Source organism: Citrobacter sp. RHBSTW-01013 (assembly GCF_013781985.1).
GTDB lineage: Bacteria > Pseudomonadota > Gammaproteobacteria > Enterobacterales > Enterobacteriaceae > Citrobacter > Citrobacter braakii.
In genome coordinates this window covers 5,061,507-5,119,177 of sequence record NZ_CP056185.1, presented here as the reverse complement: position 1 = coordinate 5,119,177, position 57,671 = coordinate 5,061,507, and the positions used below count along the sequence as shown (strand labels likewise).

Annotated in this window: 52 protein-coding genes, 2 tRNA genes, 3 rRNA genes and 1 pseudogene (2 of these 58 cut by a window edge); 44 read left to right on the top strand and 14 right to left on the bottom strand. The window is 52.9% G+C overall.

Annotated elements, in window-relative coordinates; translation table 11 throughout:
- From dapF to corA, 7 genes are all read left to right on the top strand, one after another.
- On the top strand, positions 1-303 hold the final stretch of the coding sequence (gene dapF, locus HV350_RS24525; RefSeq protein ID WP_016155126.1) for a diaminopimelate epimerase. Its footprint begins 522 nt before the window's first position; the window shows 303 of its 825 coding nt (coding positions 523-825); the start codon falls outside the window, past its left edge; its stop codon occupies positions 301-303.
- On the top strand, positions 300-1,007 hold the full coding sequence (locus HV350_RS24520; RefSeq protein ID WP_047358746.1) for a DUF484 domain-containing protein: 708 nt from the start codon (positions 300-302) through the stop codon (positions 1,005-1,007). The genes dapF and HV350_RS24520 overlap by 4 nt, the downstream gene beginning before the upstream one ends.
- On the top strand, positions 1,004-1,906 hold the full coding sequence (xerC, locus tag HV350_RS24515) for a tyrosine recombinase XerC (RefSeq protein WP_049040600.1): 903 nt from the start codon (positions 1,004-1,006) through the stop codon (positions 1,904-1,906). The genes HV350_RS24520 and xerC overlap by 4 nt, the downstream gene beginning before the upstream one ends.
- Positions 1,906-2,622, top strand: a complete 717-nt coding sequence (yigB, locus tag HV350_RS24510; protein ID WP_181629514.1) for a 5-amino-6-(5-phospho-D-ribitylamino)uracil phosphatase YigB — start codon at positions 1,906-1,908, stop codon at positions 2,620-2,622. Before xerC ends, yigB begins: the two co-directional genes overlap by 1 nt.
- Positions 2,623-2,710: 88 nt before the next feature.
- On the top strand, positions 2,711-4,873 hold the full coding sequence (gene uvrD / locus HV350_RS24505) for a DNA helicase II (protein WP_003828957.1): 2,163 nt from the start codon (positions 2,711-2,713) through the stop codon (positions 4,871-4,873).
- Between the two features lie 265 nt (positions 4,874-5,138).
- The gene (gene ysgD / locus HV350_RS26565; protein WP_212723238.1) at positions 5,139-5,195 is read left to right on the top strand and encodes a YsgD/CorL family protein; all 57 of its coding nucleotides are present in this window, start codon (positions 5,139-5,141) and stop codon (positions 5,193-5,195) included.
- 154 nt (positions 5,196-5,349) lie between these two features.
- Complete coding sequence (gene corA / locus HV350_RS24500; RefSeq protein ID WP_003017920.1) at positions 5,350-6,300, top strand: magnesium/cobalt transporter CorA; 951 nt, start codon at positions 5,350-5,352, stop codon at positions 6,298-6,300.
- A gap of 41 nt (positions 6,301-6,341) precedes the next feature.
- Here the strand turns inward: corA and rarD are convergent, their stop codons facing one another.
- Complete coding sequence (gene rarD / locus HV350_RS24495; RefSeq protein ID WP_016155131.1) at positions 6,342-7,235, bottom strand: EamA family transporter RarD; 894 nt, start codon at positions 7,233-7,235, stop codon at positions 6,342-6,344.
- Positions 7,236-7,286: 51 nt separating this feature from the next.
- Positions 7,287-7,754, bottom strand: a complete 468-nt coding sequence (yigI, locus tag HV350_RS24490) for an acyl-CoA thioesterase YigI (protein ID WP_003017917.1) — start codon at positions 7,752-7,754, stop codon at positions 7,287-7,289.
- 165 nt (positions 7,755-7,919) lie between these two features.
- On the opposite strand from yigI, the gene pldA reads away from it, so the two are divergent.
- From pldA to rhtC, 3 genes are all read left to right on the top strand, one after another.
- Positions 7,920-8,789, top strand: a complete 870-nt coding sequence (gene pldA / locus HV350_RS24485) for a phospholipase A (RefSeq protein ID WP_016157849.1) — start codon at positions 7,920-7,922, stop codon at positions 8,787-8,789.
- A gap of 88 nt (positions 8,790-8,877) precedes the next feature.
- Positions 8,878-10,707 carry an ATP-dependent DNA helicase RecQ gene (gene recQ / locus HV350_RS24480; RefSeq protein WP_181629512.1) on the top strand — a complete coding sequence of 610 codons (1,830 nt, stop codon included), beginning with the start codon at positions 8,878-8,880 and terminating at the stop codon, positions 10,705-10,707.
- 64 nt (positions 10,708-10,771) lie between these two features.
- Positions 10,772-11,392, top strand: a complete 621-nt coding sequence (gene rhtC / locus HV350_RS24475; RefSeq protein ID WP_016155134.1) for a threonine export protein RhtC — start codon at positions 10,772-10,774, stop codon at positions 11,390-11,392.
- 44 nt (positions 11,393-11,436) lie between these two features.
- Here the strand turns inward: rhtC and rhtB are convergent, their stop codons facing one another.
- Positions 11,437-12,057, bottom strand: coding sequence for a homoserine/homoserine lactone efflux protein (gene rhtB / locus HV350_RS24470; protein WP_003828938.1), 621 nt, complete (start codon positions 12,055-12,057; stop codon positions 11,437-11,439).
- 110 nt (positions 12,058-12,167) lie between these two features.
- On the opposite strand from rhtB, the gene pldB reads away from it, so the two are divergent.
- The 3 genes from pldB (at position 12,168) to HV350_RS24455 (ending at position 14,980) form a co-directional block, all read left to right on the top strand.
- A complete protein-coding gene (gene pldB, locus HV350_RS24465; RefSeq protein WP_003017911.1) occupies positions 12,168-13,184 on the top strand; it encodes a lysophospholipase L2 in 1,017 nt (338 codons plus the stop codon).
- 15 nt (positions 13,185-13,199) lie between these two features.
- A complete protein-coding gene (gene yigL / locus HV350_RS24460) occupies positions 13,200-14,000 on the top strand; it encodes a sugar/pyridoxal phosphate phosphatase YigL (protein ID WP_008787091.1) in 801 nt (266 codons plus the stop codon).
- Between the two features lie 80 nt (positions 14,001-14,080).
- Positions 14,081-14,980: a carboxylate/amino acid/amine transporter gene (locus tag HV350_RS24455; RefSeq protein WP_047358745.1), complete on the top strand. Its 900-nt coding sequence runs from the start codon at positions 14,081-14,083 to the stop codon at positions 14,978-14,980.
- On the opposite strand, the gene metR is transcribed toward HV350_RS24455, so the two are convergent.
- Positions 14,868-15,821 carry an HTH-type transcriptional regulator MetR gene (metR, locus tag HV350_RS24450; RefSeq protein WP_003017908.1) on the bottom strand — a complete coding sequence of 318 codons (954 nt, stop codon included), beginning with the start codon at positions 15,819-15,821 and terminating at the stop codon, positions 14,868-14,870. The genes HV350_RS24455 and metR overlap by 113 nt on opposite strands.
- Positions 15,822-16,055: 234 nt before the next feature.
- Here metR and metE point away from each other — a divergent pair, with 234 nt between their 5' ends.
- A complete protein-coding gene (metE, locus tag HV350_RS24445) occupies positions 16,056-18,317 on the top strand; it encodes a 5-methyltetrahydropteroyltriglutamate--homocysteine S-methyltransferase (RefSeq protein ID WP_181629510.1) in 2,262 nt (753 codons plus the stop codon).
- A 102-nt stretch (positions 18,318-18,419) separates the two neighbouring features.
- Here metE and HV350_RS24440 read toward each other — a convergent pair whose 3' ends face one another.
- Complete coding sequence (locus tag HV350_RS24440; protein ID WP_016155137.1) at positions 18,420-19,226, bottom strand: dienelactone hydrolase family protein; 807 nt, start codon at positions 19,224-19,226, stop codon at positions 18,420-18,422.
- A 265-nt stretch (positions 19,227-19,491) separates the two neighbouring features.
- Between HV350_RS24440 and udp the strand changes: the two genes are divergently transcribed.
- The 9 genes from udp (at position 19,492) to tatD (ending at position 27,433) form a co-directional block, all read left to right on the top strand.
- Positions 19,492-20,253, top strand: a complete 762-nt coding sequence (gene udp / locus HV350_RS24435; RefSeq protein ID WP_006686084.1) for a uridine phosphorylase — start codon at positions 19,492-19,494, stop codon at positions 20,251-20,253.
- Between the two features lie 140 nt (positions 20,254-20,393).
- The gene (rmuC, locus tag HV350_RS24430) at positions 20,394-21,824 is read left to right on the top strand and encodes a DNA recombination protein RmuC (protein WP_019078423.1); all 1,431 of its coding nucleotides are present in this window, start codon (positions 20,394-20,396) and stop codon (positions 21,822-21,824) included.
- A 94-nt stretch (positions 21,825-21,918) separates the two neighbouring features.
- Positions 21,919-22,674, top strand: coding sequence for a bifunctional demethylmenaquinone methyltransferase/2-methoxy-6-polyprenyl-1,4-benzoquinol methylase UbiE (gene ubiE / locus HV350_RS24425; protein WP_003017897.1), 756 nt, complete (start codon positions 21,919-21,921; stop codon positions 22,672-22,674).
- A 13-nt stretch (positions 22,675-22,687) separates the two neighbouring features.
- Positions 22,688-23,293 (top strand): ubiquinone biosynthesis protein UbiJ, encoded by a 606-nt coding sequence (gene ubiJ / locus HV350_RS24420; RefSeq protein ID WP_016155139.1) that lies wholly within the window; start codon positions 22,688-22,690, stop codon positions 23,291-23,293.
- Positions 23,290-24,930, top strand: coding sequence for a ubiquinone biosynthesis regulatory protein kinase UbiB (ubiB, locus tag HV350_RS24415; protein WP_016155140.1), 1,641 nt, complete (start codon positions 23,290-23,292; stop codon positions 24,928-24,930). Before ubiJ ends, ubiB begins: the two co-directional genes overlap by 4 nt.
- Positions 24,931-25,008: 78 nt before the next feature.
- On the top strand, positions 25,009-25,263 hold the full coding sequence (tatA, locus tag HV350_RS24410) for a Sec-independent protein translocase subunit TatA (RefSeq protein WP_101701057.1): 255 nt from the start codon (positions 25,009-25,011) through the stop codon (positions 25,261-25,263).
- 3 nt (positions 25,264-25,266) lie between these two features.
- The gene (tatB, locus tag HV350_RS24405; protein ID WP_016155141.1) at positions 25,267-25,815 is read left to right on the top strand and encodes a Sec-independent protein translocase protein TatB; all 549 of its coding nucleotides are present in this window, start codon (positions 25,267-25,269) and stop codon (positions 25,813-25,815) included.
- A 2-nt stretch (positions 25,816-25,817) separates the two neighbouring features.
- Positions 25,818-26,609 carry a Sec-independent protein translocase subunit TatC gene (gene tatC, locus HV350_RS24400; protein ID WP_016155142.1) on the top strand — a complete coding sequence of 264 codons (792 nt, stop codon included), beginning with the start codon at positions 25,818-25,820 and terminating at the stop codon, positions 26,607-26,609.
- Positions 26,610-26,650: 41 nt separating this feature from the next.
- Positions 26,651-27,433 carry a 3'-5' ssDNA/RNA exonuclease TatD gene (gene tatD, locus HV350_RS24395; protein WP_181629508.1) on the top strand — a complete coding sequence of 261 codons (783 nt, stop codon included), beginning with the start codon at positions 26,651-26,653 and terminating at the stop codon, positions 27,431-27,433.
- Positions 27,434-27,438: 5 nt separating this feature from the next.
- On the opposite strand, the gene rfaH is transcribed toward tatD, so the two are convergent.
- Positions 27,439-27,927 (bottom strand): transcription/translation regulatory transformer protein RfaH, encoded by a 489-nt coding sequence (gene rfaH, locus HV350_RS24390; RefSeq protein WP_047358740.1) that lies wholly within the window; start codon positions 27,925-27,927, stop codon positions 27,439-27,441.
- A 204-nt stretch (positions 27,928-28,131) separates the two neighbouring features.
- On the opposite strand from rfaH, the gene ubiD reads away from it, so the two are divergent.
- The 4 genes from ubiD (at position 28,132) to HV350_RS24370 (ending at position 32,503) form a co-directional block, all read left to right on the top strand.
- Positions 28,132-29,625, top strand: a complete 1,494-nt coding sequence (ubiD, locus tag HV350_RS24385; RefSeq protein ID WP_137352358.1) for a 4-hydroxy-3-polyprenylbenzoate decarboxylase — start codon at positions 28,132-28,134, stop codon at positions 29,623-29,625.
- Between the two features lie 40 nt (positions 29,626-29,665).
- Positions 29,666-30,367, top strand: a complete 702-nt coding sequence (fre, locus tag HV350_RS24380; protein ID WP_003828903.1) for an NAD(P)H-flavin reductase — start codon at positions 29,666-29,668, stop codon at positions 30,365-30,367.
- A gap of 233 nt (positions 30,368-30,600) precedes the next feature.
- Complete coding sequence (locus tag HV350_RS24375; RefSeq protein WP_169330471.1) at positions 30,601-31,515, top strand: ROK family protein; 915 nt, start codon at positions 30,601-30,603, stop codon at positions 31,513-31,515.
- 7 nt (positions 31,516-31,522) lie between these two features.
- Positions 31,523-32,503: a LacI family DNA-binding transcriptional regulator gene (locus HV350_RS24370; protein ID WP_181629506.1), complete on the top strand. Its 981-nt coding sequence runs from the start codon at positions 31,523-31,525 to the stop codon at positions 32,501-32,503.
- A 213-nt stretch (positions 32,504-32,716) separates the two neighbouring features.
- Here HV350_RS24370 and fadA read toward each other — a convergent pair whose 3' ends face one another.
- On the bottom strand, positions 32,717-33,880 hold the full coding sequence (gene fadA / locus HV350_RS24365) for an acetyl-CoA C-acyltransferase FadA (protein ID WP_016155148.1): 1,164 nt from the start codon (positions 33,878-33,880) through the stop codon (positions 32,717-32,719).
- Between the two features lie 9 nt (positions 33,881-33,889).
- Positions 33,890-36,079: a fatty acid oxidation complex subunit alpha FadB gene (gene fadB, locus HV350_RS24360; RefSeq protein WP_047416480.1), complete on the bottom strand. Its 2,190-nt coding sequence runs from the start codon at positions 36,077-36,079 to the stop codon at positions 33,890-33,892.
- A gap of 189 nt (positions 36,080-36,268) precedes the next feature.
- Here fadB and pepQ point away from each other — a divergent pair, with 189 nt between their 5' ends.
- From pepQ to rrf, 9 genes are all read left to right on the top strand, one after another.
- On the top strand, positions 36,269-37,600 hold the full coding sequence (gene pepQ, locus HV350_RS24355) for a Xaa-Pro dipeptidase (protein WP_016155150.1): 1,332 nt from the start codon (positions 36,269-36,271) through the stop codon (positions 37,598-37,600).
- Entirely contained in the window at positions 37,600-38,214 is a 615-nt protein-coding gene (locus tag HV350_RS24350; protein WP_047499555.1) for an IMPACT family protein, read from the top strand. The genes pepQ and HV350_RS24350 overlap by 1 nt, the downstream gene beginning before the upstream one ends.
- A gap of 38 nt (positions 38,215-38,252) precedes the next feature.
- Positions 38,253-39,704, top strand: a complete 1,452-nt coding sequence (gene trkH, locus HV350_RS24345) for a Trk system potassium transporter TrkH (protein WP_003017848.1) — start codon at positions 38,253-38,255, stop codon at positions 39,702-39,704.
- 11 nt (positions 39,705-39,715) lie between these two features.
- Entirely contained in the window at positions 39,716-40,261 is a 546-nt protein-coding gene (gene hemG, locus HV350_RS24340; RefSeq protein WP_181629504.1) for a menaquinone-dependent protoporphyrinogen IX dehydrogenase, read from the top strand.
- Between the two features lie 351 nt (positions 40,262-40,612).
- Positions 40,613-42,154: ribosomal RNA gene (locus HV350_RS24335) — 16S ribosomal RNA — on the top strand.
- A 71-nt stretch (positions 42,155-42,225) separates the two neighbouring features.
- A tRNA-Ile gene (locus HV350_RS24330) sits at positions 42,226-42,302 on the top strand.
- A 108-nt stretch (positions 42,303-42,410) separates the two neighbouring features.
- Positions 42,411-42,486 (top strand) — tRNA-Ala (locus HV350_RS24325).
- A 208-nt stretch (positions 42,487-42,694) separates the two neighbouring features.
- Positions 42,695-45,601: ribosomal RNA gene (locus HV350_RS24320) — 23S ribosomal RNA — on the top strand.
- A gap of 98 nt (positions 45,602-45,699) precedes the next feature.
- Positions 45,700-45,815: ribosomal RNA gene (rrf, locus tag HV350_RS24315) — 5S ribosomal RNA — on the top strand.
- The 16S, 23S and 5S rRNA genes sit together here with 2 tRNA genes alongside, the layout of an rRNA operon.
- Before the next feature lie 290 nt (positions 45,816-46,105).
- Here the strand turns inward: rrf and mobB are convergent.
- Together mobB and mobA are read right to left on the bottom strand one after the other, a co-directional pair.
- Positions 46,106-46,624, bottom strand: a complete 519-nt coding sequence (gene mobB / locus HV350_RS24310) for a molybdopterin-guanine dinucleotide biosynthesis protein MobB (RefSeq protein WP_181629502.1) — start codon at positions 46,622-46,624, stop codon at positions 46,106-46,108.
- A complete protein-coding gene (gene mobA / locus HV350_RS24305) occupies positions 46,606-47,190 on the bottom strand; it encodes a molybdenum cofactor guanylyltransferase MobA (RefSeq protein WP_181629501.1) in 585 nt (194 codons plus the stop codon). The genes mobB and mobA overlap by 19 nt, the downstream gene beginning before the upstream one ends.
- Before the next feature lie 69 nt (positions 47,191-47,259).
- On the opposite strand from mobA, the gene HV350_RS24300 reads away from it, so the two are divergent.
- The 3 genes from HV350_RS24300 to dsbA all read left to right on the top strand — a co-directional run bounded on the left by HV350_RS24300 (position 47,260) and on the right by dsbA (position 49,232).
- Positions 47,260-47,529, top strand: a complete 270-nt coding sequence (locus HV350_RS24300) for a YihD family protein (protein ID WP_003028616.1) — start codon at positions 47,260-47,262, stop codon at positions 47,527-47,529.
- Between the two features lie 76 nt (positions 47,530-47,605).
- The gene (locus HV350_RS24295; protein ID WP_016155155.1) at positions 47,606-48,592 is read left to right on the top strand and encodes a serine/threonine protein kinase; all 987 of its coding nucleotides are present in this window, start codon (positions 47,606-47,608) and stop codon (positions 48,590-48,592) included.
- A gap of 16 nt (positions 48,593-48,608) precedes the next feature.
- The gene (dsbA, locus tag HV350_RS24290) at positions 48,609-49,232 is read left to right on the top strand and encodes a thiol:disulfide interchange protein DsbA (RefSeq protein ID WP_016155156.1); all 624 of its coding nucleotides are present in this window, start codon (positions 48,609-48,611) and stop codon (positions 49,230-49,232) included.
- A gap of 13 nt (positions 49,233-49,245) precedes the next feature.
- On the opposite strand, the gene HV350_RS24285 is transcribed toward dsbA, so the two are convergent.
- Complete coding sequence (locus HV350_RS24285; protein ID WP_225623001.1) at positions 49,246-50,106, bottom strand: acyltransferase; 861 nt, start codon at positions 50,104-50,106, stop codon at positions 49,246-49,248.
- Between HV350_RS24285 and HV350_RS26765 the strand changes: the two genes are divergently transcribed.
- Both HV350_RS26765 and polA read left to right on the top strand, forming a co-directional pair.
- Positions 50,000-50,335, top strand: a complete 336-nt coding sequence (locus tag HV350_RS26765; protein ID WP_019077950.1) for a hypothetical protein — start codon at positions 50,000-50,002, stop codon at positions 50,333-50,335. The two genes, HV350_RS24285 and HV350_RS26765, sit on opposite strands and share 107 nt — an antisense overlap.
- 215 nt (positions 50,336-50,550) lie before the next feature.
- Positions 50,551-53,337 carry a DNA polymerase I gene (gene polA, locus HV350_RS24280; protein ID WP_181629498.1) on the top strand — a complete coding sequence of 929 codons (2,787 nt, stop codon included), beginning with the start codon at positions 50,551-50,553 and terminating at the stop codon, positions 53,335-53,337.
- 333 nt (positions 53,338-53,670) lie between these two features.
- Here polA and yihA read toward each other — a convergent pair whose 3' ends face one another.
- Positions 53,671-54,303 carry a ribosome biogenesis GTP-binding protein YihA/YsxC gene (yihA, locus tag HV350_RS24275; protein WP_075848750.1) on the bottom strand — a complete coding sequence of 211 codons (633 nt, stop codon included), beginning with the start codon at positions 54,301-54,303 and terminating at the stop codon, positions 53,671-53,673.
- A gap of 209 nt (positions 54,304-54,512) precedes the next feature.
- On the opposite strand from yihA, the pseudogene HV350_RS24270 reads away from it, so the two are divergent.
- From HV350_RS24270 to hemN, 3 genes and pseudogenes are all read left to right on the top strand, one after another.
- A pseudogene (locus tag HV350_RS24270) lies at positions 54,513-54,761 on the top strand (hypothetical protein).
- Positions 54,762-54,866: 105 nt separating this feature from the next.
- Complete coding sequence (gene yihI, locus HV350_RS24265) at positions 54,867-55,376, top strand: Der GTPase-activating protein YihI (protein WP_019077947.1); 510 nt, start codon at positions 54,867-54,869, stop codon at positions 55,374-55,376.
- A 188-nt stretch (positions 55,377-55,564) separates the two neighbouring features.
- Positions 55,565-56,938 carry an oxygen-independent coproporphyrinogen III oxidase gene (gene hemN / locus HV350_RS24260; protein WP_016157864.1) on the top strand — a complete coding sequence of 458 codons (1,374 nt, stop codon included), beginning with the start codon at positions 55,565-55,567 and terminating at the stop codon, positions 56,936-56,938.
- 87 nt (positions 56,939-57,025) lie between these two features.
- Here hemN and HV350_RS24255 read toward each other — a convergent pair whose 3' ends face one another.
- Both HV350_RS24255 and glnG read right to left on the bottom strand, forming a co-directional pair.
- Positions 57,026-57,136 carry a YshB family small membrane protein gene (locus HV350_RS24255; protein ID WP_003028631.1) on the bottom strand — a complete coding sequence of 37 codons (111 nt, stop codon included), beginning with the start codon at positions 57,134-57,136 and terminating at the stop codon, positions 57,026-57,028.
- A 112-nt stretch (positions 57,137-57,248) separates the two neighbouring features.
- A protein-coding gene (gene glnG / locus HV350_RS24250) for a nitrogen regulation protein NR(I) (protein ID WP_016155162.1) crosses the window boundary here: on the bottom strand, positions 57,249-57,671 show its final stretch. It continues 987 nt past the right edge of the window; the window shows 423 of its 1,410 coding nt (coding positions 988-1,410); its start codon lies beyond the right edge, outside the window; the stop codon is at positions 57,249-57,251.

Here is a 57,671-nt window from a genome sequence, read left to right as displayed (position 1 = left end):
TTGGGGCCGGTTCTGGAAAGTCACGAACGCTTTCCTGAACGTGCCAATATCGGATTTATGCAAGTGGTAAAGCGCGAGCATATCCGGCTGCGCGTCTATGAGCGCGGCGCGGGTGAAACGCAGGCCTGCGGCAGCGGTGCGTGCGCCGCTGTTGCGGTTGGTATCCAGCAGGGCCTGCTGGCAGAAGAAGTGAGGGTGGAATTACCGGGCGGTCGACTTGATATCGCCTGGAAAGGTCCGGGTCATCCGCTGTATATGACTGGCCCGGCGGCACATGTCTACGACGGATTTATTCACTTATGAAGCAACCAGGGGAAGAACTACAGGAAACGCTCATGGAGCTGGACGACCGGGCGGTCGTCGATTACCTGCAACGTAATCCTGAGTTTTTTATCCGTAATGCCCAGGCAGTTGAAGCGATGCGTGTTCCGCACCCGGTGCGGGGCACGGTCTCTTTAGTGGAATGGCATATGGCGCGGGCACGTAATCATATTAACGTGCTGGAAGAGAATATGGCGTTGTTGATGGAACAAGCCAACGCCAATGAAAGCCTGTTCTATCGTCTGTTAAATCTGCAAGCCCGTCTGGTATCGGCCAGCAGTCTTGACGACATGCTGATGCGATTTCATCGCTGGGCGCGTGAGTTAGGGCTGGCTGGGGCGACGGTTCGTCTGTTCCCGGATCGCTGGCGACTTGGTGCACCATCAAAATTCACTCATCTGGCATTAAGCCGTCAGGCTTTTGAACCGCTGCGTATTCAGCGTCTGGGCCAGTCACTGCACTATCTTGGACCGCTCAATGGCCCGGAACTTCTGGTCATGATGCCCGAAGCGAAAGCAATAGGCTCGGTGGCGATGTCGATGTTGGGGCAAGATGGATCCCTGGGCGTGATGCTGTTCAGCAGTCGCGACGTTAATCATTACCAGCAGGGGCAAGGTACGCAATTACTGCAGGAAATCTCGCTGATGTTGCCGGAGCTGCTGGAGCGCTGGATTGAACGCGTATGACCGACTCACCCCTTTCTCAGGATGTGGCGCGCTTTTTACGCTATCTGGGCGTTGAGCGCCAGCTTAGCCCGATCACATTGCTGAATTATCAGCGTCAGCTTGATGCCATCATTGCGTTAGCCGGAGAGACCGGTCTGCAAAGCTGGCAACAATGTGACGCTTCGATGGTACGCAGTTTTGCCGTGCGCAGCCGTCGTAAAGGGCTGGGGCCGGCGAGCCTGGCGCTGCGTCTCTCCGCATTGCGCAGTTTCTTTGACTGGCTGGTTAATCAGGGCGAGCTGAAAGCCAATCCCGCAAAAAGTGTTTCCGCGCCGAAAGCACCGCGTCATCTACCTAAAAATATCGATGTCGACGACGTTAATCGTCTGCTGGATATCGACCTCAACGATCCCCTCGCCGTGCGCGATCGGGCAATGTTAGAAGTGATGTACGGCGCAGGGCTGCGTTTGTCTGAACTGGTTGGGCTGGATATTAAACATCTCGATCTCGACACCGGCGAAGTATGGGTGATGGGGAAGGGCAGTAAAGAACGTCGCCTGCCAATTGGCCGCAATGCAGTGGCGTGGATTGAGCACTGGCTGGACCTGCGGGGGCTATTTGGCTGCGATGACGATGCGTTATTCCTGTCAAAACTGGGCAAACGCATTTCTGCGCGTAATGTACAAAAACGCTTTGCGGAATGGGGGATCAAACAGGGGCTGAACAGCCACGTACATCCCCACAAATTGCGCCACTCTTTTGCGACGCATATGCTGGAGTCGAGCGGCGATCTGCGCGGGGTACAGGAGTTATTGGGGCATGCTAATCTCTCCACTACCCAAATCTATACCCATCTTGATTTTCAACACCTGGCTTCAGTGTACGATGCGGCGCATCCACGCGCCAAACGGGGGAAATAATGCGTTTTTACCGGCCTTTGGGGCGCATTTCTGCGCTCACCTTTGACCTTGATGACACCCTTTACGATAACCGTCCCGTTATCACACGCACCGAGCAGGAAGCGCTCGCGTTTGTACAGAATTACCATCCGGCGTTGAATTCGCTGCAAAATAGCGACCTACAGCGCTTACGTCAGGCCGTTCGCGACGCCGAGCCGGAAATCTACCACGACGTTACCCAATGGCGTCACCGCGCCGTAGAGCGCGCTATGCTGGAGGCGGGATTGTCAGAAGCAGAAGCCAGAATGGGGGCGAATGCGGCGATGATGAATTTCGCCAAATGGCGTAGCCGCATTGACGTCCCGCAGGCGACGCATGACACGCTGAAGGTGCTGGCCCGCAAATGGCCGCTGGTGGCGATCACCAACGGTAACGCACAGCCAGAACTGTTCGGCCTGGGCGATTACTTTGAGTTTGTGCTGCGCGCCGGTCCCGACGGGCGATCAAAACCGTTCAGCGACATGTATGCGCTGGCGGCGGATAAACTGAAAATGCCCGTGGGTGAGATTCTGCATGTGGGCGATGACCTGACGACAGACGTGGCGGGGGCCATCCGTTGCGGTATGCAGGCCTGCTGGATCAAACCGGAAAATGCCGACCTGATGCAAACCGCAGACAGCCGTTTGCTGCCGCATATCGAAATTTCACAGTTGGCATCTCTGACCTCGCTGATATAATCACCAGCAGAACTCTGTATATATACCCAGCTTTTTGGCGGATGGCGCTACGCTTATCCGCCTTACCTACTTTTACGCGGCGGTGCCAATGGACGTTTCTTACCTGCTCGACAGCCTTAATGATAAACAGCGTGAAGCGGTGGCCGCGCCACGCAGCAACATGCTGGTTTTGGCCGGCGCGGGGAGTGGTAAAACTCGCGTGCTGGTGCACCGTATCGCCTGGTTACTGACGGTAGAGAACAACTCGCCATACTCCATTATGGCGGTGACCTTTACCAACAAAGCAGCGGCGGAAATGCGCCACCGTATTGGCCAGATCATGGGAACCAGCCAGGGCGGTATGTGGGTGGGTACATTCCACGGTCTGGCGCACCGCCTGCTGCGCGCGCACCATATGGATGCGAACCTGCCGCAGGATTTCCAGATCCTCGACAGCGAAGACCAATTGCGTTTGCTCAAGCGTTTGATCAAGGCGATGAATCTTGATGAGAAACAGTGGCCACCGCGTCAGGCGATGTGGTTTATCAATAGCCAGAAAGACGAAGGGCTGCGCCCGCACCATCTGCAGAGCTATGGCAACCCGGTTGAGCAAACCTGGCAAAAGGTGTATCAGGCCTATCAGGAAGCGTGTGACCGCGCGGGGCTGGTGGATTTCGCCGAGCTGTTGCTGCGCGCCCATGAACTGTGGCTCAACAAGCCGCATATCCTGCAGCACTACCGCGAACGCTTTACCAATATCCTGGTGGACGAATTCCAGGATACCAACAACATTCAGTACGCCTGGATCCGCCTGCTGGCGGGCGATACCGGCAAAGTGATGATCGTTGGCGATGATGACCAGTCGATCTACGGCTGGCGCGGGGCGCAAGTGGAAAACATCCAGCGCTTCCTCACGGATTTCCCGGGCGCAGAAACCATTCGCCTGGAGCAGAACTACCGCTCGACCAACAACATCCTCAGCGCGGCCAACGCCCTGATTGAAAACAACAACGGGCGTTTGGGGAAAAAGCTGTGGACCGATGGCGTCGACGGCGAACCAATTTCACTGTACTGCGCGTTCAACGAACTCGATGAAGCGCGTTTTGTGGTCAATCGTATCAAAACCTGGCAGGACAACGGCGGTGCGCTGGAACAGTGCGCCATTCTGTATCGCAGCAACGCCCAGTCGCGCGTGCTGGAAGAGGCGTTGTTACAAGCCAGCATGCCGTACCGTATCTATGGTGGGATGCGCTTCTTCGAACGCCAGGAAATCAAAGATGCGCTCTCCTACCTGCGCCTGATCGCTAACCGCAATGACGACGCCGCATTTGAACGTGTGGTGAATACGCCAACCCGCGGGATTGGCGATCGTACATTAGATGTCGTGCGTCAGACCTCCCGTGACCGCCAGCTTACGTTGTGGCAGGCCTGTCGTGAGCTGTTGCAGGAAAAAGCCCTCGCGGGTCGCGCCGCCAGCGCCTTACAGCGTTTTATGGAGCTGATCGATGCGCTGGCGCAGGAGACCGCCGATATGCCGCTGCACGTGCAGACTGACCGGGTGATTAAAGACTCCGGCCTGCGCATGATGTACGAGCAGGAAAAAGGCGAGAAGGGTCAGACGCGTATCGAAAACTTAGACGAACTGGTGACGGCAACGCGCCAGTTCAGCTACAACGAAGAAGACGAAGACTTAATGCCGCTACAGGCGTTCCTGTCACACGCCGCGCTGGAAGCAGGCGAAGGGCAGGCGGATACCTGGCAGGATGCGGTACAATTGATGACGCTGCACTCGGCGAAAGGTCTGGAGTTCCCGCAGGTATTTATCGTGGGTATGGAAGAAGGCATGTTCCCCAGCCAGATGTCGCTGGACGAAGGTGGGCGCCTCGAAGAAGAGCGCCGCCTGGCTTACGTAGGCGTGACCCGCGCGATGCAAAAGCTGACGCTGACCTACGCCGAAACGCGTCGTCTGTACGGCAAAGAGGTTTACCACCGTCCGTCGCGCTTTATCGGCGAACTGCCGGAAGCGTGCGTTGAAGAGGTTCGCCTGCGCGCCACGGTTAGCCGTCCGGTGAGCCATCAGCGGATGGGCACGCCAATGGCGGAAAATGATACCGGCTACAAGCTCGGCCAGCGCGTGCGCCACGCTAAGTTTGGTGAGGGCACCATCGTCAATCTGGAAGGAAGCGGTGAGCATAGTCGTTTGCAGGTCGCGTTCCAGGGGCAAGGGATCAAATGGCTGGTGGCAGCCTACGCCAGACTGGAAACGGTTTGATCGGTTTGGCTTTGCCGGATGGCGACGCTGGCGCGTCTTATCCGGCCTACAGACCGGGTAACATTTTGATTTCCAGGCCGGACAAGGCGAAGCCGCCATCCCGCTATCTGTCGGTTAATATTCTGAAATCATAGATAAATAATTCCCCTCTGCTAACCTTTTTGTATAAGGGGAAATTATTACTTTTTCGCCATCTGTTGCGTGTTGACGTCAAAATTTTGCTGGCGTAACATGCGCGCACGATTACGCTAAGAGGACATTCGCCTTGGACACACCCAGTAGATACTGGCTCATTATCCTGTCATCCAGGATCAACTCCTAAGGCTATCCCTTTTTGCTGATAGCCTTCGCGGTTGTCAGCGACCTTCTGTTTTTTCCCGTCGCGCTGAGTCAGGCTGTTTAATGGTCTGAAACCCAATTTGTTTCTGTGTGCCCTCCGAACTGTCCGATAATTTTTTGCATTGGGAGTCCCGGTCATGCTGAGCGCATTTCAACTGGAAAACAATCGTTTAACTCGCCTTGAGGCAGACGAGATCGAGCACCTGGCCAGTTCGGTTTGGGTCGATTTAGTCGAGCCGGATGACGAAGAACGAAACCGTGTGCAAAAGGACTTGGGCCAGAATCTGGCTACGCGCCCTGAACTGGAAGACATCGAAGCATCTGCGCGTTTTTTTGAAGACGAAGACGGTCTGCACATTCACTCCTTCTTCTTCTATGAAGATGCCGACGATCACGCGGGTAACTCAACCGTCGCATTTACCATTCGCGAAGGTCGCCTGTTTACTCTGCGCGAGCGCGAGCTGCCGGCATTCCGTCTGTACCGCATGCGTGCGCGTAATCAGGCGATGGTGGATGGCAACGCTTACGAGCTGCTGCTCGACCTGTTCGAAACTAAAATTGAACAGTTGGCGGATGAGATCGAAAATATCTACAGCGACCTGGAAAAACTCAGCCGTGTGATCATGGAAGGGCGTCAGGGCGATGAATATGACGAAGCGCTTTCGACGCTGGCGGAACTGGAAGATATTGGCTGGAAGGTCCGCCTGTGTCTGATGGATACCCAGCGCGCACTGAACTTCCTGGTGCGTAAAGCGCGTTTGCCGGGGAGTCAGCTGGAACAGGCGCGCGAGATTCTGCGCGATATCGAATCCCTGCTGCCGCACAACGAATCACTGTTCCAGAAAGTTAACTTCCTGATGCAGGCGGCGATGGGCTTTATCAATATCGAGCAGAACCGCATCATCAAGATCTTCTCGGTGGTCTCTGTGGTGTTCCTGCCGCCGACGCTGGTGGCTTCCAGCTACGGGATGAACTTTGAGTTCATGCCGGAACTGCACTGGAGCTTCGGTTACCCAGGGGCGATTGTCTTTATGATGCTCGCGGGTCTGGCACCGTATCTGTACTTTAAGCGCAAGAACTGGCTGTAATGGCTGTGCCGGATGGCGGTTACGCCTTATCCGGCACTTCTTCAGCTCCGACGTACCCGTCGTTGCGTATAAATCGCATCCATCACGAAAACTGCCAGCGCCACCCAGATAAACGCAAACGTGACCATTTTATCCGCTCCCGGAACTTCACCGTAGAAAGTGACGGCCAGCAGGAACATTAGCGTGGGTCCGATATACTGGAAGAAACCCAGCGTGGACAGACGCAGGCGGGTCGCCGCGCCGGTAAAGCACAGCAGCGGAATGGTGGTCACGACACCTGCAGCAATCAGCAGCAGATTGAGTGACATGGGGTTTTGACCCATATGGCTGGTTGGGCTGTCCGCGATGCCAAACAGATAGATAGCCGCAACAGGTAAAAGCCACAGGGTTTCGATCAGCATGCCGGTTTGTGCTTCGACGGCAATCTTCTTGCGTACCAGACCATAGAAAGCAAAGCTGAACGCCAGGCCCAACGCGATGATTGGCAGCGATCCGAAGGTCCACAGCTGTACCAGTACGCCGCAGGCGGCTAACAGTACCGCCAGCCACTGCATGCGACGAAAGCGCTCGCCGAGGAAAAGCATTCCCAGCACAATATTCACCAGCGGGTTAATAAAATAGCCCAGGCTGGCTTCCAGCATATGATGATTATTGACCGCCCAAATGAACAGTAGCCAGTTTCCACCGATGAGCACTGCAGAGAGCGCCAGCAGGAAGATCTTCTTTGGCGTTTGTAGCAGCGTTTTGATGCCCGACCACTGGCGGCTGATGCTCATCAGTACCACCATAAAGAAAAATGACCAGATGACGCGGTGCGTCAGGATCTCATCCGCCGGGACATAGTAAATCAGCTTGAAGTAGGCAGGAGCGATACCCCAAATAAAATAAGCAGCAAGAGCGAGTAACACGCCCTGCCGCGTTTGTTTAGCATCCATCGGGAAAACTCATTTCAGAAATGTAACAGCAGTTTACCTTTTTTTGGGCACTTACCCCACCATATAAGTGGCGGTTGCGCTGGCAATATAAAGCTGTTCTTCGTTATGCAGTTCCACGCGCGCAACGGCGACTTTATTCCCCGCCCGCAGCAGGCTGCTGGTAGCGGTAAAGCGATTTCCTCTCCCCGGGCGCAGGTAATCAACGCGCAAATCGATTGTTCCCATACGTGACATTCGCTGACGCAGTTCGTCCTCGCTGATCGTCTCATGGCGGGTCAGCGTACTGCCAACGCACACCAGCCCGGCGGCAACGTCCAGCGCCGACGCGATCACGCCGCCATGCAGAATGCTTTGCGCCCAGTTGCCGACCATCATCGGTTGATTATTAAAGGCTAATTGCGCAAATTCTTTCTCATAGCGTTCAAGCTCCAGACCCAGCGCCCGGTTAAACGGCATGTGATAGACAAACATTTCACCCACTAACTTCAGCGCTTCCTCAGCAGTAAGTACGGCAGACATACGATCCCTACATCTCAATGGTTAATGAAATGTTGATATTATGCTTATTATTTGTTGTTTTCTACTTTAGGACGGGATAACTAACGAGGAACTCGCTAAGTATGTAGAATACTTGCCAGATAATTATACAATTCATCAATATTTTGGTTCAGGAGAACATTACCGATGCGGGCGATTCTGGGATGGTTACTACCAGCAGTCATGCTGCCGTTGACCGCGTATGCGCAGGAAGCGACAGTGAAAGAGATTCATGATGCACCGGCGGTTCGCGGCAGTATCATCGCCAACATGCTGCAGGAGCATGACAACCCTTTCACGCTTTATCCTTATGAGACCAACTATCTCATCTACACCAATACCAGCGACATGAACAAAGAGGCGATCAGCAGCTATAGCTGGTCAGAAAATGCGCGCAAAGATGAGGTTAAGTTTCAGCTAAGCCTGGCGTTTCCGCTCTGGCGCGGAATATTAGGCCCGAACTCGGTACTCGGCGGTTCCTATACCCAGAAGTCCTGGTGGCAGCTTTCGAACAGTGAAGAGTCTGCGCCGTTTCGCGAAACCAACTATGAACCGCAATTGTTCCTCGGTTTCGCCACCGACTATCGCTTTGCCGGTTGGACGCTCCGCGATGTTGAAATGGGCTATAACCATGACTCCAATGGTCGATCCGACCCCACCTCACGTAGCTGGAACCGCCTTTACACCCGGCTGATGGCTGAAAACGGTAACTGGCTGGTGGAAGTTAAGCCGTGGTACGTTATCGGCAGCACTGATGATAACCCTGATATCACCAAATATATGGGCTACTATCAGTTGAAAATGGGTTATCACCTGGGTGACGCGGTGATCAGTGTGAAAGGCCAGTACAACTGGAATACCGGCTACGGCGGCGCAGAGCTGGGGGCCAGTTATCCCATTACCAAGCATGTGCGTCTTTATACCCAGGTCTACAGCGGCTACGGCGAATCACTGATTGACTACAACTTCAATCAGACCCGTGTTGGCGTGGGTGTAATGCTTAACGATATCTTCTGACAGGTATTGAGAGTATTTTAATCATTGCAGTTTCTCTCTCAGGCGCTGAAAATAGCGCCTGTTTTTATTTCAGGCTAATGGGGTTAATGTGGCGCAGGCGGAAGTGTTGAATCTGGAAATGGGCGCTAAACAGGTTTTGCAGGAAACCTTTGGCTACCAACAGTTTCGCCCTGGTCAGGAAGAAATCATTGATACCGTGATCGCTGGTCGCGACTGCCTGGTCGTTATGCCGACCGGTGGCGGAAAATCCCTGTGCTATCAAATTCCCGCATTATTGCTTAACGGGCTCACCGTTGTTGTTTCTCCGCTGATTTCTCTGATGAAAGATCAGGTCGATCAACTGCTTGCCAACGGCGTGGCGGCCGCGTGTCTGAACTCCAGCCAAAGTCGTGAGCAGCAGCTTGAGGTGATGGCAGGCTGTCGTAGCGGGCAGATTCGCTTACTGTACATTGCGCCCGAACGCCTGATGCTGGATAACTTCCTTGAAAATCTGGCGCACTGGAACCCGGTGCTGCTGGCGGTTGATGAAGCGCACTGTATTTCGCAGTGGGGGCATGATTTCCGCCCGGAATACGCCGCGCTGGGGCAGTTGCGTCAGCGTTTCCCAACTCTGCCGTTTGTCGCGCTGACCGCGACCGCGGACGAGACAACCCGGCTGGATATTGTGCGTCTGCTGGGGCTCAACGACCCGTTAATTCAGATCAGCAGCTTTGATCGCCCGAATATTCGCTACATGTTGATGGAGAAGTTTAAGCCGCTCGATCAACTGATGCGCTACGTGCAAGAGCAGCGCGGTAAGTCCGGTATTATCTACTGTAACAGTCGCGCTAAAGTAGAAGACACCGCCGCGCGTCTGCAAAGCCGAGGCATTAGCGCCGGGGCTTATCATGCCGGGCTGGAAAACGCTGTACGTGCAGAAGTGCAGGAGAAATTCCAGCGTGATGACCTGCAAATCGTCGTAGCGACCGTGGCGTTTGGCATGGGAATCAACAAACCCAACGTACGCTTCGTGGTGCATTTCGATATTCCGCGCAACATCGAGTCCTATTACCAGGAAACCGGCCGCGCCGGGCGTGACGGCCTGGCTGCGGAAGCAATGCTGTTTTACGATCCGGCTGATATGGCATGGCTGCGCCGTTGCCTCGAAGAGAAACCCGCCGGGCAACTGCTGGATATCGAACGGCATAAGCTCAATGCGATGGGGGCGTTTGCCGAGGCGCAAACCTGTCGTCGTCTGGTGCTGTTGAACTATTTTGGCGAGGGGCGTCAGGAGCCGTGTGGTAACTGCGACATCTGTCTCGACCCGCCAAAACAGTACGACGGACTCATGGATGCGCGCAAAGCGCTGTCGACTATCTACCGTGTTAATCAACGCTTTGGTATGGGTTATGTCGTGGAGGTTCTGCGCGGAGCGAATAACCAGCGAATTCGCGAGCTGGCCCATGACAAGCTGCCTGTCTATGGCATTGGTCGTGAGCAAAGCCACGAACATTGGGTAAGCGTTATCCGCCAGCTTATTCATCTTGGGCTGGTGACGCAGAATATTGCTCATCACTCCGCGTTACAGCTAACCGAAGCCGCGCGTCCGGTACTGCGTGGTGATGTTGCGCTACAGCTTGCGGTACCGCGTATTGTGGCGCTGAAACCGCGAGCGATGCAGAAATCCTTCGGTGGCAATTACGATCGCAAACTGTTCGCCAAATTGCGGAAGCTGCGTAAAGCCATTGCTGATGAAGAAAATATCCCGCCGTATGTAGTGTTCAACGATGCCACGCTGATTGAAATGGCTGAGCAGATGCCAGTTTCACCGAGCGAAATGCTGAGCGTTAATGGCGTGGGGATGCGTAAACTTGAGCGTTTTGGCAAAGAGTTTATGGCGCTTATTCGCGCGCACGTTGATGGTGACGACGAAGAGTAGTCAGCCAGGCAAAAAAGTGCCAGGATGGTGACTCACTGAACTATTTCCCCCGCGAGTCATTTTTATGTTAACGCTATTTTTCACCGTTGCGTTGGTGCATATCGTTGCGCTGATGAGCCCTGGTCCCGACTTTTTCTTTGTTTCTCAAACAGCGGTTAGCCGTTCGCGCAAAGAAGCCATGATGGGCGTGCTGGGTATTACCTGTGGCGTCATGGTCTGGGCTGGCGTAGCGCTGCTCGGCCTACATCTGATTATCGAAAAAATGGCCTGGCTGCACACCATTATTATGGTGGGCGGGGGGCTGTATCTGTGCTGGATGGGTTATCAGATGCTACGTGGTGCATTTAAAAAACAGGATGTTGCGACTCCCACTCCGCAAGTTGAGCTGGCACAGAGCGGACGCAGCTTTTTGAAGGGGCTGCTGACCAACCTGGCGAACCCTAAAGCCATTATCTATTTTGGCTCCGTGTTCTCATTGTTCGTTGGCGATAACGTGGGAACGGGCGCACGCTGGGGGATCTTTGCCCTGATCATCGTGGAAACGCTGGCGTGGTTTACCGTAGTCGCCAGCCTGTTTGCACTGCCGAAAATGCGTCGTGGCTATCAGCGTCTGGCGAAGTGGATTGATGGTTTTGCCGGTGCGCTGTTTGCGGGCTTCGGTATCCACCTGATTATTTCGCGTTAAGTTCCTTCCGGGCCGGATAAGCGCAAGCGCCTCCGGCGCCTTCATCAGGCATGCCGTGCCGAGGCTAACAAGGCGCCTATCAGCATAAACAGCGAGCCAAACACTTTGTTTAACGCTTTCATTTGCTTTGGCCCTTTAATCCAGCCAGCAATGCGCGTGGCCAGCGTCGCGTAACCGATCATCACAATGATATCGACCACGATGGTCGTGACGCCAAGCACCACATACTGCATTAACTGCGGTTCCTGCGGCAGGATAAACTGCGGGAACAGGGCGGCAAGGAAAACAATGCTCTTGGGGTTGGTCAGATTAACAAAGACTGCGCGTTTGAACAGGCGGCTGCGCGATTGCGTATTCGCCATGGTGTTCAGATCGATAGCACCCGCCGCCCGCCATTGCTGAATACCCAGCCAAATCAGATAGGCCGCCCCTGCCCACTTCAGCACCTCAAATGCGATCACCGAACGTGAAAATAGCGTTCCCAGTCCTACACCAACCAGAACGATATGAATGCCAAGCCCGGTCTGTAAACCAGCGATCGACGCGCTGGCGCCGCGATAACCGTGACTGATGGCGGTGGTCATGGTGTTGATTGCGCCAGAGCCTGGAGACAAGCTCAAAATAATAGAGGTCAACAGGTAGGCGAACCACCATTCAAAGGTCATGAGAAACTCCCGGATTGTCTATTTTTATGCCACAATACGCTACTGCCGTTAGGTTGTGTCAGCGACGGCGAAAAAAACGATTTTACTTGGTCAGCGAGGCTGGATACCCGATGTTTCAGCAGCAAAAAGACTGGGAAACAAGAGAAAACGCGTTTGCTGCTTTTTCCATGGGGCCACTGACAGATTTCTGGCGTCAGCGGGAAGAAGCGGAATTTACGGGCGTGGATGATATCCCCGTCCATTTTGTGCGTTTTCACGCAGAAAAAAACGATCGCGTCATCGTCGTCTGTCCTGGACGCATTGAAAGCTACGTGAAATACGCTGAACTGGCGTATGACCTGTTTCATTCTGGTTTTGACGTCCTCATTATCGATCACCGTGGCCAGGGGCGTTCCGGGCGTATGCTTTCGGACCCGCATCGCGGTCATGTCGATAACTTTAATGACTATGTCGACGATTTAACCGCCTTCTGGCAGCAGGAAGTGCTACCCGGTCCGTGGAGAAAGCGCTATATACTGGCGCATTCAATGGGCGGTGCGATAGCCACGTTATTCTTGCAGCGCCACCCGAATCAGTGTGATGCCATCGCGCTTTGCGCGCCGATGTTTGGTATTGTGATGCGCTTTCCCGACTGGATGGTACGCCACATTCTGGACTGGGCTGAAGGGCATCCGCGGATCCGCGAAGGTTATGCGATGGGTACCGGGCGCTGGCGGGCGCTGCCATTCGGTATGAATGCGTTAACCCATAGTCGACAGCGCTATCGGCGCAATCTACGCTTCTATGCGGATGAGCCACGGCTGCGCGTTGGCGGCCCCACCTACCACTGGGTACGTGAAGGTATTCTGGCAGGCGAACAGGTTCTGGCTGGAGCAGGAGACGACGCGACGCCGACGCTGCTGATTCAGGCCGAAGAAGAGCGTGTGGTAGATAACCGCATGCACGATCGTTTTTGTGAACTCCGCGCCGCAGCGGGCCATCCCGTAGAAGGGGGGCAGCCGCTGGTCATCAAAGGCGCGTACCATGAGATCCTTTTTGAAAAGGACGCAATGCGCTCAGTCGCGCTTAACGCTATTGTCGAATTTTTCGACAAGCATAACTCATCCAGCGGAACCCGCTTTGCCTAGAGGTTGAATTTTCTTATGTATCAGGTTGTTGCGTCTGATTTAGACGGTACGCTGCTTTCTCCCGACCATACTCTGTCCCCTTATGCCAAAGAGACGCTGAAGTTATTGACCGCTCGTGGCGTTAACTTCGTGTTTGCGACTGGCCGTCATCATGTTGATGTGGGGCAAATTCGCGATAACCTCGGCATTAAAACCTACATGATCACGTCCAACGGCGCGCGGGTGCATGATTCTGACGGGAATCTGGTGTTTTCGCATAACCTGGATCGCGACATTGCCAGCGACCTGTTTGGCGTGGTGAATGCAAACCCGGACATCGTGACCAACGTTTATCGTGATGATGAGTGGTTTATGAACCGCCATCGCCCGGACGAAATGCGCTTCTTCAAAGAAGCAGTGTTTAACTATTCACTGTTTGAACCTGCGCTACTGGAGCCGGAAGGTGTGAGTAAGGTGTTTTTCACCACCGATTCTCACGAAAGGCTGCTGCCGCTGGAGCAGGCGATTAACGCCCGCTGGGGCGACCGCGTGAACGTCAGTTTCTCTACGCTTACCTGCCTGGAAGTCATGGCTGGCGGCGTATCGAAAGGTCATGCGCTTGAAGCGGTAGCGAAAGCGATGGGCTACAGCCTGAAAGATTGCATCGCTTTTGGCGACGGAATGAACGATGCGGAAATGCTTTCCATGGCAGGTAAAGGCTGCATTATGGGCAATGCTCACCAGCGCCTGAAGGATCTGCATCCGGAACTGGAAGTCATTGGTCTTAATGCCGACGATGCCGTGCCGCATTATCTGCGTGAGCTGTTTTTGCAGTAATGTTATTGTTCGTTAGTTGACCAGATGTCAACTTAAAACTTCGCTACAATGGGCGTACCTTTTGTTAAGAGACATCCATTGTGGCGTTACTCATCATTACCACAATTCTGTGGGCCTTTTCCTTTAGCCTGTTTGGCGAGTACCTTGCCGGTCATGTCGATAGCTATTTTGCGGTGCTGGTGCGCGTTGGGCTGGCGGCGCTGGTGTTCCTGCCGTTTTTACGTACCCGTGGGCATAGCGTAAAAACCATCGCGCTGTATATGCTGGTGGGCGCCATGCAGCTTGGCATTATGTATATGCTGAGTTTTCACGCCTATCTGTACCTGACGGTTTCAGAACTGCTGCTCTTTACCGTGCTGACGCCGCTCTACATTACGCTGATTTATGACCTGATGAGCGGACGTCGTCTGCGCTGGAGCTACGCCTTCAGTGCGTTGCTGGCGGTGGTTGGTGCGGGGATCATTCGTTACGATCAGGTGACCAGCCACTTCTGGACCGGCCTGCTGCTGGTGCAGTTGTCCAATATCAGCTTTGCCATTGGCATGGTGGGCTACAAGCGTCTGATGGAAACGCGGCCAATGCCGCAGCACAACGCCTTTGCCTGGTTTTACATGGGGGCCTTTATGGTGGCGGTCGTGGCCTGGTTCATGCTGGGGAATGCGCAGAAAATGCCTGCAACCACGCTACAGTGGGGAATTCTGGTCTTTCTTGGCGTGGCAGCGTCCGGCATTGGTTACTTTATGTGGAACTACGGCGCGACCCAGGTGGATGCGGGGACGCTGGGCATCATGAACAATATGCATGTGCCGGCCGGGCTGCTGGTTAACCTGGCTATCTGGCATCAACAGCCTCACTGGCCAAGCTTCATCATTGGTGCGGCTGTGATAGTGGCTTCACTGTGGGTACATCGAAAGTGGGTCGTTCCGCACTCCGTACAAACGGCAGGTGATCGCAGGCGTGATTCCGCGCTGAGCGAATAAACGCTTCCGTGACCGGCTGTCGCTGCTCGCCATCGCGCACGGCGGCGTACAGCCGGCTCCACAATCCATCACCCAGGGTTTTGGTCACCACCAGGCCCTGGCGTTCAAAACTCTCCACCACCCAGTGTGGTAAAGCTGCAATACCCATTCTGGCTGCAACCATCTGAATCAGCAGCAGGGTGTTATCCACGCTCTTCAGCGACGGACTAACGCCCGCAGGCTGCAAGAAATGCCGCCAGACATCCAGTCGACTCCGTTGCACCGGGTAAATAAGCAGCGTCTCACTGGCTAAATCCTCCGGCGTGATCTGCGTCTTGCTGGCCAGCGGATGGTCCGGCGCCAGTACCAGGCGGACTTCAAAATCGAACATCGGCGAGTAGTGCAGTCCGCTACGCGGCAGAATGTCGGATGTCAGCACCAGATCCAGCTCATCCTGCTGTAGCGCTGGTTGCGGATCGAACGTCACGCCGGATTTAAAGTCCATCTCCACCTGCGGCCAGTTGGCACGAAAATTCTCCAGCGCGGGCGTCAGCCATTGAATACAGCTATGGCATTCAATAGCGATCCGCAGCCGGGTTTGCTGCGGTTCGTTGCAGGCCTGCAGCGCACGACCAATTTGCGGCAACACCTGATTTGCTAACTGCAGCAAAATTTCGCCTTGCGGCGTAAAGCGCAGAGGCTGGCTTTTACGGATAAAAAGTCGAAAGCCAAGGCGCTGTTCCAGATCGCTGAACTGGTGAGAGAGGGCGGATTGGGTCTGATGCAACGTCGCCGCTGCGGCCGCCAGCGAACCACTATTCCGCAACGCCTGGAGCGTTTTCAGGTGTTTAATCTCGATCATGAAAGTCCTTCACTTCGGCATGAACAAATTGCGCTTGAGGAATATACAGTAACTGTCAATTATGGATGTGTAAACATCTGGATGGCTAAAATCCTTCGTCTTTTAAATTTATGGTGCGTTGGCTGTATTTTTCCACCCCGGTCACTTACTTCAGTAAGCTCCTGGGATGAATAAACTTGCCACCTTCCCTAAATTAAAAATCAATAGGATTTACATATAATTAGAGGAAGAAAAATGACAATACTTAATCACACCCTCGGTTTCCCTCGCGTTGGCCTGCGTCGCGAGCTGAAAAAAGCGCAAGAAAGCTACTGGGCGGGAAATTCTTCCCGTGAAGATTTGCTAACCGTTGGCCGCGAGCTGCGTGCCCGTCACTGGGATCAGCAGAAGCAGGCGGGCGTTGACCTGCTGCCGGTGGGCGATTTTGCCTGGTACGATCACGTGCTGACCACCAGCCTGCTGCTCGGCAACGTTCCGGCTCGTCATCAAAATAAAGACGGCTCGGTCGATATCGATACCTTATTCCGCATTGGCCGTGGCCGCGCACCAACTGGAGAGCCCGCGGCGGCAGCAGAAATGACCAAATGGTTTAACACCAACTATCACTACATGGTGCCAGAGTTCACCAAAGGTCAGCAGTTCAAACTGACCTGGACCCAACTGCTGGATGAAGTGGATGAAGCGTTGGCGCTCGGTCACAAGGTGAAACCTGTGCTGCTGGGACCGGTAACTTACCTGTGGCTGGGGAAAGTGAAGGGCGAACAGTTTGACCGCCTGAGTCTGTTGAACGATATTCTGCCGGTTTACCAGCAGGTGCTGGCTGAGCTGGCGAAACGCGGTATTGAGTGGGTGCAGATTGATGAACCGGCTCTGGTGCTGGAGCTGCCTCAGGTTTGGCTGAACGCCTTCAAACTGGCGTATGACGCGCTGACGGGTCAGGTGAAGCTGCTACTGACCACCTACTTCGAAGGCGTAACGCCAAACCTGGATACCATTACCGCGCTGCCGGTGCAGGGGCTGCACGTTGACTTCGTGCACGGTAAAGATGATGTGGCCGAGCTGCACAAGCGTCTGCCTGCCGACTGGTTGCTGTCAGCGGGGCTGGTGAACGGTCGCAACGTCTGGCGTGCCGATCTCAGCGAAAAATACGCGCAAATTAAAGATATCGTCGGGAAACGTGACCTGTGGGTAGCTTCTTCCTGCTCCTTGCTGCACAGCCCAATCGATCTCAGCGTGGAAACCCGCCTTGATGCAGAAGTGAAGAGCTGGTTTGCCTTCGCCCTACAAAAATGCGGCGAGCTGGCGCTGCTGCGTGATGCGTTGAACAGCGGTGATACGGCGGCAATTGTGGCGTGGAGCGCACCGATCCAGGCTCGTCGTCACTCTACCCGCGTACACAACGCCGCAGTGGAAAAACGTCTGGCGGCGATCACCGCCCAGGACAGCCAACGTGCCAACGCTTACCCGGTTCGCGCCGAAGCGCAGCGTGCCCGCTTTAATCTGCCGGCATGGCCGACCACCACTATCGGCTCATTCCCGCAAACCACGGAAATTCGCGGCCTGCGTCTGGACTTCAAAAAGGGCAACCTGGATGCCGGTAACTACCGCACCGGTATCGCGGAACATATCAAACAGGCGATTGTTGAACAGGAACGTCTGGGGCTCGACGTGCTGGTGCACGGTGAAGCCGAACGTAACGACATGGTGGAATATTTTGGCGAGCACCTGGACGGATTCGTCTTTACCCAGAATGGTTGGGTGCAGAGCTACGGCTCTCGCTGCGTGAAACCACCGGTGGTTATTGGCGATGTCAGCCGCCCGGAAGCGATCACCGTGGAGTGGGCAAAGTATGCCCAGTCGCTGACCGACAAACCGGTAAAAGGCATGTTGACCGGTCCGGTGACCATTCTCTGCTGGTCATTCCCGCGTGAAGACGTGACGCGTGAAACCATCGCTAAGCAGATTGCGCTGGCGCTGCGTGATGAGGTAGCGGATCTGGAAGCGGCGGGTATTGGCATCATCCAGATTGACGAACCGGCACTGCGCGAAGGTCTGCCGCTGCGCCGCAGCGACTGGGCGGCGTATCTGGAGTGGGGCGTGGAAGCCTTCCGCATTAACGCGGCGGTGGCGAAGGATGAAACCCAGATCCACACCCACATGTGTTACTGCGAGTTCAACGACATCATGGACTCCATTGCGGCGCTGGACGCGGACGTGATCACCATTGAGACTTCACGCTCTGATATGGAGTTGCTGGAGTCGTTTGAAGAGTTCGACTATCCGAACGAAATCGGGCCGGGCGTATACGATATTCACTCGCCGAACGTCCCGAGCGTGGAGTGGATTGAAGCCCTGCTGAAGAAAGCCGAGCAGCGTATTCCGGCCGAGCGTCTGTGGGTGAACCCGGACTGCGGCCTGAAAACGCGCGGTTGGCCGGAAACCCGCGCCGCGCTGGCGAACATGGTCAAAGCCGCGCAGAACCTGCGTCAGGCGTAATTCAGAGCCGGTGGCCGGGAAGCGCAAGCGCTTACCCGGCTTACAGGAAATAGCAAGAGTTGTAGGCCCGGTAAGGTGTAGTCGCCGCCGGGCAATTAACGTTTATTTCTTCCCGCCGTATTGTGTGAACCACTCCAGCATTCTCAGCCAGCCATCTTTTGCGGACTCTTCGTGATAGCTCGGACGATAATCGGCGTTAAACGCATGTCCGGCATCGGGATAGACCACGATTTCCGCTTTTGCATTGGCGGCACGCAGCGCCTGACGCATTGTTTCAACGGTATCTTGCGGAATACTGGTGTCCTGGCCGCCATAAAGTCCCAGAACGGGGGCGTTAAGATCGGTCGCGATATCAACAGGATGTTTCGGTGAGTTGAGGGTTTTATCGCCCACCAGTTTGCCATACCACGCTACCGCCGCTTTTAACTGCGGATTATGAGCTGCATACAGCCAGGTGATGCGTCCACCCCAGCAAAATCCGGTGATCATCAACTGGTGGGCATCTCCTCCGTTACGAGAAGCCCAACTGGCGACGTGATCCAGATCGGCCAATACCTGAGAGTCAGGCACTTTGGCGACAAGGCTGCTGAGCAACGTGGGGATATCAGCAAAGTCATTGGGATCGCCTTCACGAAAATAGAGCTCTGGTGCGATAGCCAGATACCCTTCCAGAGCCAGACGGCGGCAAACGTCACGAATGTGTTCATGAATGCCAAAAATCTCCTGCACGACAATGACCACTGGTAGCGGGCCATCGGACTGTTTTGGTCGTGCGTGATACGCTGGCATATCATCGCCTTGTGAAGGTATGGACGTTACACCGGCGATAATGGCGTTATCCGGAGTGTGAACCGTGGTAGACGTCGGTGGAGATACAGCAGGTGCAAAGCCAGATTGTCGTGTTGTCATGGTATTCTCCGTACCCTTAAATATTCAGCCAAAAAGCGCATTGTTAACTATAGACACATGCAACGAACCACATTGCCTTAAACGGTCTATCTTTTGTGCAGGGCTTCCTTACATCGCATCATTTATGTGATTCAAATCACTATTTTATGGTAATGAAATGCAATTGATTTACATCATAGTGATGACTGTCACGAAAATATGTTCATGCCTTCGGTAAAGTGTGTTTTTGCTTCTTCTGACAAAACCGATTCACAGAGGAGTTTTTATGTCTAAGTCTGATGTTTTTCATCTCGGCCTCACTAAGAACGATTTACAAGGGGCTCAGCTCGCTATCGTCCCTGGCGACCCGGAGCGTGTGGAAAAGATCGCCGCGCTGATGGATAAGCCGGTTAAGCTGGCATCTCATCGCGAGTTCACTACCTGGCGTGCTGAGCTGGATGGTAAAGCCGTGATCGTTTGCTCTACCGGTATCGGCGGTCCGTCAACCTCTATTGCCGTAGAAGAACTGGCACAGCTGGGCATTCGTACCTTCCTGCGTATCGGTACGACTGGCGCCATTCAGCCACATATCAACGTAGGTGATGTACTGGTCACCACAGCATCTGTCCGTCTGGACGGTGCAAGCCTGCACTTCGCGCCAATGGAATTCCCGGCTGTCGCGGACTTCGAGTGCACCACCGCGCTGGTGGAAGCGGCGAAATCTATCGGCGCCACCACCCATGTAGGCGTTACCGCGTCTTCTGATACCTTCTATCCGGGCCAGGAGCGTTATGACACCTTCTCTGGTCGCGTAGTGAGCCGTTTCAAAGGCTCAATGGAAGAGTGGCAGTCTATGGGCGTCATGAACTACGAAATGGAATCTGCTACGCTGCTCACCATGTGCGCAAGCCAGGGTCTGCGTGCTGGTATGGTCGCGGGGGTTATCGTGAACCGTACTCAGCAAGAGATCCCTAATGCGGAAACGATGAAACAAACAGAAAGCCACGCGGTGAAAATCGTGGTGGAAGCTGCGCGTCGTTTACTGTAATTCTCCCGTCTATTCAAAAAGGCCGACGCGTTCGGCCTTTTTATTTTGCGTAGTACCTCGCAGGAAATTCCTTTTAAACTGGACGTTTATACAGCACAATTCTATTTTGTGCGGGTAAGTCGTTGCTGTAAGGGGGCGTTGTGGATATTTCAATTATGATGAGTGCCGTGCTGGCGTTAGCCGCAGGGCTGCTGGTGGGGTGGCTGGCAACAAAAGCGCATGCCGATCGGATCCGTGCCGACCTCATCGAAGAACGACGCGAACTGGATATTGCGCTAAGCGCCGCCCGCCAGCAGCTCTCACAGGAAGCCCACTGGCGCGATGAGTGCGAATTACTCAATAACGAATTGCGCAGCCTGCACAGCATCAACACCTCTCTGGAAGCCGATCTTCGAGAAGTCACTACCCGACTGGAAGCGACGCAGCAGCACGCGGAAGATAAAATCCGCCAGATGATCAACAGCGAACAGCGTCTAAGCGAACAGTTTGAAAATCTGGCGAACCGTATTTTCGAGCACAGCAACCGTCGTGTAGACGAGCAAAATCGCCAAAGCCTGAACAGCCTGCTTACACCGCTTCGCGAACAACTGGACGGTTTTCGACGCCAGGTTCAGGATAGCTTTGGTAAAGAGGCGCAAGAACGCCATACTCTGGCGCACGAAATTCGTAATCTGCAGCAACTGAACGCGCAGATGGCGCAGGAAGCGGTAAACCTGACGCGGGCATTAAAAGGCGATAACAAAACGCAGGGCAACTGGGGCGAGGTCGTACTCACCCGGGTGCTTGAGGCTTCCGGTCTGCGCGAAGGCTATGAATACGAAACCCAGGTCAGCATTGAGAACGATGCCCGTTCGCGGATGCAGCCAGATGTTATCGTCCGGTTACCGCAGGGCAAAGATGTGGTGATCGACGCGAAAATGACGCTGGTCGCCTATGAACGCTATTTTAATGCTGAAGATGAATACACCCGCGAGAGCGCGTTGCAGGAGCACATCGCCTCGGTACGAAACCATATCCGTCTGCTGGGGCGCAAAGACTATCAGCAGCTTCCTGGGCTGCGCACACTTGACTATGTGCTGATGTTTATCCCCGTTGAGCCTGCTTTTTTACTGGCGCTCGATAGACAGCCTGAACTGATTACCGAAGCCCTTAAAAATAACATTATGCTGGTTAGCCCTACCACGTTGTTGGTGGCATTGCGCACGATTGCCAACTTGTGGCGCTACGAGCATCAGAGTCGTAATGCGCAACAGATTGCCGATCGGGCCAGCAAACTTTATGACAAGATGCGGTTGTTTGTGGATGATATGTCGGCAATTGGCCAAAGCCTGGATAAAGCCCAGGATAACTACCGACAGGCGATGAAAAAACTCTCTTCAGGCCGTGGAAACGTCCTGTCACAGGCAGAAGCGTTTCGCAGTTTAGGCGTGGAAATTAAGCGCGAGATTAATCCTGAACTGGCTGAACAAGCCACTACGCAGGATGAAGAGTACCGCTTGCGCTCGGTCCCTGAGACGCAGCAGGATGAACCTTACCCTGATGATGAAGCGGTAAACCAGCAATCAAACTAGTCCGTTTGGGGTAGTTGAACCGGGCAGAAGGGTAGGGCAAATTGGCCCAATCTGTTACACTTCTTGAACATTTTTTGGATGAGCAGGCACTGAGATGGTGGATAATTCACAAGAAACGACGCACTTTGGCTTTCAGACCGTCGCTAAAGAGCAGAAAGCTGACATGGTGGCCCACGTTTTTCATTCTGTGGCGTCTAAATATGACGTTATGAATGACTTAATGTCATTTGGCATTCATCGTTTGTGGAAGCGCTTCACCATTGACTGCAGTGGCGTGCGCCGCGGGCAAACCGTTCTCGATTTGGCGGGCGGTACGGGCGATCTGACGGCGAAATTCTCTCGCATGGTTGGCGAAACTGGCAAAGTTGTGCTGGCGGATATCAACGACTCAATGCTCAAAATGGGTCGCGAAAAGCTGCGTAATATCGGCGTCGTGGGTAACGTTGAGTACGTTCAGGCGAATGCGGAAGCATTACCTTTCCCAGACAACACGTTTGACTGCATCACCATCTCTTTCGGTCTGCGCAACGTAACGGATAAAGACAAAGCATTACGATCTATGTATCGCGTGTTGAAGCCGGGCGGACGTCTACTGGTGCTGGAGTTCTCCAAGCCGATTATCGAACCGCTGAGTAAAGCCTACGACGCATACTCTTTCCACGTTTTGCCGCGCATTGGTTCTATGGTGGCAAGCGATGCAGACAGTTATCGCTATTTGGCGGAGTCCATCCGCATGCATCCCGATCAGGACACCTTAAAAGCAATGATGCAAGATGCCGGGTTCGAAAGCGTTGATTACTACAACCTGACGGCAGGTGTCGTTGCGCTGCATCGTGGTTACAAGTTCTGACAGGAGATTGGGGATGCCTTTAAAACCCTTAGTGACCGCCGGCGTTGAAAATTTGCTTAACACCTTTCTGTATCGTTCTCCTGCGCTCAAGTCAGCCAGAACGCGTTTACAGGGCAAAGTGCTGCGTGTTGAGCTAAAAGGATTTTCAACACCGTTAGTGCTGGTGTTTAGTGAGCGCCAGGTCGATGTGCTGGGGGCATGGGAAGGCGAAGCCGATTGCACCGTAATCACACATGCCAGCGTGTTACCGAAATTACGCGACCGGCAGCAACTCACCACGCTTATCCGCAGTGGTGAGCTGGAGGTTCAGGGCGATATCCAGGTGGTACAGAACTTTGTCGCGTTGGCCGATCTGGCGGAGTTTGATCCCGCAGAACTGTTAGCACCTTATACCGGCGATATCGTCGCGGAAGGGGTCAGCAAAGTTTTGCGTGGTGGAGCGAAGTTCCTGTGCCACAACATTCAACGCCAGCAGCGCTATGTTGCCGAAGCGATCACCGAAGAGTGGCGTATGGCTCCTGGTCCGCTTGAGGTTGCATGGTTTGCAGAAGAAACGGCAGCCGTTGAGCGTGCGGTCGAATCTCTGGCCAAACGGCTGGAAAAACTGGAGGCCAAATGACGCCAGGTGAAGTACGGCGCCTTTATTTCATCATTCGCACTTTTTTAAGCTACGGTCTTGATGAACTCATCCCCAAAATGCGTATCACGCTGCCGCTCCGGCTGTGGCGTTACACGCTGTTCTGGATGCCCAACCGACATAAAGACAAACCGCTGGGAGAACGGCTGAGACTGGCTTTACAGGAGCTCGGCCCGGTGTGGATCAAGTTCGGGCAAATGCTCTCTACCCGTCGTGATCTTTTCCCTCCGCACATCGCCGATCAGCTAGCGTTATTGCAGGATCGGGTAGCCCCATTCGATGGGCAAAGAGCGAAAGAACAAATCGAAGAGGCGATGGGGGGGCTGCCCGTCGAAGAATGGTTTGATGATTTTGAGATCACGCCGCTGGCATCTGCGTCTATTGCTCAGGTTCACACCGCGCGACTGAAATCGAATGGGAAAGAGGTGGTGATCAAAGTTATCCGCCCGGACATACTGCCGGTAATTAAAGCGGATTTGAAACTGATCTACCGCCTTGCTCGCTGGGTACCTCGCCTGATGCCAGACGGCCGCCGCCTGCGACCAACAGAAGTGGTCCGTGAATATGAAAAAACGTTGATTGATGAGCTGAATCTGCTGCGCGAGTCGGCGAACGCGATTCAGCTGCGACGTAATTTTGAAGACAGCCCAATGCTGTACATCCCGGAAGTGTACTCTGACTATTGCAGTCAGAACATGATGGTGATGGAGCGCATTTACGGTATTCCCGTTTCAGATGTCACCTCGCTTGAGAAGAACGGCACCAATATGAAGCTGCTGGCTGAACGCGGTGTTCAGGTCTTCTTTACTCAGGTATTCCGCGACAGCTTTTTCCATGCGGATATGCACCCTGGGAACATTTTCGTGAGTTATGAGCATCCCGAAAACCCGAAATACATTGGTATTGATTGTGGGATTGTGGGTTCTTTAAACAAAGAAGATAAGCGTTATCTGGCTGAAAACTTCATCGCGTTTTTTAACCGCGACTACCGCAAAGTTGCTGAACTGCATGTGGATTCTGGCTGGGTTCCGCCGGATACCAACGTAGAAGAGTTTGAATTTGCCATTCGTACTGTGTGCGAGCCGATTTTCGAAAAACCGCTGGCGGAGATTTCCTTTGGTCATGTGCTGTTAAATCTGTTCAACACAGCGCGCCGATTCAATATGGAAGTTCAGCCTCAACTGGTATTGCTACAGAAGACGCTGCTGTACGTTGAAGGTGTCGGACGTCAGCTCTACCCGCAGTTAGATTTGTGGAAAACGGCCAAGCCTTTCCTCGAATCCTGGATCAAAGATCAGGTCGGTATTCCGGCGCTTGTTAGGGCATTTAAAGAAAAAGCACCGTTCTGGGTCGAAAAAATGCCAGAAATACCTGAACTGGTGTATGACAGTTTGCGCCAGGGCAAATATTTACAGCACAGTGTTGATAAGATTGCCCGCGAGCTTCACGCGAATCATGTACGTCAGGGACAATCCCGTTATTTATTGGGCATTGGTGCAACATTGTTGCTCAGTGGAACATTCCTGCTGGTAAGCCGTCCTGAGTGGGGGCTTATGCCGGGCTGGTTAATGGCCGGCGGTGTCTTAGCCTGGTTGATCGGCTGGCGCAAAATGCGCTGAATTTTTCATCGCCCTAGGCAGGTCGTGTAACGTATACTACGGCCTTATTAATTCATCATCTATGACAGAGGAACATGTATGGGTGGTATCAGTATTTGGCAGTTGTTGATCATTGCCGTCATCGTTGTACTGCTATTTGGCACCAAGAAACTCGGCTCCATCGGTTCCGATCTTGGCGCGTCGATTAAAGGCTTCAAAAAAGCAATGGGTGATGATGAGCCAAAGCAAGATAAAAACAGCCAGGACGCTGATTTTACTGCTAAATCCATTACCGATAAGCAGGGCGAAGTGAAAAAAGAAGACGCCAAAAGCCAAGATAAAGAGCAGGTATAATCCGTGTTTGATATCGGTTTTAGCGAACTGTTATTGGTGTTCGTGATCGGCCTCATCGTCCTGGGGCCGCAACGTTTACCTGTAGCGGTAAAAACGGTTGCTGGCTGGGTTCGTGCTTTGCGTTCCCTGGCAACTACTGTTCAGAATGAACTGACCCAGGAGCTTAAGCTTCAGGAGTTTCAGGACAGCCTGAAGAAAGTAGAGAAAGCGAGCCTGACAAATCTGACCCCGGAGTTGAAAGCCTCAATGGATGAGTTGCGTGAAGCGGCAGAGTCGATGAAGCGTTCTTACAGTGTGCACGATCCTGAGAAAGAGAGCGATGAAGCGCACACTATCCATAATCCGGTGGTGAAAGAAGCTGAAGCGCAGCGAGAAGGGGTCACCCCTGCTGCCGCTGAAAACCAGGCCAGTTCGCCGGAGCAAAAACCGGAATCCACGGGTGCTAAAACGCCAGAGCCAACGGAAAACACTTCCGCTACGTTAATGGATGCAGAAAAGAAAGCTGTCGCACCTGTTGCCGAATCCTCCCCCTCGTCGAGTGATAAACCGTAAACATGGCTGTAGAAGATACCCAACCGCTCATCACGCATCTTATTGAGCTGCGTAAGCGACTCCTGAACTGCATCATTGCGGTAATCGTGATCTTTCTGGCGTTGGTTTACTTTGCCAACGACATTTACCATATGGTCGCGGCGCCGTTGATTAAACAGATGCCGCAGGGTGCAACGATGATCGCCACCGATGTGGCTTCGCCGTTCTTTACCCCAATCAAGTTGACCTTCATGGTATCGCTGATCCTGTCAGCGCCAGTGATCCTCTACCAGGTGTGGGCATTTATTGCGCCAGCGTTGTATAAACATGAACGCCGTCTGGTTGTTCCGCTGCTGGTCTCCAGTTCGTTGTTGTTCTACATCGGCATGGCATTCGCCTATTTTGTTGTCTTCCCGTTGGCGTTTGGTTTTCTGGCCAACACGGCTCCGCAAGGCGTGCAAGTATCAACGGATATTGCCAGCTATCTCAGCTTTGTAATGGCGCTATTTATGGCTTTCGGTGTCTCTTTTGAGGTGCCTGTCGCCATCGTGCTGCTATGCTGGATGGGCATTACGACGCCAGATGATTTACGCAAAAAACGTCCTTATGTTGTGGTGGGTGCTTTTGTCGTCGGGATGCTACTGACTCCGCCAGATGTCTTCTCGCAAACGTTGTTGGCGATACCGATGTACTGCCTGTTCGAGGTGGGTGTTTTCTTCTCTCGTTTCTATGTCGGTAAGCGACGTACGCGGGATGAGGACAACGAGGCTGAAGAAGCAAAAGAAGCCGAAGCCACCGAGAAAACTGAAGAATAAATTCAACCGCCCGTCAGGGCGGTTGTCATATGGGAGGAAGCATGTTTGATATTGGCGTTAATTTAACCAGTTCACAATTTGCGAAAGACCGGGATGAGGTCGTGGCGCGCGCCTTTGCTGCGGGCGTAAACGGTATGCTTCTGACCGGAACAAACCTTCACGAAAGCCAGCAGGCGTTAAAGCTGGCGCAGCATTATCGGCAGTGCTGGTCCACGGCTGGCGTGCACCCGCATGACAGCAGCCAATGGCAATCCTCAACGGAAGACGAGATCATCGCGCTGGCAAACCAGTCGAAGGTAGTCGCTATTGGTGAGTGCGGTCTGGATTTCAATCGCAATTTCTCCACGCCGCAGGAGCAGGAACGTGCTTTTGAAGCGCAACTGCGCATTGCTGCTGAACTGCAGATGCCGATTTTCATGCATTGTCGGGATGCGCATGAGCGTTTTCTGACGTTGCTGGAGCCGTGGCTGGACAGCCTCCCAGGCGCGGTGCTGCACTGTTTCACCGGTTCGCGCCAGGAGATGCAGGACTGCGTGGACCGAGGGCTTTATATCGGTATCACCGGGTGGGTCTGTGATGAACGCCGGGGGATGGAACTGCGGGATCTGCTGCCGTTTATTCCGGTGGAAAGACTGCTGATAGAAACCGATGCACCTTACCTGCTCCCCCGCGACTTAACGCCTAAACCGACGTCACGTCGCAATGAACCGGCGCACCTGCCGCATATTCTTGAGCGAATTGCTCACTGGCGTGGGGAAGATCCTCAATGGCTGTCAGCAACCATTGATGCCAACGTCAGAACGCTGTTCGAAGTGACCTTCTAAACGACTTATATTTTTCGAAAACCGGTATTTTTAACGCTCTGCTTAATCTCTTTATTCAAGAGGTTAAGCAGCAGCATGGAACGCGCTTCGCCATCCGGTTCGGTGAAGATCGCTTTCAGTCCCTCAAACGCCCCTTCAGTAATAATCACGCTGTCCCCTGGCTGAGGGGTTTGCGGGTCAACAATACCTTCAGGCTTGTAGATAGAAAGCTGGTGAATTACGGGGGATGGGACGGTCGCAGGCGTCGCTCCAAAGCGAACGAAATGGCTGACACCACGCGTGGCGTTGATCGTGGTGGTGTGGATCACTTCCGGGTCGAACTCGACAAACATGTAATTAGGGAATAGTGGTTCACTGACTGTGGTACGTTTACCACGCACCATTTTTTCCAGGGTGATCATAGGCGTCAGGCAGTTCACCGCCTGTCTTTCCAGGTGTTCCTGGGCTCGCTGAAGTTGCCCACGTTTGCAGTACAGTAAATACCAGGATTGCATAATAACTCTTATTCGCTTGTTCTGAGCGCTAGCATAGCAAAAGCCATGAGTTAAGTTAATTATACCCGCCTCAAAGCAGGCTGAAACCCAACGGGTATATACTCCCAGGGCTTATATGTATCGCCAGAGTTCACGCTAATTTAACAAAAATACAGCATCACAATGATGAACGCCGTATAATGAAGCGCTTACGAAGAGGCCACAATGGACGCCATGAAATATCACGATTTACGCGACTTCCTGACGCTGCTTGAACAGCAGGGCGAGCTCAAACGCATTTCGCTTGAGGTGGATCCCCACCTGGAAATTACTGAAATTGCCGATCGCACTCTGCGTGCTGGCGGGCCTGCGTTACTGTTTGAGAATCCTAAAGGCTATTCCATGCCGGTGCTGTGTAACCTGTTCGGCACACCGAAGCGTGTTGCGATGGGGATGGGGCAGGAAGATGTCTCGGCACTACGGGAAGTCGGTAAACTGTTGGCGTTTTTGAAAGAGCCGGAGCCACCGAAAGGATTCCGCGATCTGTTTGATAAGCTGCCGCAGTTTAAGCAGGTGCTGAACATGCCGACTAAGCGGTTGCGCGGTGCGCCTTGTCAGCAAAAAATCTACTCCGGTGATGACGTCGATTTAAACCGTATTCCGATTATGACCTGTTGGCCGGAAGATGCCGCACCGCTGATTACCTGGGGGCTAACCGTAACGCGTGGCCCACATAAAGAGCGGCAGAATCTGGGTATTTATCGCCAGCAGCTGATTGGCAAAAACAAGCTCATTATGCGCTGGCTGTCCCACCGCGGCGGCGCACTCGATTACCAGGAGTGGTGTGCGGCGCATCCAGGCGAGCGCTTCCCGGTTTCGGTGGCGTTGGGGGCAGATCCTGCGACCATTCTGGGGGCCGTGACGCCCGTCCCTGATACATTATCCGAGTACGCATTTGCCGGGCTGTTACGTGGCACCAAGACCGAAGTGGTCAAATGTATTTCCAACGATCTGGAAGTGCCCGCCAGTGCTGAAATCGTGCTGGAAGGGTATATCGAACCGGGTGAGCTGGCCCCGGAAGGACCGTATGGCGATCATACCGGCTACTACAACGAAGTAGATAGCTTTCCGGTCTTTACCGTCACGCACATTACCCAGCGTGAAGAGGCGATTTATCACTCTACTTATACCGGACGTCCGCCTGATGAGCCCGCGGTGCTTGGCGTGGCGCTGAACGAAGTTTTCGTTCCTATTCTGCAAAAGCAGTTCCCGGAAATCGTCGATTTTTACCTGCCTCCGGAAGGCTGTTCATATCGTCTGGCCGTGGTGACGATGAAAAAACAGTACGCTGGTCATGCCAAACGCGTCATGATGGGTGTTTGGTCGTTTTTGCGCCAGTTTATGTACACCAAATTTGTTATTGTCTGCGATGATGATGTTAATGCACGCAACTGGAATGATGTGATTTGGGCAATTACTACCCGTATGGACCCGGCTCGGGATACGGTACTGGTAGAGAATACGCCAATTGATTACCTGGACTTTGCCTCGCCGGTTTCCGGCCTGGGTTCAAAAATGGGGCTGGATGCCACAAATAAATGGCCGGGCGAAACCCAACGCGAATGGGGACGCCCGATTAAAAAAGATCCTGAAGTAACTGCGCGTATTGACGCAATTTGGGATGAACTGGCCATCTTTAATGACGGCAAAAGCGCCTGAGGCGCGATCATTTTGCCTATTGATCCGACAGAGAGAGCGCATGACAACCTTAAGCTGTAAAGTGACCTCGGTAGAAGCTATCACTGATACCGTATATCGCGTTCGTTTAGTGCCAGACGCGGCGTTTTCCTTTCGTGCTGGCCAGTATTTAATGGTCGTGATGGACGAAAGGGATAAGCGTCCGTTCTCCATGGCATCCACGCCGGACGAGCAAGGATTCATTGAGCTGCACGTTGGCGCCTCTGAGCTAAATCTTTATGCCATGGCTGTGATGGACCGCATTCTGAAAGACCGGGAAATCAAGGTCGACATTCCGCATGGCGAAGCCTGGCTGCGTGATGAAGACGAGCGCCCGCTGATCCTGATTGCCGGTGGTACAGGGTTCTCTTACGTGCGTTCCATTCTGCTTACTGCGCTGGCGCGTAATCCAAACCGCGATATCACCATTTACTGGGGTGGGCGTGAAGAGAAGCATCTCTACGATCTCTCCGAACTGGAAGCGTTGTCTGTTAATCACCCGAATCTGCGCGTTGAGCCAGTGGTGGAACAGCCAGAAGACGGCTGGCGTGGTCGTACGGGAACCGTGTTAACGGCGGTATTGCAGGATTACGGTACCCTGGCTGAGCACGATATCTACATTGCCGGTCGTTTTGAAATGGCCAAAATCGCGCGCGATCTGTTCTGTAATGAACGCAGTGCGCGTGAAGATCGCCTGTTTGGCGACGCTTTCGCGTTCATTTAAGCGCTGTGCGCCGGAGCCCTTCCGGCGCATCCATCAATCATCTGTCTTCCAACTGGCAGGGCGCAGGCCCGGCGTCATTGCCTCTCTTTCTCATCATAATTATTTTTTAGTAAACATAATATGTCCGTCACTCAAACATAAATTGAGTTTTTGTGACAGCTATCCATGTGTTTAGTAAACAAAATAGGCAAGCTAAACCGCATCACATTGTGAGACGCAAACGAGGAAAAACCATGAGGCTCGGACTGGATATCGGCGGGACTAAAATCGAAGCGGTGGTGATTGATAACGCGGGTGAAATTGTTTACCGCGAACGATGTGCGACACCAAAGCAGCGTTACGGTGATTTTTTCCAGGCCGTGACGGAGATGATAGCCAGGGCTATGCAGGCCATTAATCAGCCTTTATCGGTTGGCGTCGGGGTGCCAGGTGCGGTGGATAGCGAAGGTTTGATTAAGAATTCCAACATTCTGGTGCTGAATCAGCAGGCCTTTGCGCAAGATCTCGAGCGTGCATTAGGAATGCCAGTGCCCGTTACCAATGATGCCAACTGCTTTACCCTGTCAGAAGCGATGGACGGTAGTGGGCGTGGGCATAGCGTGGTATTTGGCGTGATCCTCGGCACCGGATGCGGCGGTGGTCTGTGCATTGAGAACCGGTTGATCTCCGGCCCTAACGCCTGTGCCGGAGAGTGGGGGCATAATGCATTGCCGCGCTACCACGGATCTCAGGACGGGGCTGAAGTGACATGCTATTGCGGACAGTTGAACTGTATTGAGAGCTTTATTTCGGGTAGTGGCCTGGAGCGCCAGTATATGAATCACACCGCGCAACATATGGGTGTGCCACAAATTATGCAACGGGTAGCATCGGGTGATGCAGACGCCTGTTTGTTATGGGAACGCTATTGCGATCAACTGGCTCGCGCGTTGGCGAGTGTGGTAAATATGCTCGATCCCGATGTTATCGTGCTGGGGGGCGGGGTATCCAATATCGATTTACTGTACTCAGGCTTACAGGCGCGAGTGGCGCAGTACGTGTTTGGTAAACAGTGCCGCACACCGATCGTTCAGGCCCGCCACGGCGACAGCAGCGGCGTACGCGGCGCAGCCTGGCTGGGGGCACAACAAGCCACAGTAAATCCATGAGAGTGAAATGACGAAACCTGTACGTATCAGAGACATTGCCGACGCTTGTGGCGTCTCGGTTGGCGCTGTTTCCCGCGCGCTAAAAGGGCAACCGGGGCTGCGGGAAGAGACCCGACAGCGCATTATTTCAGTGGCGCAGCAGCAGGGTTATGATTTTTCACGCCTGCGCGCAGACAAAATCAAACGTGTCCTGTTTTTACTGCATCGCCAGCACAATATCAGCCGGGCTTTACCGTTTTACTCTCAACTGCTGCTGGGGATAGAAGATCTGTGTCGCGAAAAGGGGGTTGCGCTAAGCTTTCTCTCTATAGGTCCAGGCGATGCAGTGAGTGAGCAGGTGATGCTGCACCAGCCTGATGCGCTGATCTGCGCGGGATTTTTTGAACCTGAGTTGCTTGGGCTGCTACAACAGATGAAATTGCCGCTGGTGCTGGTGGATCTCTGGGCGCCAGGACTGCCTTGCGTGAATCCTGACAATACTCTGGGCGGCTATCTGGCTACGCAACATCTGATTGCACAAGGCCGCAGCCGCATTGCTTTTCTTGCCAGTACGCTCGCGCACTACAGCATCCGTCAGCGTGAAAAGGGCTACCGTCAGGCATTGTATGAAGCCCGTTTGCTAATGCCGCCAGAGTACGATGTCGTTGCGCCGCCGCTGCTGGATACCGAGCAATCTCTGGTGGATGCGGTTAATGAGCTACTCAGACTGCCAGAGCCGCCCGATGCCATTTTTGCCTATAACGACGCGGCAGCGATGGTTGTTCAGCAGGTGTGTGCGCAGCAGGGTATACGTATCCCGGAAGATCTTGCGCTGGTGGGATTTGATGATATCGATGCTGCGTCCTGGTCACATCCGCTGCTGACTACCGTTGCGGTTGATAAAAAACAGCTGGGGCGTGAAGCGCTGCGTTTACTGCTGGAAGAAAATCAGGAAGAGAATCTGCTGCTGCCGGTGCAGTTAGTGGTGCGTGCTAGTTCAGGGAAATAAAAAACCCGCCCCTGACAGGCGGGAAGAACGGCAACTAAACTTTCTCTCTTCGCCATTGGCACCATAACTGTGTTGGCTTCGCTCATTCACCCGAATCACTTACTATACGTAAGCTCATCGGGATTCATTCGCTTGCCGCCTTGTTCTGGCACCAATGGCTTTGAGATAACATTTCGTAGGCCGGGCAAGCGAAGCGCCCCCGGCATGCTTTGATTAAACTCGCTCAAATACCGTTGCGATACCCTGACCTAACCCGATACACATCGTCGCCAGACCAAACTGCACGTCTTTGCGTTCCATCAGGTTGAGCAGGGTGGTGCTGATACGCGCCCCAGAACAGCCTAGCGGGTGACCCAAGGCGATCGCCCCACCATTGAGGTTGATCTTCTCATCGATCTGCTCCATCAGCCCCAGATCTTTAATACACGGCAGGATCTGAGCGGCAAAGGCTTCGTTCATCTCAAACAAACCGATGTCGCTGGTGGAGAGCCCCGCTTTTTTCAGCGCCAGCTTTGAGGCCGGAACCGGGCCGTAACCCATGATTGACGGATCGCAGCCGACAACAGCCATCGAACGAATACGGGCACGCGGCGTCAGACCCAACTGACGGGCGCGGCTTTCGCTCATTACCAGCATCGCCGCTGCGCCGTCGGAGAGCGCAGAGGAGGTACCGGCAGTCACCGTTCCGTTCACCGGATCGAACGCCGGGCGCAGGGTGGAGAGCGCTTCAACGGTCGTTTCCGGACGGATAACCTCATCGTAGTTAAACTGCTTCAGCACGCCGTCGGCATCATGACCGCCGGTCGGGATGATTTCGTTTTTAAAAGCGCCAGACTGTGTTGCAGCCCAGGCGCGAGCGTGTGAACGTGCGGCGAAAGCGTCCTGCATTTCACGGCTGATGCCGTGCATGCGGGAGAGCATTTCCGCGGTCAGGCCCATCATCCCTGCGGCTTTCGCCACGTTGCGGCTCATACCCGGGTGGAAATCAACGCCGTGGCTCATTGGCACATGGCCCATATGCTCAACGCCGCCAATCAGGCACGCCTGAGCATCACCAGTCATGATCATGCGTGCCGCATCGTGCAGCGCCTGCATGGACGAACCGCACAGGCGATTGACCGTGACGGCCGGAACGGAGTGCGGAACTTCCGCCAACAGCGCGGCATTACGGGCGATATTGAAACCCTGCTCCAGCGTTTGTTGCACACAGCCCCAGTAAATGTCATCAAGCGCGGTTGGCTCCAGCGCCGGATTACGCGCCAGCAGGCTACGCATTAAATGTGCAGAGAGATCTTCTGCCCGCACGTTCCGAAACGCGCCCCCTTTCGAACGGCCCATCGGGGTACGGATCGCATCAACAATTACAACCTGTTCCATTGTGACTCCTTAAGCCGTTTTCAGGCTGCCAACCGGGCGGGCTGGCTCAACCTGGGGATAATACGGTTCGTTATGGCGCGCTTTATCACGCAGACCGACCGGAACTTCATACAGCGGACCAAGGTGCTGATACTGCTGAGCCATATCGAGATACTTCGCGCTGCCGAGCGTATCCAGCCAGCGGAACGCACCGCCGTGGAACGGAGGGAAGCCCAGACCGTATACCAGCGCCATATCGGCTTCTGCCGGGCTGGCGATAATGCCTTCTTCCAGGCAACGCACTACTTCGTTGACCATAGGGATCATCATGCGGGCGATAATCTCTTCATCGCTGAAGTCGCGTTTCGGCTGGCTGACCTCTGCCAGCAGATCGTCAACGGTGGCATCTTCTTCTTTCTTCGGCTTGCCCTTGTTGTCTTCTTTATAACGCCAGAATCCGAGACCGTTTTTCTGCCCGAAACGGTTAGCATCAAACAGGGCGTCTATCGCATCGCGATAATCTTTCTGCATACGCTGAGGGAAGCCTGCGGACATCACCGCCTGCGCGTGGTGCGCGGTATCAATACCTACCACGTCCAGCAGATAAGCCGGGCCCATCGGCCAACCAAACTGTTTTTCCATCACTTTGTCGACTTTGCGGAAATCCGCCCCGTCGCGCAGTAACTGACTGAAACCGGCAAAATAGGGGAACAGCACGCGGTTAACGAAGAAACCAGGGCAGTCATTAACCACAATCGGCGTTTTGCCCATCTGGCTTGCCCAGGCGACAACCTTAGCGATGGTTTCATCCGAGCTTTTCTCGCCGCGAATGATCTCAACCAGCGGCATACGGTGCACCGGGTTAAAGAAGTGCATCCCACAGAAGTTTTCCGGACGCTTAAGCGCGCTGGCCAGTTCGTTGATTGGGATGGTGGAAGTATTCGAAGCCAGTACGGTGTCCGGGCGAACCTGATCTTCGGTTTCCGCCAGTACCGCTTTTTTCACTTTTGGGTTTTCTACGACCGCTTCAACTACCACGTCCACGCGTTCGAAACCGCTATAGTCGAGGGTGGGATGAATGGTGGAAATAACGCCCGCCATTTTCAGACCGTCAATTTTGCCGCGCTCAAGCTGTTTGTTCAGTAGCTTGGCCGCTTCGGTCATACCCAGCGTTAATGATTTGTCGTTGATATCTTTCATGACAACCGGCACGCCTTTCCAGGCCGACTGGTAAGCGATGCCGCCGCCCATAATGCCTGCGCCCAGCACAGCCGCTTGCTTTGGCGCTTCAACATTTTTGGTGAGCTTTTTGGCTTTGGCTTTCACGAACTGATCGTTAAGGAAAATTCCAACCAGTGCGCGGGCTTCATTGGTGTGCGCCAGTGGAACAAAGCTTTTATTTTCCAGATTCAGCGCTTCTTCACGACCAAAACGGGCCGCTGCTTCAATGGTTTTTACCGCGGTAATCGGTGCGGGATAATGCTTACCTGCCGTCTGCGCCACCATACCTTTGGCGATGGTAAAGCTCATAGCCGCTTCAATTTTACTGAGTTTCAACGGCTCCAGCTTCGGCTGACGTTTGGCTTTCCAGTCGAGGTCGCCGTTAATCGCCTGACGTAATACCGCGATCGCGCCATCAAGCAGTTTGTCTTGCTTCACTACGCCATCGACCAGACCGATTTTTAGCGCCTGCTCAGCACCCACATCTTTACCCGCAGCAATAATTTCCAGCGCGCTGTCCGCACCCAGCATACGTGGCATACGCACGGAGCCGCCAAAGCCTGGCATAATGCCCAGCTTGGTTTCCGGCAGGCCGATGCGCAGGTCCGGCGTAGCCAGACGATAATCGGTCGCCAGGACACACTCACAGCCGCCGCCCAGCGCATAGCCGTTAACCGCTGAGAGAGTCGGAACAGGCAGATCTTCCAGGCGATTAAACACGCTGTTGGCAAAATGCAGCCACTGGCTCAACTGCTCTTCAGGCACGAGGAACAGTGAAAGGAATTCGGTGATGTCGGCACCAACAATAAAGGCTGCTTTGTTAGAACGCAGCAGCAGCCCTTTTAAATTCGGTTGTTTTTCCAGCACGTCAAGCGCATGGCCCAGGCTGGCAACGGTGGCCGTGTCGAGTTTATTGACTGAGCCTGGGGCATCGAACACCAGTTCGGCGATGCCATCTTCCAGCCAGTCGAGGTACAGGGTGTCGCCTTTGTAAAGCATGTCAGTCTCCTGAATCCGCAAGGTGATCTGGTCATACCAGATGAATCGAAGTGTGTGTTTTATGTTAATAAAATGCAAATGAATGATTAAAGAAATGACGATTTGATCACGCTCGGCAGAAATCACGCACTCGCAAAACGATGTGCTAAGATGCGGACACTTGAGGTCAAAAAAACAGAAGGATAGAAAATGGAATCACTGGCCGCACTCTATAAAAATCATATCGTTACCCTACAAGAACGGACGCGCGACGCGCTGGAGCGCTTCAAGCTGGATGCGTTACTTATTCACTCAGGAGAACTTGTTAACGTCTTTCTCGACGATCATCCCTATCCGTTTAAGGTCAATCCGCAATTCAAAGCCTGGGTGCCTGTAACGCAGGTTCCTAACTGCTGGTTGCTAGTGGATGGCGTGAATAAGCCGAAATTGTGGTTCTACCTGCCGGTCGATTACTGGCACAACGTTGAGCCGCTGCCGACCTCCTTCTGGACGGAAGAAATTGAGATCATCGCGCTGCCAAAAGCTGATGGTATCGGTAGCCAACTGCCTGCTGCTCGCGGCAATATCGGTTACATCGGTCCGGTTCCGGAACGCGCGCTGCAGCTAGACATCGCGGCCAGCAATATCAACCCGAAAGGGGTTATCGACTACCTGCATTATTATCGTGCTTACAAAACAGATTACGAACTGGCCTGTATGCGCGAAGCACAGAAAATGGCGGTGAATGGACACCGTGCCGCGGAAGAAGCGTTCCGTTCCGGGATGAGCGAGTTTGACATCAACCTCGCTTACCTGACTGCTACCGGTCATCGCGACACCGACGTGCCGTACAGCAACATCGTGGCGCTTAACGAGCATGCTTCGGTTCTGCATTACACCAGGCTGGATCATCAGGCTCCGTCTGAAATCCGCAGTTTCCTGCTGGACGCCGGTGCGGAATACAACGGCTATGCAGCAGACCTGACGCGTACGTGGTCGGCGAAAAGCGACAACGACTATGCGCATCTGGTGAAGGATGTGAATGACGAGCAACTGGCGCTGATTGCCACTATGAAAGCGGGTACCAGCTACGTGGATTATCACATTCAGTTCCATCAGCGCATCGCGAAGCTGCTGCGTAAGCATCAAATCATCACCGATATGAGTGAAGAGGCGATGGTGGAAAACGATCTTACCGGGCCGTTTATGCCGCATGGCATTGGTCACCCGCTGGGCCTGCAGGTACACGATGTCGCTGGCTTTATGCAGGATGACAGCGGTACGCATCTGGCCGCGCCGTCGAAGTATCCTTACCTGCGTTGCACCCGCGTGCTGCAACCGGGCATGGTCCTGACCATCGAACCGGGCATCTACTTCATTGAATCGCTGCTGGCGCCGTGGCGTGAAGGGCAGTTCAGCAAACACTTCAACTGGCAGAAAATTGAAGCCCTGAAACCGTTCGGCGGTATTCGTATTGAAGATAACGTGGTGGTCCACGAGAACAATATCGAAAACATGACACGGGATTTAAAACTGGCGTAATGGACAGTTGGTTAATCCCTGCGGCGCCGGTAAGCGTCGTTGAAGAGATCAAAAAAAGCCGCTTCATTACGCTGCTCGCCCATACGGACGGCGTAGAAGCGGCGAAAGCGTTTGTTGAGTCAGTCAAAATGGAACACCCGGACGCCCGCCACCATTGTGTGGCGTGGGTGGCGGGCGCGCCCAATGACTCTCAGCAGCTGGGATTTTCAGACGATGGCGAACCGGCTGGTACGGCAGGCAAACCGATGCTCGCGCAGCTGATGGGGAGTGGCATCGGTGAGATTACCGCGGTGGTGGTGCGCTACTACGGCGGTATCCTTCTGGGTACGGGGGGGCTAGTGAAAGCCTACGGTGGCGGCGTGAATCAGGCGTTGCGTCAGTTAACGACGCAGCGCAAGACGCCATTAACCGAATATACTTTGCAGTGTGAGTACGGTCAGCTGGCAGGCATTGAAGCTTTGCTGGGGCAGTTTGACGGTAAAGTTGTTGCCAGTGATTACCAGGCTTTTGTTCGGCTCAGGGTGGCGCTTCCTTATGCCAAAGTGGATGAATTTTCGGCAAAACTGGCGGATTTTAGTCGTGGTTCATTGCAATTGTTAGCGATTGAAGAATAATCCCCACCTCATTTTAAAGAACTAAGGAAGCGGCAGAGATGCATTTTCGCGCCATCACCCGAATCGTTGGACTACTGGTCATCTTATTCTCGGGGACAATGATTATCCCCGGACTGGTAGCGCTCATCTACCGCGATGGGGCAGGGCGTGCGTTTACCCAAACTTTCTTCGTTGCTCTGGCGATCGGCTCCATGCTGTGGTGGCCAAACCGTAAAGAGAAGGGCGAGCTGAAATCGCGCGAAGGGTTTCTGATTGTCGTTTTGTTCTGGACCGTGCTGGGTAGCGTGGGTGCGCTACCGTTCATTTTTGCGGAAAGCCCTAACCTCACGATAACCGACGCTTTTTTTGAATCCTTCTCCGGATTAACCACCACGGGGGCGACAACGCTGGTGGGGCTGGATTCATTGCCACACGCTATCCTCTTTTATCGACAGATGCTGCAATGGTTCGGCGGGATGGGGATCATCGTGCTGGCGGTGGCTATTCTGCCTATTCTTGGCGTCGGTGGGATGCAGCTCTACCGGGCAGAAATGCCGGGCCCGCTGAAAGATAACAAAATGCGTCCGCGTATTGCCGAAACGGCGAAAACGCTGTGGCTTATCTATGTATTACTGACGGTGGCGTGTGCGCTGGCGCTATGGTTTGCCGGGATGCCCGCGTTTGACGCTATTGGGCACAGCTTTGCTACGATAGCCATCGGCGGCTTTTCCACACACGATGCCAGCGTGGGGTATTTCGACAGTCCCACGATTAACACCATTATTGCTATCTTCTTGCTGATCTCCGGTTGTAACTATGGTCTGCACTTCTCTTTACTCAGCGGTCGCAGCCTGAAGGTCTACTGGCGCGATCCAGAATTCCGCATGTTCATTGGGGTGCAGCTGACGCTGGTGGCTGTCTGTACGCTGGTGCTGTGGATACACAATACCTACGGTTCGGCACTCACGACCATCAACCAGGCTTTTTTTCAGGTGGTATCGATGGCGACGACCGCCGGATTTACTACGGACAGTATTGCCCGCTGGCCGCTGTTCCTGCCGGTGCTGTTGCTATGTTCTGCTTTTATTGGCGGCTGTGCCGGGTCGACGGGCGGTGGCTTGAAGGTGATTCGAATCCTGTTGCTGTTTAAGCAGGGTAACCGCGAATTGAAACGACTGGTCCACCCGAATGCGGTTTACAGTATCAAGCTGGGTAACCGTGCTTTGCCGGAGCGAATCCTTGAAGCTGTGTGGGGATTCTTCTCTGCCTATGCGCTGGTCTTTATTATCAGTATGCTGGCGATTATTGCGACCGGTGTTGATGACTTCTCCGCGTTTGCCTCTGTTGTGGCGACGCTGAATAACCTGGGGCCTGGGCTGGGGGTTGTCGCCGACAACTTTGCCAGTATGAACCCCGTGGCGAAGTGGATCCTGATTGCCAATATGCTGTTTGGTCGTCTGGAGGTCTTTACCCTGCTGGTACTCTTTACCCCTACTTTCTGGCGTGAATAATGGAGTAACACGTGAAAACACTGATTCTTTTTTCTTCCCGGGATGGACAAACGCGTGAAATCGCCGAGTATCTGGCTTCTGAACTCAAAGAGCTGGGCGTTTGGGCGGATGTCGTTAATTTGCATCGTACCGCGGAGCCTGACTGGCAAAATTATGACAGCGTGGTGATTGGCGCCTCGATTCGCTATGGTCATTACCATGCAGCTTTTCAGGAGTTTGTGAAAAAGCATGCCATGCGGCTGAACGCGATGCCGAGTGCCTTCTACTCCGTAAACCTGGTTGCCCGTAAACCGGAGAAACGCACGCCGCAAACTAACAGCTATGCGCGTAAGTTCCTGATGAGTTCGCCGTGGCGGCCTGATCGCAGTGCGGTTATTGCTGGCGCTTTGCTGTATCCCCGCTATCGCTGGTATGACCGCGTTATGATTCAACTGATAATGAAGATGTCAGGCGGTGAAACAGATACCAATAAAGAAGTGGTGTATACCGATTGGGAACAGGTCGCGGATTTCGCGCGGGAAATCGCCCAATTAACCCACAAAACGTTGTCAAAATAAGCGCAAAGAATAAAAAATACGCACTCGGAAGATTATTTTAAATTTCCCCTTGTCAGCCTGAAATAACTCCCTATAATGCGCCTCCACTGACACGGAACAACGGATTACAAGCTGCCGGGTCAGCGGAGAAAAGCGAAAATAAACGCTTGACTCTCCAGCGGGATGGCGTAATATGCACACCCCGCGCCGCTGAGAAAAAGCGAAGCGGCACTGCTCTTTAACAATTTATCAGACAATCTGTGTGGGCACTCGAAGATACGGATTCTTAACGTCGCAAGACGAAAAATGAATACCAAGTCTCTGAGTGAACACGTAATTCATTACGAAGTTTAATTCACGAGCATCAAACTTAAATTGAAGAGTTTGATCATGGCTCAGATTGAACGCTGGCGGCAGGCCTAACACATGCAAGTCGAACGGTAGCACAGAGGAGCTTGCTCCTTGGGTGACGAGTGGCGGACGGGTGAGTAATGTCTGGGAAACTGCCCGATGGAGGGGGATAACTACTGGAAACGGTAGCTAATACCGCATAACGTCGCAAGACCAAAGAGGGGGACCTTCGGGCCTCTTGCCATCGGATGTGCCCAGATGGGATTAGCTAGTAGGTGGGGTAACGGCTCACCTAGGCGACGATCCCTAGCTGGTCTGAGAGGATGACCAGCCACACTGGAACTGAGACACGGTCCAGACTCCTACGGGAGGCAGCAGTGGGGAATATTGCACAATGGGCGCAAGCCTGATGCAGCCATGCCGCGTGTATGAAGAAGGCCTTCGGGTTGTAAAGTACTTTCAGCGAGGAGGAAGGTGTTGTGGTTAATAACCGCAGCAATTGACGTTACTCGCAGAAGAAGCACCGGCTAACTCCGTGCCAGCAGCCGCGGTAATACGGAGGGTGCAAGCGTTAATCGGAATTACTGGGCGTAAAGCGCACGCAGGCGGTCTGTCAAGTCGGATGTGAAATCCCCGGGCTCAACCTGGGAACTGCATCCGAAACTGGCAGGCTAGAGTCTTGTAGAGGGGGGTAGAATTCCAGGTGTAGCGGTGAAATGCGTAGAGATCTGGAGGAATACCGGTGGCGAAGGCGGCCCCCTGGACAAAGACTGACGCTCAGGTGCGAAAGCGTGGGGAGCAAACAGGATTAGATACCCTGGTAGTCCACGCCGTAAACGATGTCGACTTGGAGGTTGTGCCCTTGAGGCGTGGCTTCCGGAGCTAACGCGTTAAGTCGACCGCCTGGGGAGTACGGCCGCAAGGTTAAAACTCAAATGAATTGACGGGGGCCCGCACAAGCGGTGGAGCATGTGGTTTAATTCGATGCAACGCGAAGAACCTTACCTACTCTTGACATCCAGAGAACTTAGCAGAGATGCTTTGGTGCCTTCGGGAACTCTGAGACAGGTGCTGCATGGCTGTCGTCAGCTCGTGTTGTGAAATGTTGGGTTAAGTCCCGCAACGAGCGCAACCCTTATCCTTTGTTGCCAGCGGTTCGGCCGGGAACTCAAAGGAGACTGCCAGTGATAAACTGGAGGAAGGTGGGGATGACGTCAAGTCATCATGGCCCTTACGAGTAGGGCTACACACGTGCTACAATGGCATATACAAAGAGAAGCGACCTCGCGAGAGCAAGCGGACCTCATAAAGTATGTCGTAGTCCGGATTGGAGTCTGCAACTCGACTCCATGAAGTCGGAATCGCTAGTAATCGTGGATCAGAATGCCACGGTGAATACGTTCCCGGGCCTTGTACACACCGCCCGTCACACCATGGGAGTGGGTTGCAAAAGAAGTAGGTAGCTTAACCTTCGGGAGGGCGCTTACCACTTTGTGATTCATGACTGGGGTGAAGTCGTAACAAGGTAACCGTAGGGGAACCTGCGGTTGGATCACCTCCTTACCTTAAAGAACCGACCTTTGTAGTGCTCACACAGATTGTCTGATGAAAATTAGCAGTAAGAAAATCTCTGCAGGCTTGTAGCTCAGGTGGTTAGAGCGCACCCCTGATAAGGGTGAGGTCGGTGGTTCAAGTCCACTCAGGCCTACCAAATTTCTGCTGATGCTGCGTTGCGGCGACGCTCACATACTTCAGTATGCTTCGCGTCACCACGCCTTGCCTCAACAGAAATTAAGGTTAAACGAGATTTAACTACGATGGGGCTATAGCTCAGCTGGGAGAGCGCCTGCTTTGCACGCAGGAGGTCTGCGGTTCGATCCCGCATAGCTCCACCATTCCTTACTGCAAAAACACAAGAAAACTTCAGAGTGTACCTGAAAAGGTTCACTGCGAAGTTTTGCTCTTTAAAAATCTGGATCAAGCTGAAAATTGAAACGACACACTGTTTCATTTCTCCGTAAACAAGAAATGAAAAGCGGTGTGTCCGAGTCTCTCAAATTTTCGCAACACTGAAATGTTTTACGAAACATCTTCGGGTTGTGAGGTTAAGCGACTAAGCGTACACGGTGGATGCCCTGGCAGTCAGAGGCGATGAAGGACGTGCTAATCTGCGATAAGCGTCGGTAAGGTGATATGAACCGTTATAACCGGCGATTTCCGAATGGGGAAACCCAGTGTGATTCGTCACACTATCATTACGTGAATACATAGCGTAATGAAGCGAACCGGGGGAACTGAAACATCTAAGTACCCCGAGGAAAAGAAATCAACCGAGATTCCCCCAGTAGCGGCGAGCGAACGGGGAGCAGCCCAGAGTCTGAATCAGCATGTGTGGTAGTGGAACGGTCTGGAAAGTCCGGCGATACAGGGTGACAGCCCCGTACACAAAAGTGCATGTGTTGTGAACTCGAAGAGTAGGGCGGGACACGTGGTATCCTGTCTGAATATGGGGGGACCATCCTCCAAGGCTAAATACTCCTGACTGACCGATAGTGAACCAGTACCGTGAGGGAAAGGCGAAAAGAACCCCGGCGAGGGGAGTGAAAAAGAACCTGAAACCGTGTACGTACAAGCAGTGGGAGCCTCTTTATGGGGTGACTGCGTACCTTTTGTATAATGGGTCAGCGACTTATATTCTGTAGCAAGGTTAACCGAATAGGGGAGCCGAAGGGAAACCGAGTCTTAACTGGGCGTTAAGTTGCAGGGTATAGACCCGAAACCCGGTGATCTAGCCATGGGCAGGTTGAAGGTTGGGTAACACTAACTGGAGGACCGAACCGACTAATGTTGAAAAATTAGCGGATGACTTGTGGCTGGGGGTGAAAGGCCAATCAAACCGGGAGATAGCTGGTTCTCCCCGAAAGCTATTTAGGTAGCGCCTCGTGAATTCATCTTCGGGGGTAGAGCACTGTTTCGGCTAGGGGGTCATCCCGACTTACCAACCCGATGCAAACTGCGAATACCGAAGAATGTTATCACGGGAGACACACGGCGGGTGCTAACGTCCGTCGTGAAGAGGGAAACAACCCAGACCGCCAGCTAAGGTCCCAAAGTCATGGTTAAGTGGGAAACGATGTGGGAAGGCACAGACAGCCAGGATGTTGGCTTAGAAGCAGCCATCATTTAAAGAAAGCGTAATAGCTCACTGGTCGAGTCGGCCTGCGCGGAAGATGTAACGGGGCTAAACCATGCACCGAAGCTGCGGCAGCGACACTATGTGTTGTTGGGTAGGGGAGCGTTCTGTAAGCCGTTGAAGGTGTGCTGTGAGGCATGCTGGAGGTATCAGAAGTGCGAATGCTGACATAAGTAACGATAATGCGGGTGAAAAACCCGCACGCCGGAAGACCAAGGGTTCCTGTCCAACGTTAATCGGGGCAGGGTGAGTCGACCCCTAAGGCGAGGCCGAAAGGCGTAGTCGATGGGAAACAGGTTAATATTCCTGTACTTGGTGTTACTGCGAGGGGGGGACGGAGAAGGCTATGTTAGCCGGGCGACGGTTGTCCCGGTTTAAGCATGTAGGCGGAGATTCCAGGTAAATCCGGAGTCTTGTTAACGCTGAGGTGTGATGACGAGGCACTACGGTGCTGAAGTAACAAATGCCCTGCTTCCAGGAAAAGCCTCTAAGCATCAGGTAACACGAAATCGTACCCCAAACCGACACAGGTGGTCAGGTAGAGAATACCAAGGCGCTTGAGAGAACTCGGGTGAAGGAACTAGGCAAAATGGTGCCGTAACTTCGGGAGAAGGCACGCTGATATGTAGGTGAAGTGATTTACTCATGGAGCTGAAATCAGTCGAAGATACCAGCTGGCTGCAACTGTTTATTAAAAACACAGCACTGTGCAAACACGAAAGTGGACGTATACGGTGTGACGCCTGCCCGGTGCCGGAAGGTTAATTGATGGGGTTATCCGTAAGGAGAAGCTCTTGATCGAAGCCCCGGTAAACGGCGGCCGTAACTATAACGGTCCTAAGGTAGCGAAATTCCTTGTCGGGTAAGTTCCGACCTGCACGAATGGCGTAATGATGGCCAGGCTGTCTCCACCCGAGACTCAGTGAAATTGAACTCGCTGTGAAGATGCAGTGTACCCGCGGCAAGACGGAAAGACCCCGTGAACCTTTACTATAGCTTGACACTGAACACTGGTCCTTGATGTGTAGGATAGGTGGGAGGCTTTGAAGTGTGGACGCCAGTCTGCATGGAGCCAACCTTGAAATACCACCCTTTAATGGCTGGTGTTCTAACGTAGACCCGTAATCCGGGTTGCGGACAGTGTCTGGTGGGTAGTTTGACTGGGGCGGTCTCCTCCTAAAGAGTAACGGAGGAGCACGAAGGTTAGCTAATCCTGGTCGGACATCAGGAGGTTAGTGCAAAGGCATAAGCTAGCTTGACTGCGAGAGTGACGGCTCGAGCAGGTGCGAAAGCAGGTCTTAGTGATCCGGTGGTTCTGAATGGAAGGGCCATCGCTCAACGGATAAAAGGTACTCCGGGGATAACAGGCTGATACCGCCCAAGAGTTCATATCGACGGCGGTGTTTGGCACCTCGATGTCGGCTCATCACATCCTGGGGCTGAAGTAGGTCCCAAGGGTATGGCTGTTCGCCATTTAAAGTGGTACGCGAGCTGGGTTTAGAACGTCGTGAGACAGTTCGGTCCCTATCTGCCGTGGGCGCTGGAGAATTGAGGGGGGCTGCTCCTAGTACGAGAGGACCGGAGTGGACGCATCACTGGTGTTCGGGTTGTCATGCCAATGGCATTGCCCGGTAGCTAAATGCGGAAGAGATAAGTGCTGAAAGCATCTAAGCACGAAACTTGCCCCGAGATGAGTTCTCCCTGACCCTTTAAGGGTCCTGAAGGAACGTTGAAGACGACGACGTTGATAGGTCGGGTGTGTAAGCGTAGCGATACGTTGAGCTAACCGATACTAATGAACCGTGAGGCTTAACCTTACAACGCCGAAGATGTTTTGGCGGATGAGACATCGAAATTCAGCTTGATTACAGATTACATCGACAGGCCCGAGAGGTGTGTTGATAAACAGAATTTGCCTGGCGGCTGTAGCGCGGTGGTCCCACCTGACCCCATGCCGAACTCAGAAGTGAAACGCCGTAGCGCCGATGGTAGTGTGGGGTCTCCCCATGCGAGAGTAGGGAACTGCCAGGCATCAAATAAAAGCAAAAGGCCCGGTCGAAAGACCGGGCCTTTTGTTTTATCTGTGGTCTGTCGGTGAGTGCTCTCCTGAGGAGGACAAATCCGCCGGGAGCGGATTTGAACGTTGCGCAGCAACGGCCCGGAGGGTGGCGGGCAGGACGCCCGCCATAAACTGCCAGGCATCAAATAAGTGAAGAAGCCCATCCTGCCGGATGGGCTTTTTTGCGTCTGCAGGGAGTGAGAACTGCCGGAGGTGACCTCCCGCCTGATCCGGGCTACAAAAGCGTATCACGACACAGCAGCTATCTTCTTATCCATTGCGTAACAAAATCGGCAACTTGCTGTATATCGTTGATATCTAAAAATGGAACATCCACCGCAAGCGGAATATCACTGGCAACCGCGATAACATAGTTGTCTATCACCAGGTCCTCTGGACTGTGCCCGCAACCGTCGCGAAAAAGAACGATCTTAGCAACAGGTTCATGCTTAAAGCCCTCAACCAACACCATATCCAGTGTAGAAGCATCCATCCTGCTTGCCAGGTACGCTAAATCCAGTTCGGGCTCTTCCGGGGTCTCTACCATTAATGCCCAGCGCTGCTGGCTGGCGACCAGGGTTTGCGCTGCACCGGCTTTGCGTAGTTCAAAGCTATCTTTGCCGGGCTTATCAACATCCATATTGTGATGAGTATGCTTAATCAATCCGGGACGAATGCCTCTGGCACGTAGCTCCGGGATCAATTTTTTAAGCAGCGTAGTTTTTCCCGTTCCGCTCCATGCTGCTATAGCGAGTAATGGGATCATGATTTGTCCTGCCATTTTGCAAGTTCTTCAGGGGTGTTCACGTTCACGAACGCATCTTTATGATCGCTGAAATCGACAGCATGACCGCCAGCCTGGCGCATAAAGACCATAACGCGTCTTTCACCGGACTGAAGATAATCTTGTAGCAAGGGTTGCATGGTGCGGTGCATTAGCGCAATGGTCGGATGATCTCTTTCCCCATCATGCACCCAGACAACCGGTGCAGCTTTGCGCTGTTCCTTCAAACGTTTGACCAGATCGTGAGGAATATAGGGCATATCGCACGGGCAGAACAGAAACCACTCCCCCGCTTGCCGCAGGAATACCGATAGCATCCCGGCCAGTGGGCCAGGGAAATCGGCCAATGAATCAGGGATAACTTTCAGGCCGCTTTGTTGGTAAATATCCCGGTGGCGATTGGCATTAACCACCACGGTTTCGACCTGTAAAGCGAGGGTATCGGCCACATGCCGCCAAAGAGGTTTACCATCCAGCTCAAGCAGACCTTTATCGGTTCCGCCCATCCGTCTGGCCTTACCGCCTGCCAGCACAACCCCTGTTATTGCACTATCCAGAATCACTGATATCGCCTCTTTTAATGTGGGATTGACCCTGCTAACGTATCTGTATTGAGCCTAAGGAGCACAACCATGAAATGTAAACGTCTGAATGAAGTTATTGAACTCCTCCAGCCGGCCTGGCAGAAGGAACCCGATCTTAACCTGATGCAATTTTTACAGAAACTGGCGCAAGAGTCAGGTTTTGACGGCGAACTGGCAGATTTAACTGATGACATTCTGATCTATCACCTGAAAATGCGTGACTCGGCGAAAGACGCCGTTATCCCAGGTATTCAGAAAGATTATGAAGAAGATTTTAAAACCGCACTACTCCGCGCACGTGGCGTAATTAAAGAGTAAAAGCTTGTAATCGCCACCACCGAAAGCACTGCGAAATGATATCCTGAATCATTCGTAGTATTTTCCGGATGATGGGATGAACGACAACGCTTTTAATTTCCAGACGCTACACCCGGATACCATCATGGATGCACTGTTTGAGCAGGGGATCCGGGTGGACTCCGGGCTTACCCCGCTTAACAGCTATGAAAACCGTGTCTATCAATTCCAGGACGAAGACCGTCGACGCTTTGTCGTTAAGTTTTATCGCCCTGAACGTTGGTCTGTCGAGCAGATCCAGGAAGAGCACCAGTTTGCTCTGGAACTGGTAAGCGATGAAGTCCCGGTAGCTGCACCGCTGGTACTAAGCGGCCAAACGCTGTTAAGCCATCAGGGTTTCCATTATGCGATCTTCCCCAGCGTCGGCGGGCGGCAGTTTGAGGCCGACAATATCGATCAGATGGAGGCGGTGGGGCGCTATCTGGGGCGTATGCATCAGACCGGATGCAAGCGTACTTTTGCCTTTCGCCCGACGATTGGCCTTGAAGAATACCTGACTGAGCCGCGTAAGCTTTTTGAACACGCACAGTTGATCCCATCAGGGCAAAAAGCGGCTTTCCTGAAGGCAACGGATGCGCTTATCGCGGTCGTTACCGAACGCTGGCATGCACGTTTTACCACGTTACGTCTGCACGGTGATTGTCATGCCGGTAATATTCTGTGGCGCGATGGTCCGATGTTTGTCGATTTAGATGATGCCCGCAATGGCCCGGCTGTTCAGGATTTATGGATGCTCCTCAATGGCGATAAAGCTGAACAACGCATGCAGCTTGAAACCATTATCGAGGCTTATGAAGAGTTTAGTGAGTTCGACACCTCTGAAATCGGACTGATAGAACCTTTACGCGCTATGCGTTTAGTTTATTATCTTGCCTGGCTAATTCGACGTTGGGCTGACCCTGCGTTTCCAAAAAACTTCCCGTGGTTAACCGGGGAAGATTACTGGCATCGTCAGACCGCGACCTTTATTGAGCAGGCAAAAATTCTGCAAGAGCCCCCCTTACAATTAACGCCAATGTATTAATCGGAGAAATTTGAACATGAAAAAATTATGGCTGGCGCTGGCTGGTATGGTTTTAGCTTTTAGCGCATCTGCAGCGCAGTTCCAGGATGGCAAACAATACATCACTCTGGAAAAGCCTGTTGCGGGTGAACCGCAAGTGTTGGAGTTCTTCTCCTTCTACTGCCCGCACTGCTATCAGTTTGAAGAAGTTCTTCACGTCTCTGATAACGTGAAGAAAAAACTGCCGGAAGGCACCAAGATGACTAAGTACCACGTCGAGTTTCTGGGGCCGTTGGGCAAAGATCTGACGCAAGCTTGGGCCGTTGCTATGGCGCTGGGCGTTGAAGATCAAGTAACCGTTCCGTTGTTTGAAGGTGTTCAGAAAACCCAGACCGTTCAGTCTGTAGCTGATATCCGTAAAGTGTTTGTCGACGCGGGTATTAAAGGTGAAGACTATGATGCGGCATGGAACAGCTTCGTGGTGAAATCACTCGTGGCGCAGCAGGAAAAAGCGGCGGCTGATTTACAGCTGCAGGGCGTTCCGGCAATGTTCGTGAATGGCAAATATCAGGTAAATCCGCAGGGCATGGATACCAGCAGCATGGATATCTTTGTACAACAGTATGCGGATACCGTGAAGTATCTGGTTGGTCAGAAGTAAAAGCAAAAGCCGGTCACTTGTGCTGACCGGCTTTTTCATTTGAAGCTTTAATCGCGTCGAGCTGCGCGTCTTTCTCACTCCACAGCGTATTAAGCCATAGCTGAAACCGACGCTTGAATCCCTTATCGTTCACGTAATCACCGTGCAATTCTTCATGAATTGACTCCAGATTTACCCGCACGACAATACGCGTTAGCTTACCGCTCAGCATATCGTAGAACGGTCGGCTGCTATTTTCCGGATAGCACAACGTGACGTTCAACATTTTATCGAACTGTGACCCCAGTACGTTCAATGCCATCGCAATACCGGCCGCCTTTGGAGGGAGCAAGTTTTGATAAGGAGAGCGGGTTTGCTCACATTTCTCTTTGGTAAAACGTGAACCTTCGACAAAATTCACAATAGTTGTCGGGTGTACGCGAAACTTCTCGCAGGAACGACGCGTTGTTTCGACATCTTTACCGCGCCGTTCTGGATGACGGAGCAGGTAGCCTCGCGAATAGCGTTTCATAAACGGCATATCCAGCGCCCAGCAGGCCAGGCCAATAAAGGGCACCCAGGCCAGTTGTTGCTTGAGGAAATATTTATTCATGGGGATGTGCTTACGGAACAGAACGCAAAGCACAACGATGTCAGCCCAGCTGTAATGGTTACAAATGAGCAGATACCAGTTTTTCTTGCTAAGACCTTCCAGTCCCTCGACATCCCACTTCAGTCGCGGATTGAGGTGTAGCAGTAGCGCCAGACCTTCACACCAGCAGTACATCATGAAATTACAGAAGACAGAAACCTTGCGCCAGACAACGGGAACGGGCAAAAGGAGTTTTACAACTCCGGCAAGGATGATCGGCACAGAACAAAAAATCGTGACCAATATGGTCAATACGATACTCAGCAACAGCGTTATCGCAGCGAGTATTCTCGTCATAATTAAATTATTCAAAAGGTTAGCCATAGATAGTGCGCTAAAGAGGCGCAAGGGGCTGATTTTATCAGAAAACGAACCAAATGATGGATCTTCCCTGAATAGAAAAAAAGGGAATATCTATCCACATCAGGATATAAGCTGTATAAATGGAATAAAATGCTACGCATTTATTTAAGCGTCTGAAATATATGTATAAATAAAATGATGTGTTAATTTTATTGCTATATTTAAAGAGCTGAAAATTATTTATTCACAAAGTTATCCACAGTCTTCTTTGCGAGCAAAGCAGAAGATCTACAAAAGTTTTTCGACAAATGCGGCGAAAAACTCATGTTTTCATCCTGTCTGTGGCATCCTTTACCCATAATCTGATAAACAGGCACGGACATTATGGTTCAGATCCCAGAAAACCCACTTATCCTTGTAGATGGCTCCTCTTACCTGTATCGCGCATACCATGCGTTCCCGCCGCTGACTAACAGTGCAGGAGAACCTACTGGCGCGATGTATGGTGTCCTCAACATGCTGCGTAGCTTGATTCTGCAATATCAGCCGACCCATGCTGCGGTGGTATTCGACGCTAAGGGTAAAACCTTCCGTGATGAGTTATTCGAACACTACAAGTCACACCGCCCACCCATGCCGGACGATCTGCGTGCGCAGATTGAGCCTCTGCATGCGATGGTAAAAGCGATGGGGTTGCCACTGCTGGCCGTTTCGGGCGTGGAAGCAGACGATGTGATCGGTACGCTGGCGCGGGAAGCAGAGAAGGCGGGTCGTCCGGTGTTGATTAGTACCGGTGATAAAGATATGGCTCAGTTGGTGACACCGAATATCACCCTGATCAACACTATGACCAATACGATCCTCGGCCCGGATGAAGTGGCGAATAAATATGGTGTTCCACCAGAACTGATCATCGATTTCCTGGCGCTGATGGGGGATTCCTCAGATAACATCCCAGGCGTTCCTGGCGTAGGTGAAAAAACCGCGCAGGCTCTGCTGCAGGGGTTGGGGGGGCTGGATACCCTCTATGCTGAATCAGACAAAATCGCGGGGCTGACTTTCCGTGGTGCGAAAACTATGGCGGGCAAACTTGAGCAGAATAAAGAGGTAGCGTACCTCTCTTATCAATTAGCTACCATCAAAACGGATGTTGAACTGGAGTTGACCTGCGAGCAGTTGGAAGTACGTCAGCCGGCAGCGGATGAACTACTTGGCCTGTTTAAACAGTACGAATTCAAGCGTTGGGTTACTGACGTTGAAGCGGGTAAATGGCTACAGGCGAAAGGAACGAAGCCGGCGGCAAAACCACAGGAAACTATCGCCGTCGATGAAACGCCTGAGGGGCCGGCCACGGTTCTCTCGTATGATAACTATGTGACAATTCTGGATGAAGCGACGCTGGAAGAGTGGATTGCGAAGCTGAAAAAAGCGCCTGTCTTTGCCTTCGATACAGAAACTGACAGCCTGGACAACATCTCCGCGAATCTGGTTGGCCTGTCTTTTGCCATTGAACCGGGTGTGGCTGCATATGTTCCTGTTGCCCACGATTACCTGGACGCCCCCGATCAGATCGCTCGCGACCGCGCGCTGGCATTGCTGAAGCCGCTGCTGGAAGATGAGAACGCGCATAAAGTCGGGCAAAACCTGAAGTACGATCGCGGTATCCTGGCGAACTATGGCATTGAACTGCGTGGCATCACCTATGACACCATGCTCGAATCCTACATTCTTAACAGCGTCGCTGGCCGACACGATATGGACAGCCTGTCGGACCGCTGGCTGAAACATAAAACCATCACCTTTGAAGAGATCGCCGGAAAGGGCAAAAACCAGCTGACCTTTAACCAGATAGCGCTGGAAGAAGCCGGACGTTATGCTGCGGAAGATGCCGACGTTACGCTACAGCTCCATCTCAAAATGTGGCCAGAATTGCAGCAGCATAAAGGACCGCTGAACGTCTTTGAAAATATCGATATGCCGCTGGTTCCTGTTTTGTCTCGCGTTGAGCGCAATGGTGTGAAAATCGATCCGGCTGTTCTGCACAAACATTCAGAAGAGCTGACGCTGCGTTTGAACGAGCTGGAGCAAAAAGCGCACGAGATCGCCGGAGAAGCGTTTAACCTCTCTTCCACCAAGCAACTGCAAACTATCCTGTTTGAAAAGCAGGGTATTAAGCCGCTGAAGAAAACCCCTGGCGGCGCGCCATCAACGTCGGAAGAGGTACTGGAAGAGCTCGCGCTTGATTACCCATTGCCGAAAGTGATCCTGGAATATCGCGGCTTAGCAAAACTGAAGTCGACCTATACGGATAAGCTTCCGTTGATGATTAACAAGAAAACCGGGCGCGTTCACACCTCCTATCACCAGGCGGTGACCGCTACCGGGCGCTTATCATCTACGGATCCAAACCTGCAGAACATCCCGGTACGTAATGACGAAGGTCGTCGTATTCGTCAGGCGTTTATTGCGCCAGAAGACTACGTGATTGTCTCCGCAGACTACTCACAGATTGAGCTGCGTATCATGGCGCATCTCTCGCGTGATAAAGGTCTGCTTACCGCATTTGCCGAAGGGAAAGATATTCACCGCGCAACGGCTGCGGAAGTCTTTGGCTTACCGCTGGATTCCGTGACTGGTGAACAACGCCGCAGCGCGAAAGCCATCAACTTCGGTTTGATCTACGGGATGAGTGCCTTTGGTTTGGCGCGCCAGTTGAATATTCCGCGTAAAGAAGCACAGAAGTACATGGACCTCTACTTCGAACGCTACCCTGGCGTGCTGGAATATATGGAACGCACCCGTGCACAGGCAAAAGAGCAAGGTTATGTCGAAACGCTGGAAGGGCGTCGTCTCTATTTACCGGATATTAAATCCAGTAATGGCGCTCGTCGCGCTGGTGCAGAGCGCGCGGCAATTAACGCCCCGATGCAGGGTACTGCCGCAGACATTATCAAACGAGCCATGATTGCGGTGGACGGGTGGCTGCAAACCGAGCAACCACGTGTGCGCATGATCATGCAGGTACACGATGAACTGGTGTTTGAAGTGCATAAAGATGACCTCGAAAGCGTCTCTAAAAAGATCCATCAACTGATGGAAAACGAGACCCAGATTGATGTGCCGTTGCTGGTGGAAGTCGGTAGTGGCGAAAACTGGGATCAGGCGCACTAAGGGTTTACTGAATAACGCCCCTTTTTCGTAACTAAGCAACATAAGATAGAACTTTTTGTGATGTCCATTAGAATTCCCTATGTAAGGAATGAAAAAAAATTACAAAAAGTGCTTTCTGAGCTGCTCAAAAAAGAGTAAAGTTATTCACGTAGGGTACAGAGGTAAGATGTTCTATCTTTCAGACCTTTTACTTCACGTAATCGGATTTGGCTGAATATTTTAGCCGCCCCAGTCAGTAATGACTGGGGCGTTTTTTATTGTGCGAAAGAAAAGTTTCGCACAGGCTGTAGGCCGGATAAGACGCGCAGCGGCGCTATCCGGCATATCGGTGGGTTATTCCCCGTCGTGCATCTCTTCAATCGGCGCCAGTTCACTAAACCAGCTATCCAGCTTCTGCCGAAGTTTGTCCACGCCCAGTTTTTTCAGTGATGAAAATGCTTCTACCTGTACATCACCGTTAAATGCCAGTACGGCTTCACGTACCATATTCAACTGGGCTTTGCGCGCACCGCTGGCCAGCTTGTCTGCTTTAGTCAGCAGTACCAGAACCTGAACGTTGCTCTCAACCGCCCACAGGATCATCTGCTGGTCGAGGTCTTTTAGCGGGTGACGAATATCCATCAATACCACCAGACCTTGCAGGCTCTGACGTTTTTCCAGATATTCAGCCAGCGCGCGCTGCCATTTGCGCTTCATCTCTTCCGGAACTTCGGCATAACCGTATCCTGGCAAATCGACCAGGCGTTTGCCGTCAACGACTTCAAACAAGTTGATGAGCTGAGTACGACCCGGCGTTTTAGATGTACGCGCCAGACTCTTTTGATTCGTCAGGGTATTTAGCGCACTGGATTTGCCTGCGTTGGAACGGCCAGCAAAAGCCACTTCGATACCGGTATCGGAAGGTAAGTGGCGAATATCAGGCGCACTCATCACAAAGTGCGTCTGTTGATAATTCAAGTTAGTCAAAGCAGTCCTCTCCATCAATCAGGGCTTTGCAGCGATTATACCTGAACCCCAGCAAAAGGCTGGTTTTTCGACGCGTAGGCTATGTAAGTAAAAACCTCGCACTTTGTGAGACATTGCCGATAGTTTCTATACGAGATGACAGAGTAAAAAATGACGTAACTAAAATAAATCATATAGTTAAGGTAAGGCACTATTCTTAAAGTCCGAAATTGTTACCCAGGTTACTTGTACGTTTAAACCAAAGCGGTAAAGTAGCGCCCATAGCGAGGAAGCTGACAGGATAGTCGACTCAGGATGAGGGTCAGGAGCGCCAGGAGGCGAAGACACAGGATTGTCAGGGAGACAAACGTCTGGAGACGTTAGTAAAAGGAAATGGAAACAACACGGAATGTTTCAGGCTAAGGGAAAAACAGGGTGTGTTGATAGCCAACAAGGATTGTAGAGCCCGTAAGGGTTGAGAGTCAGGAAAAAAGGCGACAGATTACTCTGTCGCCTTTTTTCTTTATTTCTGCTAGATTCCGGCGCAATTATATACTGAATAAAACAGCCAAAGACGAATCATGATGAAACCAACTTCTACACCACGCGGTAAAGGTCCTGCAAAAGCGCGTCGTAAAACACGCGAAGAAATTAATCAGGAAGCTCGCGACCGTAAGCGCCAGAAAAAACACCGTGGTCATGCGGCGGGTAGCCGTGCGTCCGGTAGCGAAGGCGCATCTGGTGGCGGAAACCAAAATAAGCAAAAAGATCCTCGTATTGGCAGCAAAAACCCCATTCCATTGGGCGTGACCGAAAAAGTCACCAAACAGCACAAACCGAAGAGTGAGAAACCTATGCTTTCACCACAGGCTGAGTTGGATTTACTGGAAACGGATGAGCGCCTGGATGCGCTGCTGGAGCGTCTTGAAGCAGGAGAAACCCTGAGTGCGGAAGATCAGACCTGGGTTGATGCCAAGCTGGACCGCATCGATGAGCTGATGCAAAAGCTGGGTCTTTCTTACGATGACGAGGAAGAAGAGGAAGAGGAAGAAAAGCAGGAAGACATGATGCGTCTGCTGAAAGGCGGCAACTAACGGTTTTACACCGTGGGTCTTCCCGTCCTGCTTATAACCCTTCCGGTTATATGTTATCTGGTGTGGTTATTCGTTAAACTACAGCGGTTGTCGCGGCGACAGAAGTGGCTGCGCAACCGGCTTATCACCCGCACTGGGGTTAAGCCGGTACGCCGTACCCGCCAGAGACGCCATCGGAAGGAGTGAGCATGTCAGAGCAGTTAATAGACTGGGACCTGGCCCTGATCCAGAAATATAATTATTCCGGGCCACGATATACCTCGTACCCGACCGCGCTGGAGTTTTCTGAAGACTACGGCACAGAAGCATTTCTAAAGGCCGTGGCGCGTTATCCTGAGCGTCCGCTCTCGCTGTACGTTCACATCCCGTTCTGCCACAAACTGTGCTACTTCTGTGGCTGCAACAAGATTGTGACTCGCCAGCAGCATAAAGCAGATCAATATCTCGATGCCCTGGAACAAGAAATTATCCATCGCGCACCGCTGTTCGCCGGACGCCATGTCAGCCAGCTGCACTGGGGCGGCGGCACGCCAACGTATCTGAATAAAGCGCAAATCAGCCGTTTGATGTCACTGCTGCGTGGCAATTTCAACTTTAACGACGACGCCGAAATCTCGATCGAAGTGGATCCGCGTGAAATCGAGCTGGATGTCCTTGATCATTTACGCGCTGAAGGTTTTAACCGTTTGAGCATGGGAGTGCAGGACTTCAACAAAGAAGTCCAGCGCCTGGTGAACCGTGAGCAGGATGAGGAGTTTATCTTTGCGCTGCTGAATCATGCGCGGGAGATTGGCTTTACCTCAACGAATATCGATCTGATTTATGGCCTGCCAAAACAGACGCCAGAGAGCTTCGCCTTTACCCTGAAACGCGTGGCTGAGCTGAATCCAGACCGTCTGAGCGTCTTTAACTACGCGCACCTGCCGACGCTGTTTGCTGCCCAGCGCAAGATTAAAGATGCCGACCTGCCCAGCGCGCAGCAGAAGCTGGATATCCTGCAGGAGACCATCTCTTCACTGACCGAAACTGGCTATCAGTTCATTGGCATGGATCACTTTGCCCGCCCGGATGACGAACTGGCCATTGCTCAACGCGAGGGCGTTTTGCATCGCAATTTCCAGGGCTATACCACCCAGGGGGATACCGATCTGCTGGGGATGGGCGTATCGGCCATCAGTATGATTGGCGACAACTACGCGCAGAATCAGAAAGAGCTGAAGCACTATTACCAGCAGGTAGACGAGCAGGGGAATGCGCTGTGGCGCGGAATTGCCCTGACCCGCGACGACTGCATTCGTCGGGATGTTATTAAGCTCCTGATCTGCAATTTCCGCCTCGACTATGCCGCCGTGGAACAACAATGGGATCTGAACTTCGCTGACTATTTTGCCGAAGACCTGAAGCTGCTGGCACCGCTGGCGAAAGATGGGCTGGTGGATGTGGATGAGAAGGGGATTCAGGTTACGCCGAAGGGGCGTCTGCTGATTCGTAATATTTGCATGTGCTTCGATGCATATCTGCGCCAAAAAGCGCGTTTGCAGCAGTTCTCGCGCGTTATTTAGCCGGGTTGCCCGGTGGCGCTTCGCTTACCGGGCCTACGAAATCTCAATACGTAGGTCGGGTAAGCGAAGCGCCACCCGACAAACCCGCTAGCTGAACAGCCCAACCAGCGCCGCACACAGCACGGCGGCAACCGCAGTTTGTGGCGTATGGCTTTCAACCGCACCGCTCGATAGCAGATTTATCATTGATTCCAGCATGATGACTTCCCCCCGTTTGCCGGGCACGATCATACTTAACTCATCGGAACAGTAAAGCGCAAAATAGCAGCAATTTGCGCTCAATTATCAATCTTTACACAGTGACCGATCGTCACTCCATTCCGAGTTCTTTTAACTTTCGCGTCAAGGTATTACGGCCCCAACCGAGCAGCCGTGCCGCTTCCTGTTTATGCCCCTGGGTATGGCGTAGCGCGGTGGTCAACAGCGTGCGCTCCATCTCCGGTTGAGCCTCTGAAAGCAGGTTTTGATGACCGGAACGTAATGCCCGATCCGCCCACTGTGCCAACAGGGTTGCCCAGCTGTCTGGCTGCATATGGGACGGTGCGTCAGGCACGGTGGTTTCAAACAGTTCGGTCGGTAAGTCCTGAATGAGTACTTCCTGTCCGGCGGCCATTACGGTTAACCAGCGACAGGTATTCTCAAGCTGACGCACGTTTCCCGGCCATGACAGACGGGTGAGCGCCGCCTCGGTTTCAGTGTGTAATTGCTTGGCTTCTACTCCCAGTTCGCGGGC

Coding starts and splice junctions, on each gene's coding strand:
- tatC (WP_016155142.1), top strand. CDS start 25,818: ATGGCTGTAGAAGATACCCAACCGCTCATCACGCATCTTATTGAGCTG.
- xerC (WP_049040600.1), top strand. CDS start 1,004: ATGACCGACTCACCCCTTTCTCAGGATGTGGCGCGCTTTTTACGCTAT.
- tatD (WP_181629508.1), top strand. CDS start 26,651: ATGTTTGATATTGGCGTTAATTTAACCAGTTCACAATTTGCGAAAGAC.
- mobB (WP_181629502.1), bottom strand. CDS start 46,624: ATGGCAGGACAAATCATGATCCCATTACTCGCTATAGCAGCATGGAGC.
- ubiB (WP_016155140.1), top strand. CDS start 23,290: ATGACGCCAGGTGAAGTACGGCGCCTTTATTTCATCATTCGCACTTTT.
- HV350_RS24255 (WP_003028631.1), bottom strand. CDS start 57,136: ATGCTGGAATCAATGATAAATCTGCTATCGAGCGGTGCGGTTGAAAGC.
- yihI (WP_019077947.1), top strand. CDS start 54,867: ATGAAACCAACTTCTACACCACGCGGTAAAGGTCCTGCAAAAGCGCGT.
- HV350_RS24440 (WP_016155137.1), bottom strand. CDS start 19,226: ATGACAACACGACAATCTGGCTTTGCACCTGCTGTATCTCCACCGACG.
- udp (WP_006686084.1), top strand. CDS start 19,492: ATGTCTAAGTCTGATGTTTTTCATCTCGGCCTCACTAAGAACGATTTA.
- HV350_RS24520 (WP_047358746.1), top strand. CDS start 300: ATGAAGCAACCAGGGGAAGAACTACAGGAAACGCTCATGGAGCTGGAC.
- ubiD (WP_137352358.1), top strand. CDS start 28,132: ATGGACGCCATGAAATATCACGATTTACGCGACTTCCTGACGCTGCTT.
- rhtB (WP_003828938.1), bottom strand. CDS start 12,057: ATGACCTTTGAATGGTGGTTCGCCTACCTGTTGACCTCTATTATTTTG.
- uvrD (WP_003828957.1), top strand. CDS start 2,711: ATGGACGTTTCTTACCTGCTCGACAGCCTTAATGATAAACAGCGTGAA.
- metE (WP_181629510.1), top strand. CDS start 16,056: ATGACAATACTTAATCACACCCTCGGTTTCCCTCGCGTTGGCCTGCGT.
- polA (WP_181629498.1), top strand. CDS start 50,551: ATGGTTCAGATCCCAGAAAACCCACTTATCCTTGTAGATGGCTCCTCT.
- yigI (WP_003017917.1), bottom strand. CDS start 7,754: ATGTCTGCCGTACTTACTGCTGAGGAAGCGCTGAAGTTAGTGGGTGAA.
- hemN (WP_016157864.1), top strand. CDS start 55,565: ATGTCAGAGCAGTTAATAGACTGGGACCTGGCCCTGATCCAGAAATAT.
- yigB (WP_181629514.1), top strand. CDS start 1,906: ATGCGTTTTTACCGGCCTTTGGGGCGCATTTCTGCGCTCACCTTTGAC.
- fadA (WP_016155148.1), bottom strand. CDS start 33,880: ATGGAACAGGTTGTAATTGTTGATGCGATCCGTACCCCGATGGGCCGT.
- HV350_RS24295 (WP_016155155.1), top strand. CDS start 47,606: ATGAACGACAACGCTTTTAATTTCCAGACGCTACACCCGGATACCATC.
- pldB (WP_003017911.1), top strand. CDS start 12,168: ATGTTTCAGCAGCAAAAAGACTGGGAAACAAGAGAAAACGCGTTTGCT.
- tatA (WP_101701057.1), top strand. CDS start 25,009: ATGGGTGGTATCAGTATTTGGCAGTTGTTGATCATTGCCGTCATCGTT.
- corA (WP_003017920.1), top strand. CDS start 5,350: ATGCTGAGCGCATTTCAACTGGAAAACAATCGTTTAACTCGCCTTGAG.
- fadB (WP_047416480.1), bottom strand. CDS start 36,079: ATGCTTTACAAAGGCGACACCCTGTACCTCGACTGGCTGGAAGATGGC.
- HV350_RS24375 (WP_169330471.1), top strand. CDS start 30,601: ATGAGGCTCGGACTGGATATCGGCGGGACTAAAATCGAAGCGGTGGTG.
- yigL (WP_008787091.1), top strand. CDS start 13,200: ATGTATCAGGTTGTTGCGTCTGATTTAGACGGTACGCTGCTTTCTCCC.
- HV350_RS24370 (WP_181629506.1), top strand. CDS start 31,523: ATGACGAAACCTGTACGTATCAGAGACATTGCCGACGCTTGTGGCGTC.
- HV350_RS24300 (WP_003028616.1), top strand. CDS start 47,260: ATGAAATGTAAACGTCTGAATGAAGTTATTGAACTCCTCCAGCCGGCC.
- rarD (WP_016155131.1), bottom strand. CDS start 7,235: ATGGATGCTAAACAAACGCGGCAGGGCGTGTTACTCGCTCTTGCTGCT.
- trkH (WP_003017848.1), top strand. CDS start 38,253: ATGCATTTTCGCGCCATCACCCGAATCGTTGGACTACTGGTCATCTTA.
- fre (WP_003828903.1), top strand. CDS start 29,666: ATGACAACCTTAAGCTGTAAAGTGACCTCGGTAGAAGCTATCACTGAT.
- pldA (WP_016157849.1), top strand. CDS start 7,920: ATGCGGGCGATTCTGGGATGGTTACTACCAGCAGTCATGCTGCCGTTG.
- HV350_RS24350 (WP_047499555.1), top strand. CDS start 37,600: ATGGACAGTTGGTTAATCCCTGCGGCGCCGGTAAGCGTCGTTGAAGAG.
- HV350_RS26765 (WP_019077950.1), top strand. CDS start 50,000: ATGAAATTACAGAAGACAGAAACCTTGCGCCAGACAACGGGAACGGGC.
- rfaH (WP_047358740.1), bottom strand. CDS start 27,927: ATGCAATCCTGGTATTTACTGTACTGCAAACGTGGGCAACTTCAGCGA.
- pepQ (WP_016155150.1), top strand. CDS start 36,269: ATGGAATCACTGGCCGCACTCTATAAAAATCATATCGTTACCCTACAA.
- dsbA (WP_016155156.1), top strand. CDS start 48,609: ATGAAAAAATTATGGCTGGCGCTGGCTGGTATGGTTTTAGCTTTTAGC.
- rhtC (WP_016155134.1), top strand. CDS start 10,772: ATGTTAACGCTATTTTTCACCGTTGCGTTGGTGCATATCGTTGCGCTG.
- ubiJ (WP_016155139.1), top strand. CDS start 22,688: ATGCCTTTAAAACCCTTAGTGACCGCCGGCGTTGAAAATTTGCTTAAC.
- metR (WP_003017908.1), bottom strand. CDS start 15,821: ATGATCGAGATTAAACACCTGAAAACGCTCCAGGCGTTGCGGAATAGT.
- ubiE (WP_003017897.1), top strand. CDS start 21,919: ATGGTGGATAATTCACAAGAAACGACGCACTTTGGCTTTCAGACCGTC.